Origin of the sequence: Rhabdothermincola sp. (assembly GCF_036846205.1) — a bacterium.
Lineage (GTDB): Bacteria > Actinomycetota > Acidimicrobiia > Acidimicrobiales > Acidimicrobilacustridaceae > Rhabdothermincola.
In genome coordinates, this window is the sequence record NZ_DAIUCK010000010.1 from 1 (window position 1) to 43,635 (window position 43,635).

Annotated in this window: 35 protein-coding genes; 22 read left to right on the forward strand and 13 right to left on the reverse strand. The window is 69.5% G+C overall.

Annotation, left to right across the window (positions count from 1 at the left end; genetic code table 11):
- The 14 genes from V7004_RS02735 to V7004_RS02800 all read left to right on the forward strand — a co-directional run.
- On the forward strand, positions 1-727 hold a 727-nt coding region (locus tag V7004_RS02735), incomplete at its 5' end, for an SGNH/GDSL hydrolase family protein (protein WP_334141927.1).
- 80 nt (positions 728-807) lie between these two features.
- Positions 808-2,358 carry an NAD(P)/FAD-dependent oxidoreductase gene (locus tag V7004_RS02740; RefSeq protein ID WP_334141930.1) on the forward strand — a complete coding sequence of 517 codons (1,551 nt, stop codon included), beginning with the start codon at positions 808-810 and terminating at the stop codon, positions 2,356-2,358.
- Positions 2,359-2,425: 67 nt separating this feature from the next.
- Complete coding sequence (locus tag V7004_RS02745) at positions 2,426-3,127, forward strand: glycosyltransferase family 2 protein (protein ID WP_442967993.1); 702 nt, start codon at positions 2,426-2,428, stop codon at positions 3,125-3,127.
- A gap of 5 nt (positions 3,128-3,132) precedes the next feature.
- Positions 3,133-3,537 (forward strand): DUF2304 domain-containing protein, encoded by a 405-nt coding sequence (locus tag V7004_RS02750; protein WP_334141935.1) that lies wholly within the window; start codon positions 3,133-3,135, stop codon positions 3,535-3,537.
- 289 nt (positions 3,538-3,826) lie between these two features.
- The gene (locus V7004_RS02755; RefSeq protein WP_334141937.1) at positions 3,827-4,948 is read left to right on the forward strand and encodes a glycosyltransferase family 4 protein; all 1,122 of its coding nucleotides are present in this window, start codon (positions 3,827-3,829) and stop codon (positions 4,946-4,948) included.
- Positions 4,949-5,079: 131 nt separating this feature from the next.
- Entirely contained in the window at positions 5,080-9,423 is a 4,344-nt protein-coding gene (locus V7004_RS02760; RefSeq protein WP_334141939.1) for an alpha-(1->3)-arabinofuranosyltransferase domain-containing protein, read from the forward strand.
- A 5-nt stretch (positions 9,424-9,428) separates the two neighbouring features.
- Positions 9,429-10,181 carry a glycosyltransferase family 2 protein gene (locus V7004_RS02765; RefSeq protein ID WP_334141941.1) on the forward strand — a complete coding sequence of 251 codons (753 nt, stop codon included), beginning with the start codon at positions 9,429-9,431 and terminating at the stop codon, positions 10,179-10,181.
- An 84-nt stretch (positions 10,182-10,265) separates the two neighbouring features.
- Positions 10,266-12,251 (forward strand): acyltransferase family protein, encoded by a 1,986-nt coding sequence (locus tag V7004_RS02770; protein WP_334141943.1) that lies wholly within the window; start codon positions 10,266-10,268, stop codon positions 12,249-12,251.
- 61 nt (positions 12,252-12,312) lie between these two features.
- On the forward strand, positions 12,313-12,999 hold the full coding sequence (locus V7004_RS02775) for an alpha/beta fold hydrolase (protein WP_334141945.1): 687 nt from the start codon (positions 12,313-12,315) through the stop codon (positions 12,997-12,999).
- A gap of 24 nt (positions 13,000-13,023) precedes the next feature.
- Positions 13,024-13,716, forward strand: coding sequence for a 5' nucleotidase, NT5C type (locus V7004_RS02780; RefSeq protein WP_334141949.1), 693 nt, complete (start codon positions 13,024-13,026; stop codon positions 13,714-13,716).
- Between the two features lie 106 nt (positions 13,717-13,822).
- A complete protein-coding gene (locus V7004_RS02785; protein WP_334141953.1) occupies positions 13,823-15,487 on the forward strand; it encodes a putative bifunctional diguanylate cyclase/phosphodiesterase in 1,665 nt (554 codons plus the stop codon).
- 39 nt (positions 15,488-15,526) lie between these two features.
- The gene (locus V7004_RS02790) at positions 15,527-16,399 is read left to right on the forward strand and encodes a MaoC/PaaZ C-terminal domain-containing protein (protein WP_334141955.1); all 873 of its coding nucleotides are present in this window, start codon (positions 15,527-15,529) and stop codon (positions 16,397-16,399) included.
- Between the two features lie 11 nt (positions 16,400-16,410).
- Complete coding sequence (locus tag V7004_RS02795) at positions 16,411-17,535, forward strand: hypothetical protein (protein WP_334141957.1); 1,125 nt, start codon at positions 16,411-16,413, stop codon at positions 17,533-17,535.
- A 7-nt stretch (positions 17,536-17,542) separates the two neighbouring features.
- On the forward strand, positions 17,543-18,532 hold the full coding sequence (locus V7004_RS02800; RefSeq protein ID WP_442967994.1) for an NADPH:quinone oxidoreductase family protein: 990 nt from the start codon (positions 17,543-17,545) through the stop codon (positions 18,530-18,532).
- A gap of 64 nt (positions 18,533-18,596) precedes the next feature.
- On the opposite strand, the gene V7004_RS02805 is transcribed toward V7004_RS02800, so the two are convergent.
- Together V7004_RS02805 and V7004_RS02810 are read right to left on the reverse strand one after the other, a co-directional pair.
- Positions 18,597-19,235, reverse strand: a complete 639-nt coding sequence (locus V7004_RS02805; RefSeq protein ID WP_442967996.1) for a nitroreductase family protein — start codon at positions 19,233-19,235, stop codon at positions 18,597-18,599.
- Between the two features lie 187 nt (positions 19,236-19,422).
- Complete coding sequence (locus tag V7004_RS02810) at positions 19,423-20,469, reverse strand: Gfo/Idh/MocA family oxidoreductase (RefSeq protein ID WP_334141960.1); 1,047 nt, start codon at positions 20,467-20,469, stop codon at positions 19,423-19,425.
- A 100-nt stretch (positions 20,470-20,569) separates the two neighbouring features.
- Here V7004_RS02810 and V7004_RS02815 point away from each other — a divergent pair, with 100 nt between their 5' ends.
- Positions 20,570-21,196: a TetR/AcrR family transcriptional regulator gene (locus V7004_RS02815; protein WP_334141961.1), complete on the forward strand. Its 627-nt coding sequence runs from the start codon at positions 20,570-20,572 to the stop codon at positions 21,194-21,196.
- A 27-nt stretch (positions 21,197-21,223) separates the two neighbouring features.
- Here the strand turns inward: V7004_RS02815 and V7004_RS02820 are convergent, their stop codons facing one another.
- Both V7004_RS02820 and V7004_RS02825 read right to left on the reverse strand, forming a co-directional pair.
- Positions 21,224-21,802: a TetR/AcrR family transcriptional regulator gene (locus V7004_RS02820; RefSeq protein ID WP_334141962.1), complete on the reverse strand. Its 579-nt coding sequence runs from the start codon at positions 21,800-21,802 to the stop codon at positions 21,224-21,226.
- A gap of 9 nt (positions 21,803-21,811) precedes the next feature.
- Entirely contained in the window at positions 21,812-23,080 is a 1,269-nt protein-coding gene (locus V7004_RS02825) for a cytochrome P450 (RefSeq protein ID WP_334141963.1), read from the reverse strand.
- Between the two features lie 262 nt (positions 23,081-23,342).
- Here V7004_RS02825 and V7004_RS02830 point away from each other — a divergent pair, with 262 nt between their 5' ends.
- Complete coding sequence (locus V7004_RS02830) at positions 23,343-24,746, forward strand: hypothetical protein (protein WP_334141964.1); 1,404 nt, start codon at positions 23,343-23,345, stop codon at positions 24,744-24,746.
- A 25-nt stretch (positions 24,747-24,771) separates the two neighbouring features.
- Here V7004_RS02830 and V7004_RS02835 read toward each other — a convergent pair whose 3' ends face one another.
- Positions 24,772-25,749: an alpha/beta fold hydrolase gene (locus tag V7004_RS02835; RefSeq protein WP_334141966.1), complete on the reverse strand. Its 978-nt coding sequence runs from the start codon at positions 25,747-25,749 to the stop codon at positions 24,772-24,774.
- A gap of 53 nt (positions 25,750-25,802) precedes the next feature.
- Between V7004_RS02835 and V7004_RS02840 the strand changes: the two genes are divergently transcribed.
- On the forward strand, positions 25,803-26,066 hold the full coding sequence (locus V7004_RS02840) for a hypothetical protein (RefSeq protein ID WP_334141968.1): 264 nt from the start codon (positions 25,803-25,805) through the stop codon (positions 26,064-26,066).
- Between the two features lie 49 nt (positions 26,067-26,115).
- Here the strand turns inward: V7004_RS02840 and V7004_RS02845 are convergent, their stop codons facing one another.
- The 5 genes from V7004_RS02845 to V7004_RS02865 are packed head-to-tail and all read right to left on the reverse strand — an operon-like array spanning position 26,116 to position 31,054.
- Positions 26,116-27,021 carry a glycosyltransferase family 2 protein gene (locus tag V7004_RS02845; RefSeq protein WP_334141970.1) on the reverse strand — a complete coding sequence of 302 codons (906 nt, stop codon included), beginning with the start codon at positions 27,019-27,021 and terminating at the stop codon, positions 26,116-26,118.
- 26 nt (positions 27,022-27,047) lie between these two features.
- Entirely contained in the window at positions 27,048-27,659 is a 612-nt protein-coding gene (locus tag V7004_RS02850; RefSeq protein ID WP_208028881.1) for a GTP-binding protein, read from the reverse strand.
- A complete protein-coding gene (locus tag V7004_RS02855; RefSeq protein ID WP_334141976.1) occupies positions 27,640-28,014 on the reverse strand; it encodes a DUF742 domain-containing protein in 375 nt (124 codons plus the stop codon). Before V7004_RS02855 ends, V7004_RS02850 begins: the two co-directional genes overlap by 20 nt.
- Positions 28,011-28,433: a roadblock/LC7 domain-containing protein gene (locus tag V7004_RS02860; protein ID WP_235979885.1), complete on the reverse strand. Its 423-nt coding sequence runs from the start codon at positions 28,431-28,433 to the stop codon at positions 28,011-28,013. The genes V7004_RS02855 and V7004_RS02860 overlap by 4 nt, the downstream gene beginning before the upstream one ends.
- 41 nt (positions 28,434-28,474) lie before the next feature.
- Positions 28,475-31,054 carry a sensor histidine kinase gene (locus V7004_RS02865; protein WP_334141979.1) on the reverse strand — a complete coding sequence of 860 codons (2,580 nt, stop codon included), beginning with the start codon at positions 31,052-31,054 and terminating at the stop codon, positions 28,475-28,477.
- A gap of 221 nt (positions 31,055-31,275) precedes the next feature.
- Here V7004_RS02865 and V7004_RS02870 point away from each other — a divergent pair, with 221 nt between their 5' ends.
- The 3 genes from V7004_RS02870 to V7004_RS02880 all read left to right on the forward strand — a co-directional run bounded on the left by V7004_RS02870 (position 31,276) and on the right by V7004_RS02880 (position 33,467).
- Entirely contained in the window at positions 31,276-31,989 is a 714-nt protein-coding gene (locus V7004_RS02870) for a DUF4388 domain-containing protein (protein ID WP_334141981.1), read from the forward strand.
- 179 nt (positions 31,990-32,168) lie between these two features.
- Positions 32,169-32,975, forward strand: coding sequence for a hypothetical protein (locus V7004_RS02875; protein WP_334141983.1), 807 nt, complete (start codon positions 32,169-32,171; stop codon positions 32,973-32,975).
- Positions 32,976-33,050: 75 nt separating this feature from the next.
- Entirely contained in the window at positions 33,051-33,467 is a 417-nt protein-coding gene (locus tag V7004_RS02880; protein WP_334141985.1) for a DUF4190 domain-containing protein, read from the forward strand.
- A 43-nt stretch (positions 33,468-33,510) separates the two neighbouring features.
- Here the strand turns inward: V7004_RS02880 and V7004_RS02885 are convergent, their stop codons facing one another.
- Both V7004_RS02885 and gltB read right to left on the reverse strand, forming a co-directional pair.
- Complete coding sequence (locus V7004_RS02885; RefSeq protein WP_334141987.1) at positions 33,511-34,974, reverse strand: glutamate synthase subunit beta; 1,464 nt, start codon at positions 34,972-34,974, stop codon at positions 33,511-33,513.
- On the reverse strand, positions 34,967-39,577 hold the full coding sequence (gltB, locus tag V7004_RS02890) for a glutamate synthase large subunit (protein ID WP_334141989.1): 4,611 nt from the start codon (positions 39,575-39,577) through the stop codon (positions 34,967-34,969). The genes V7004_RS02885 and gltB overlap by 8 nt, the downstream gene beginning before the upstream one ends.
- 202 nt (positions 39,578-39,779) lie before the next feature.
- Here gltB and V7004_RS02895 point away from each other — a divergent pair, with 202 nt between their 5' ends.
- Both V7004_RS02895 and V7004_RS02900 read left to right on the forward strand, forming a co-directional pair.
- On the forward strand, positions 39,780-41,081 hold the full coding sequence (locus tag V7004_RS02895; protein WP_334141991.1) for a M18 family aminopeptidase: 1,302 nt from the start codon (positions 39,780-39,782) through the stop codon (positions 41,079-41,081).
- Entirely contained in the window at positions 41,078-42,964 is a 1,887-nt protein-coding gene (locus tag V7004_RS02900) for a primary-amine oxidase (protein WP_334141993.1), read from the forward strand. Before V7004_RS02895 ends, V7004_RS02900 begins: the two co-directional genes overlap by 4 nt.
- Before the next feature lie 28 nt (positions 42,965-42,992).
- On the opposite strand, the gene V7004_RS02905 is transcribed toward V7004_RS02900, so the two are convergent.
- Positions 42,993-43,635: AMP-binding enzyme (locus V7004_RS02905; protein ID WP_442967995.1), on the reverse strand; the 643-nt coding region annotated here is incomplete at its 5' end.

Here is a 43,635-nt window from a genome sequence, read left to right on the forward strand (position 1 = left end):
GCCTCAGGGTGCCCTCCCGGTGCCGCTACGGCCCGGCGAGCGGCCGCGCCTGCTGATCGAGGGTGACTCCGGGGCCTTCACGCTGGGGGTCGGCATCCTCTTCTGGGCCCGCCAGGGAGATCCGTTGTCGGTCTTCAACGCCGGCAAGCTGGGCTGTGGCATCACCCGCGGTGGGGAGCTGCGGTACGTCGGCAAGGAGCGCTCCACGCTGCCCGAGTGCGACAACTGGGTCGATCGCTTCACCGCGGACACCAAGGGTCTACGCCCGCACGTCGTCGCCGTGATGGTCGGCACGTGGGACGTGGTCGACCGCCGCCTGCCCGGTGACACCGAGTGGCGGGCCCCCGGTGATCCGGTCTACGACGCCTACCTGGCGCGCGAGATCGCCGAAGCCACCGACGTGCTGGCGGCCAACGGGGCCACCGTCGTGTGGATGACCCATCCCCACATCAAGGCCGGGATCAAGGAAGGCCTGCCCGGTCCGTTTCCCGAGAACGACCCGGCCCGCATGGACCGGCTGAACGACATCGTGCGGGAAGTGGTGCCCACCCGCCCCGGCGGGCGGGTGCTCGATCTGCAGGCGATCATGCGGGCCCGGCCGCAAGGAGAGCTCGACCTCGCCGAACGTCCCGACGGCATCCACTGGAGCGAGGCCTCGGGCATGGCCGCCGCCGAGTGGCTCGGCCCGATGCTGATCGAGTTCGCTCGCACCCATTCCGTCCACTGACCGGCTCCACCGAACGGATGCCCATCGGTGCGCGACCGGTTGGCTACGCTCACCGGGTCCCGTTCGGGACCCGATCGACCATGCCTGCAACCCCCGAGACCATCCCGCCCGCCAGCTCCGACGGTCAGCCCACCGTGGTGGTCATCGGCGCCGGGCCCGCCGGCCTGACCGCGGCCTACGAGCTGGCCAGGCGCGGGATCAGCTGCACGGTGCTGGAGGCCGACTCGGTGGTGGGCGGGATCAGCCGCACGGCCGAGCGGGACGGCTGGCGTTTCGACATCGGCGGGCACCGCTTCTTCACCAAGGTCCAGCGGGTGGAGGATCTCTGGCACGAGATCCTCTCGGACGACGAGTTCCTCGTGCGGCCCCGGATGAGCCGCATCTACTACGACGGCAAGTACTTCGACTACCCGCTCAGGGCGGGTAACGCCCTGCGGAACCTGGGGGTGGTGGAAGCGATCCGGTGCGTCGCGAGCTACCTGTGGGCGCGGCTGCGGCCGCCGAAGGACCAGACCAACTATGAGGGCTGGCTGGTGGCCCGCTTCGGCTGGCGGCTCTACCGGACCTTCTTCAAGACCTACACCGAGAAGGTGTGGGGTGTACCGGTCAGCAGCATGCCCGCGGACTGGGCCGCGCAACGCATCAAGAACCTCTCACTGTTCAACGCGATCCTCAACGCCCTCCTCCCCAGGAGGAACCAGAAGGAGATCACCAGCCTGATCGAGGAGTTCCAGTACCCGAAATACGGCCCCGGGATGATGTGGGAGCGTTGCCGCGATCTGGTCGAGGCCGCGGGGACGAAGGTGGTGATGAACACCCGGGTGACCAGGATCGAGCACGACCGTGGCCGCGCCGTCGCCGTCGTCGCGGAATCCGACGGCGTGAGCACCCGGTACCCCGCGGACCACGTGATCTCGTCCATGCCTTTCTCATCGCTGCTGACCGCCATGGACCCACCCGTCCCGACCGAGGTGCGGCGCGCGGCTGACGACCTGCGGTTCCGGGACTTCCTCACCGTCGCGCTGGTGGTACCCGAGGAAGCCGGCTTCCCCGACAACTGGATCTACATCCACTCCCCCGAGGTCAAGGTCGGTCGCATCCAGAACTTCGGGGCATGGTCTCCGTACCTGGTGAAGGACGGTCGCACCTGTCTGGGGCTCGAGTACTTCGTCTTCGAGGGCGACGAGACCTGGACCGCGCCGGACGAGCAACTCGTCGAGATGGCCAAGCGCGAGCTGCAACAGCTCGGCCTGGTCGACGCCTCATCGGTCGAGGCGGGCTACGTCGTGCGGATGCCGAAGGCGTACCCGATGTACGACGAGACCTACAGGGCGAACGTCGAGACCCTCCGACGTTGGCTCGAGCAGCACGCACCGAACGTCCATCCGGTCGGACGCAACGGCATGCACAAGTACAACAACCAGGACCACTCGATGCTCACGGCGATGCTCACCGTCGAGAACATCGTCGACGGCGCTCACCACGACATCTGGGCGGTGAACGTCGAGGAGGAGTACCACGAGGAGCGGTCGTCGAGCGGTCCAGCCCGTGGTGGCACCGGTCGCGACGCGCCGGTGATACCCCGTTCGGCCTTCGCCGACGACCATCCGGTCAACCGGGTGCCTTCCTAGCGGCGGCCGAGGCGCGATGACGATGCCCGCCGAGCCGACACCGACGGCTGGACGCACGCTCGTTATCGTGCCCGCGTACAACGAGGAAGCATCCCTCGGATCGGTCCTCGACGAGCTGCTCGCCTGCCGCGCCGACCTCGACGTCGTGGTGGTCGACGACGGCTCGACGGATAGCACCGCTCAGGTCGCGCTGGCCCATGGAGCGACGGTGCTGCCGTTGCCGTTCAACCTCGGGATCGGCGGGGCGCTGCGCACCGGGTTCCGCTACGCGGTCCGCGCCGGCTACCAGCGAGCCGTGCAGTTCGACGCTGACGGGCAGCACGACGCGGCGGAGATCGGCACGCTGCTGCGTGAGCTCGACGCTGGCGCCGATCTCGTCATCGGGAGCCGCTTCGCGAGCACGGTCAGTTCCTACGAGGTCGGTCGGGTCCGGGCTCGGGCCATGGCCCTGTTGCGCTTCGTCATCCGCCAGCTCTCGGGCCGCCGCTTCACCGATACCAGCTCGGGGTTCCGAGCGTTCTCGCCGGCCATGCTCCACTTCTTCGCCACCACGTACCCAGCCGAGTACATGGAATCGGTGGAGGCCCTCCTGCTCGCCTGCGCGAACGGCTTCCGGGTCGAGGAGGTGCCGGTGCGCATGCGCGAGCGGCAAGCCGGCCTGCCCTCGCACCGCAACCTCCGCCTGCTCTACCACTACCTCCGGCTCCTGTTCGTGCTGGCCGCGAGCTCGTCGCGACGCCACCGGGTGCCTTCGGCCGCGCCAGGGTGATCGACATGCCACCGCTGCTCGCCCAGATCGCGCCGGGCGGCCTGTCCAGGACCGCCCACGTCTTCATCGGCGTGGGCACGCTGATCACGATCGTGTTCATCGTCCGGCTCCTCCGGCGCCGGCAGCTGCGCAGCAAGTACGCCCTGCTCTGGACGGCGGCCGGTACCTCGCTCGCCCTGCTCGCTCTGTTCCCCGGGCTGCTCGACCGGGTGTCCCGCTGGGTGGGGATCGACTACCCGCCTGCGCTGTTCCTGCTGGTCGCGACCGGGTTCCTCTTCCTGACCAGCGTGGAGTTCTCGCGCGAGGTGAGCCGGCTCGATGAACGCACCCGCGCCCTGGCCGAGGAGATCGCCATGTTGCGGGCGCAGCGTGGCCCCGTGACGACGGACGATCCTCCCGAGCGGTGCTGACTCTCGAGCGATCTGCGGACGCGACCGCCGGGCTGGGTGCCGCGCTCCGCAAGGGCCGGCGACGCTTCCGGTGACACTGGGGTCTCGACCCTCTCCACTACGATCCGATGCGGCCTTCTCCCAGGCGGAGCAGGTCCGGTGGCGGCCCGACGGCGCCGCCGCAGCCCATCGTCAGCCCTGCCTCGGAGGCATCGCGATCACCACGCCGGCCCCTGCCCCGTCCGAACCACCCAGCGCGTCGTGCTCGGCCGCGATCGCTCGGCTGGCCGCCGCGGCGGGACTCCAGCGTGTGCACATCCTGGCGTGGCGGGATCTCGCGGACGTCGAGGCGGGCGGCTCCGAGTTGCACGCTGCCGAGGTCGCCCGGCGCTGGGCAGCGGCCGGACTGGAGGTCACCATGCGAACCTCCTACGCGCAGGGCAGCCCCCCCACCGGCACCCGCGACGGATACCGGGTGATCCGTCGCCGGGGGCGCTACATGATCTTCCCTGCTGCGGTGGTGGCAGAGCTCCGTGGGCTCCACGGGCCACGAGACGGCTTGGTCGAGATCTGGAACGGGGTGCCGTTCCTGACTCCGCTCTGGGCACGGGGCCCACGGATCTGCCTCATCCACCACGTGCACCGGGACATGTGGCGGCTGGTGCTCGAGGAGCGGCTCGCCCGTCTCGGTGAGATGCTCGAACTGCGAATCCTGCCACCGATCTACCGGCGCACCCCCATCGTCACGCTCTCGGAGTCGTCCCGCCGCGAGCTCATCGAGCAGATGCACTTCCGACCGGAGCTGGTGCGAGTCGTGCCACCGGGCATCAATCCTCGCTTCAGCCCGGGAGGGGAAAGGAGCCGGAGCCCTCTGGTCGTGAGCGTCGGCCGGCTCATGCCGTCCAAGGGATTCGACGCGCTGATCCGCATCGCCGCCGAGGTCCGGCACTCGGTGCCAGAGCTCGAGCTGGTCATCGTCGGCGACGGCTACGAGCGCGACCGCCTGGAACAGCTCGTGAGCGACCTCGATGCGACCGGCTGGGTGCACCTGGTGGGCCGGCTGTCCGACGACGAGCTCCTCGCGCTCTACCGGCGGGCCTGGGTGGTGGCCTCCGCGTCCATCGCGGAAGGGTGGGGCATGACGCTCACCGAAGCTGCCGCGTGCGGCACCCCGGCAGTCGCGACCCGCATCGCCGGCCACCTCGACTCGGTCGCCGAGGACGAAAGCGGCCTGTTGGCCGACTCCGATCGGGACTTCGTCGCCAAGCTGCGCGCGGTACTCACCGACCATGACCTGCGGGTTCGGCTCTCCGAAGGAGCCCGCAAGCATGCCGACCGCTACACCTGGGACGCCACCGCTCTCGGGGTCTTCACCCCGCTCGCCGAAGACGCGATCCGCCGCCGCGCCCGCCGCCGCGGTCGCGACCGGTGAGGTCGATCTCGCCGGCTGCCGGTCGCCGGACGGAGGGCGCCACCGCTGAGCGACCGCCAGCCAGCCCGGCGACCTCTCGGCTCCGGGACTGGTGGGCCGTCGCGATTGCTGCCCTGATCGCCTACGTCCCCTTGCTGCTGACCCGGCCAGGTGAGGTCGGCGCGGACACCAAGACCTACCTGTACCTCGATCCCGGCAAGCTCCTCCGCAGCGCCCCCTACATCTGGGACAGCCAGATCGGCTTGGGCACCGTCACCCACCAGAACATCGGCTACCTGTGGCCGATGGGACCCTTCTACTGGGTGTTCGACCAGCTCGGGGTGCCGGACTGGGTGGCGCAGCGGCTGTGGCTCGGTTCGGTGATGTTCGCCGCGGCGCTCGGAGTGCGGTACCTCATCCGCACCTTGGGCGCGCACGGCTTCGCGGACCGGCCCGGCGCGGTCCTCGTGGCGTCGCTGGCCTACATGATGAGCCCCTACCTGCTCGAGTACGCGGCCCGCATCTCGGTCATCCTCCTGCCGTGGGCCGCACTCCCCTGGCTCATCGCCCTCACCGCGAAGGCCCTCAAGCACGGTGGCTGGCGGTATCCCGCGTGGTTCGCGCTGGTCGTGCTCACGGTCGGGGGCATCAACGCGACCGCGCTCATCCTGGTCGGCGTGGGGCCGCTGCTGTGGGTGGTGCACGCCGTCTGGCTGGAGCGCGAGGTCCCGATGCGGGACGCGGTCAGGGCGGTGGCCCGCATCGGGCTGCTCACCCTGCTCACCTCCACGTGGTGGATGGCGGGCCTGTGGGCCCAGGGCCGCTACGGACTCCCCGTGCTGCGGTACACCGAGACCTACAAGACCGTGGCGGAGGTCTCCACCGCGCCGGAAGTGCTGCGTGGCCTCGGCTACTGGTTCTTCTACGGCAACGACAAGCTCGGTCCGTGGATCGAGCCGAGTGCGACGTTCACCCAGCGGGTGCCGATCCTCGCGCTCAGCTACCTCCTGCCCCTCCTGGCACTGGCCAGTGCCGCGCTGGTGCGGTGGCGCTACCGCGCCTACTTCCTGGTGCTGCTCGTGGCCGGGACGCTCATCGCCGTCGGGAGCCATCCCTGGGAGGAGCCCTCGCCGCTCGGGTCGGTCTTCAAGTCCTTCGTCCGCACCGATGTCGGCCTCGGCATGCGCAGCACCCCCCGGGCCGTGCCCCTCGTCGTGCTGGCGTCCGCCCTGTTCCTCGGAGCCGGCGTGGCGGCCATTGGCCGGCGCCTGCCCCGCCTGGCCACCCCGATCACCGTCCTGGTCGCGTTGCTGATCGCCGGCAACCTCCCCACTCTGTGGACCCGCGAGATGGTGGCCGCCAACCTCAAGCGACCCGAGCAGATCCCCGAGTACTGGCTCGACGCCATCGCCTACCTCGATGCCCAGAGCCACGACACCCGCATCCTCGAGCTGCCCGGCTCCGACTTCGCCAGCTACCGGTGGGGCAACACGGTCGACCCGATCACACCCGGGCTCACCGACCGTGGCTACGTGGCCCGCGAGCTGTTCCAGTGGGGGTCGCCGCCGTCGGCGAACCTGGTGAACGCCTTCGATCGCCGATTGCACGAGAGCGACCTCGATCCGCAGGCCGTCTCGACGTTCGCGAAGCTGATCGGCGCGGGTGACATCAGCTACCGCGCCGATCTCCAGTTCGAGCGATACCGCACGGCTCGCCCCCGCCAGACCTGGGAGTTGCTCAGGAGCGCGGCCGGTCTCGGTCCCCCGATCGAGTTCGGGCCACACCTCCCGAACATCGCGGGACCGGAGCAACCGATGGTGGACGAGATCGAGCTCGACGCGGTCGATCACCTGCCGTACCCGCCTCCGGTGGCGGTCTTCCCCGTCGAGGGCGCGCTGGCGATGATCCGCTCCCACCGCCCCGGTCGCCCGCTGCTCGTCGCCGGCGACGGCGACGGCCTCGTCGATGCCGCGAGCATCGGGCTCCTGGACCTGAACCAGGCGATCTTCTACAGCGGGTCCTTCGCCGACGACGATGCCGGGTTCGAACGCATCTACGGCCAGGGCGCCGACCTGCTGGTCACCGACACCAACCGCAAGCGGGCTCGGCGCTGGGGAACGCTGCGGGAGACCACCGGCTACACGGAGCGGGCAGGCGAGCGACCGCTCAGGTACGACCCCGGTGACCAGCGGCTCGACCTGTTCCCCGGTGCCGGAGACGACGCGTACACCGTGAGCGAGCAACGCGGCGGCGCGGTGGCCACCGCCACCGACTACGGCAATCCTGTCACCTACACCCCGAACGACCGTGCCGCCAACGCGCTCGACGGAGACCCCTACACCGCGTGGCGGGTGGGCGCCGTCGACGATCCCATCGGGCAGCGACTCACGATCAGCCTGGACCATCCGATCACCACCGGCGAGGTCACCCTGCTCCAGCCGATCAACCTGGTTCGCAACCGCTGGATCACCGAGGCCCGGCTGCGCTTCGACGGCGGCAACCCGGTGGATGTGACCCTGGACGACCGCTCGCGGCAACTCCCTGGCCAGGTGGTGTCCTTCCCCGAGCGCACCTTCCGCGAGCTCTCCATCGAGGTGCGTCGGACGAACATCCCGAAACGACCCCGATACGACGGCATCAGCGGTGTCGGTTTCGCCGAGGTGGGCCTCCCCGGGGTCCGGGTCGACGAGGTCGTGCGCCCCCCCGACGATCTCCTGCAGCGGGCGGGGTCCTCGTCGCTCGATCACCGGCTCACCCTGCTGTTCACCCGCTTGCGTTCCAACCCCTCCGAACCCGTCCGCACGGACGAGGAGCCCGCGCTCGCCCGAGCCATCCGGCTGCCGACGGGTCGCAGCTTCTCCCTCGCCGCCCAAGCGCGGGTGTCCGCGGACCTGAGCGACGACGGCATCGACCGCCTGCTCGGGCTCCCGGACGCTTCCCAGGGAGGGATCACGGCCCGCTCCAGCCAGCGACTCCCCGGCAGCCTCGCCCGGCGCGCGTCCGCGGCCATCGACGGGGACGAGACCACCCACTGGGCCACACCCTTCCTGCAGCCGGAGGGTCAGGAGCTCGATGTCGAGCTCGGCGAGCCGGTCACTTTCGACCATCTGGATCTCCGGGTGGTCGCGGACGGCCGGCATTCGGTGCCGACCCGGATCGAGTTGCGGGTCGACGGCTCGGAGCAACCGGTCGTCCTCGATCTCCCGCCCATCGAGGACAGCACGGAACCCGGCGCGGTGGCCAGGGCGCGGGTCGAGCTCCCCGAGCCGGTCACCGGCCGGGCGTTCTCGTTCCGCATCGCGCAGGTCCGCCCCGTCGAGACCATCGACTGGTACTCGAACACCCTGATCACGATGCCGGTGGCCGTCGCGGAGCTCGGCATACCCGGCGTCCAGCGGGCACCACTGCCCGATCGCGTCGACACCGGCTGCCGAACGGATCTGCTCACCGTCGACGGCCAACCCGTCCCTCTCCGCATCACCGGCTCCACCGCAGACGCCCTCGCCCGCAAGGCACTCACCGTCACGCCCTGCGGCGGCGACCCGGTGGTCAGGCTCGATGCGGGGGACCACATCGTGCGCTCGAGCCCGGGGCGGGTGAGCGGCATCGACCTCGATCGCCTCGCGTTCGCCTCCGACGCTGGCGGCGCGCCCGCACCGACGGTGACCGCGCCTGGTGCGATCCCCCCGGGGCCTCCGACCCGCACGGTGTCCTCGGGACCGGTGTCGTTCGAGGTGGAGGTCGACGCCGGCGGCAGCCCCTTCTGGCTCTCGGTGGGCCAGTCCTGGAACGCGGGATGGCGGGCCACCGTCGACGGCCGCGATCTCGGCCCGCCACAGCTCATCGACGGGTATGCGAACGGCTGGCTGGTCGATCCCGGCGGGGCGCAGACGGTGCGAATCACCGTCGAGTGGACACCACAGCGGGTCATCTGGTTCTTCCTCGGGCTGTCGGCCCTGGCGGTGCTGGCCACGCTGGTCCTGGCGTTCGCCGGTCGCCGTCCGCCGCGCGACCGGCGAGCCATCGTCGACGACGACGAGTCGCTGGATCCCCGCTTCGAGCTCCCCTGGACCCAGGCGCCCGACCGGCTCTCCAGCCGAGCCTCGATCGCGGGAGCGATCCTGCTCACCGTGGTCAGCCTCGCCACCTTGTCCTTCGCGGGTTGGATCCCCACCCTGTCCCTCGCCGTGGGTGCCGCCACCTTCGTGGCCTTCCGGGCGCCCCGCGGAGGCGGCTGGCTCGCGCTGGGTGGCGTGGGCTGCCTCGCAGTCGCCTACCTCTACATCGTCACCAGCCAGGTCCGGCACCGGCACGTGCCCGACTTCATCTGGCCGGTGCAGTTCGAGCGGGTGCACGTGCTCGGTGTGGTGGCCGTCCTGTTGCTCCTGGCCGAAGCGGTGCGGGAGGTCACCCTGCGCCGGCAGGCCACTCGCGAATCCCGCGATCGGCGGCCGGCTCCTGGGGTGCCAGGCAGCCCAGCGCCTACCATCAGTTGACCACGATGGACGATCATCCGCTGCCCGACCCGGCTCCATGCCTCTCGGTGGTGATCCCGTGCTTCAACGAGGTGACCACCATCCAGGAGGTGATCCATCGCGTGCTGGCTTCGCCATGCACCCGGGAGGTCATCGTGGTCGACGACTGTTCGACCGACGGGACTCGCGAGCTCCTCGAGAAGCTCGACGAGCCGAACGTGCGGGTGATCTTCCAACCCGTGAACCAGGGCAAGGGAGCGGCGCTGCGGCGGGGCTTCGCGGAGGCCCAGGCTCCGTTCGTGATCATCCAGGATGCGGACCTCGAGTACGACCCGGCGGAGTACCTCGATCTCCTGGCCCCGCTGCTCGCGGACAAGGCCGATGTCGTCTACGGCTCACGGTTCCTGTCAGGCCGGCCCCACCGGGTGCTCTACTTCTGGCATTCCGTGGGGAATCGGCTGCTGACCACCGTCTCCAACATGTTCACCAACCTGAACCTCACGGACATGGAGACGTGTTACAAGGTCTTCCGCCGGGAGGTCCTCGAGAGCTTCACCCTCGAGGAGGACCGCTTCGGGATCGAGCCCGAGCTCACGGCGAAGGTGGCTGCCGGCGGCTGGCGGGTCTACGAGATCGGCATCTCCTACAGCGGTCGCACCTACGAGGAGGGCAAGAAGATCGGCTGGCGCGACGGTGTGCGGGCCCTCTACTGCATCGTCCGCTATTCACCGCTGTTGCAGCGGGCCAGGGCCTCTCGATCACGTCGCCGGAGGGGCTGAGCGGTGGCGCTCGACATTCGTCCCGGCACCCTGCTGAGACAGCCTTCCTCGGGCCTCACTTCCGCTTCGCCCGCGGACATCGAGGTGCGCCCCCATCCGGGCGGACGCGGGGACCGTACGCTGCCCCATCGGCCCGCACTCGACGGTCTCCGGGGTCTGGCGGTCGCCGCGGTGGTCATCTACCACCTCGAGCCCGGATGGCTCCCCGGGGGGTTCCTCGGCGTCTCGCTGTTCTTCACCCTCTCCGGCTTCCTGATCACCAACCTGCTCCTCGCCGAGTGGCGCCGGCGGGGTCGCATCGACCTCCGGGCCTTCTGGGCTCGCCGCTTCCGGCGACTGCTCCCGGCCGCACTGCTCACCCTGCTGCTCGTCCTGGCGATCTGCGCGGGGAGCAACGATCCGCACCTGCTCAGCAACCTCCGAGGTGACGTCCTCGGTGCGCTGGCCTACGTGGCGAACTGGCGGTTCATCCTCAACGGGGATCCCTACGGCGCGGGGTTCCAGGAGCCGTCGCCGGTGCTGCACTTCTGGTCGCTCGCCATCGAAGAGCAGTTCTACGTGGTCGTCGCGATCGTGGCCTTCGTCCTGGCCAGGCACGCTCGCCGGGCCCGGGCCTGGGCACTCACGTTCGGGGCCGCCGCGCTGGGCTCGATGCTCGCCACCTGGCGGCTCTCGGGAGGCGGCGACACCGCCCGCGTGTACTTCGGCAGCGACACCCGGGCCTTCGAGCTGCTCGCCGGCGTGCTGCTGGCGATCGGTGCCGGCTTCGCGGTGCCCCTGTTCCTGCGCGGGCGGTGGTGGCGGCACGTGCTCGGTCCCGCCGCGCTCGCCGCGCTGGCCGGGGCGATGCTGCTCGGCGGGGTCGAGCAACGCTGGCTCTATCGCGGTGGCTTCTGGGTGGTCGCCGTCCTCTCGGTGGCCCTGATCGTCGCCGCGCTCGACGACGGCCCACTGGCCAGGCTGCTGGCGTGGCGGCCGCTCGCCGGCCTGGGCCTCATCAGCTACGGCGTCTACCTGTTCCACTGGCCGCTGTTCGCCTGGCTCACCCCCGAGCGGGTGGGCGTCGACGGGTGGGCGCTGGCCGGGATCCGCATCGGGGCCACGTTGACGATCGCCATCGGTTCCTACCTGCTGGTCGAACAGCCCATCCGGCAGGGACGGCTCCCTGCCGTCCGCCACCGCCTCCTGCTCGCGGGGGCCTTGGCGGCCACGGTCGCGATCCTCCTCGCCGGCACGAGCATGCTCGACGGTGCGGCCGCCCGGCGGGCCGTCGCCACCTCCAACCCCGGCTTGCTGCTCAACTCCTCCCTGGCAGACGGCGAGCAGGCCGACGGTGGAGCGGCGGGTTCGACCCTCGACGGTCTCGCCGACCCACCGCCGCCGCTCGAGCGGGTGCTCATCCTCGGCGACTCCCTGCTCCACCAGAGCTACCCGAGCATCCGCGACCGCCTCGCTGCGCTGGGGATCGACAGCCTGGCCATCGGCGGCCCAGGCCAGCACCTCATGAAGAACGACGGCGCGTGGCAGGCAGAGCTCGACCGAGCGATCGACGCCTACGACCCCGACCTCGTGGTGCTCGAATCGTGCTGCGGTTGGGGATCACCCTGGCAGCGGGAGCTCTACCACGCGCCGGACGGCCGGATCATCGAGCCAGACACTCCCGAGTCCTGGGCCGAGTGGGACCGGCTGGCCCGCGTGCTCACCGCCCGCGCTCGCCAGGGCGGTCGTCCCGTGGCCTGGGTGCTCGCCCCTCCCGCGCAGACCAACGGCTACTACGGGCCCATCGAGGCCCGCATCGACGTGGCCAACGATCTCTACCGCCGTATCGCCCGCTGCGATCCCGGTGTCGGGCTGATCGACTGGCGGGTCATGTCGGGCCCCGATGGTCGCTTCGTCTGGGACCTGCCGGCGGCGGACGGCTCCCTCGTGCGGATCCGCACCGAGGATGGCCTGCACCTCACCCCGGCCGGGCAGGCGGCCGTGGCCGACCTGACCCGTGACGGGGTGTCCGGGCTCTGGCAGCGCACCCGCGGCCGGATCCCCCCTGCTGCGTCACCGGCGTGCTCCTGAGGTCTGCGGCCGAGCTCCTCCAGCGGCGGTGCCGGATCCGAGCGCCGCTAGTCTCCGGCCCGTGAACCGCTTCGCCCCGGTCGTCCTGGTCCACGGGTTCGCCACCTCCGCGGCGCGGACCTGGCGCGACAACGGGTGGATCGACCTGCTGCAAGATGCCGGGCGGGAGGTCATCGCGCCCGACCTGCTCGGCCATGGTTCGGCTCCTCGGCCCCACGATCCCGCGGCCTACGACGCGCTCGAACCGACCCTCGCCGCTGCGCTGCCGCCCGGGCCCCTCGATGCCGTCGGTTTCTCACTCGGTGCCCGGGTCCTGCTCTCCATCGCGTCCGAGGAGCCCGAGCGGTTCCAACGGCTCGTCCTGGCGGGGGTGGGCGCCAACCTGTTCCGCGACGACGATCCCGAGGTGATCGCAGCGGCGATCGAGGGGCGCGAGCACCCGACCAACCCGATCGCGCAGTACTTCCGAGGGCTCGCCGAAGCACCCGACACCGACCCCGCCGCGCTGGTGGCCTACCTGCGCCGGCCGGGTCACCGTCCCCTCACCGATGACAGCCTGGCGCGCATCACCTGCCCGGTGTTGGTGGTGCTCGGCGACCGGGACTTCGCCGGGCCGGCGGAGCCGTTGCTCGACCGCCTCCCGAACTCGACGTTCGTGTCCCTGCCCGGGGTCGACCACTTCGCCACGCCGAAGAGCTTCTCGTTCATCGATGCCACGCTGGACTTCCTCGACGTCCACCCGGGCTGACCGCCACTGGGGTCCCGCCGCGCCATGAGATCGGGCGACTTCGTCCTCGGGGTGGACATCGACGGGGTGTGTGGCGACCACAGCGAGGCGTTTCGCCGGGTGGTGGCCGCCGAGCGCGGTGTCGATCCCGACTCACTGGTCGAGCAGCGATCCTGGGACTTCGGTGAATGGGGATTGAGTGGCGAGGAGTTCGAGCGGCTGCACCGGATCGGCGTGCTCGAGCACCGCATGTTCCGCACCATGCCGGTAATCCCAGGCTGCGCGGAGGCGTTGTGGCGACTCTCCGACGCCGGGGTGTGGATCCGGCTCATCACCCACCGCCTCTACACGAACTGGGGGCATGCCGTGGCGGTGGGCGACACGGTCGCCTGGCTGGACGAGCACGGCATCCCGTACCGGGACCTGTGCTTCCTCGGTCACAAGCCCCAGGTGGAAGCCGATGTGTATATCGACGACGCCCCTCACAACATCCTGGCCCTGCGGGAGACCGGAGGCACGGTGATCGTCTTCGACCAGCCCTACAACCGCCACCTTGACGGGCCGAGGGCCCGCACCTGGCCGGAGGCGGCCTCACTGGTGGCGGAGCTGATGGCCGGGTCCGGCCTGCCGGTCCAGGAGCAGCTGCCGCTCACCGCCGACGCCCGCGGCCGGCTCCGTGGCAGACTGGTGCCGCCCCGCACGGGGCCGCCGGCGCCGCGTCCCCGGGATTCGAGCTAGGTCGTCCGGCCTGTTCAAGCACCGGCCGGGTGAAGCCGATGCTGATGGTGGTGGAGCGGCCTCAGGTGAGGATCTCGCGGCCGCGCAGGAGGGGCGACGTAGCAGCATGGTCGACAGAGAGCAGGAGCAAGCCCGCCAGCTCGCCGATGCCTTCGGTCCGGACGGGCGCGCGGGGCGTGACCTGGCGTGGATCGTCTCGGTCGGGGTGTTGCTCGCGTGCGCTGCGGTCCTCACCGATGCGGCCGACCCCGTGCTGGAGTGGGCAGGAGGTCTGTCCGGCCGGGGCCTCTCGGGCATCATGGCCATCCTGATCCTCACCCCGGTCGGGGCGACGCTCTACGCGGCCCGCCGGTACCGGGACGCGGCGAGGGCGGCCGCCCAGCTCGACCACCTCGCCACTCACGATCCCCTGACCGACCTCCCCAACCGCCGGTTCCTGGGCGAGCCCTTCGACGACATGCTCGCCCTGGCTCGCCGCCAGCATCGGCGGGTCGGCGTGCTGTTCGTCGATCTCGAAGGGGTGAAGAGGATCAACGAGATGTACGGCCACGAGGTCGGTGATGAGCTGCTCACGTCCATCGCCGACCGCTTCCGCCGGGTCGCCGGCCCCGAGGACGTGGTGGTGCGCTACGCGGGCGACGAATTCGTGTTCCTCTGCCCCGACCTCACCAACGCCGGCTCCGCGGAACGTTTGGCCACCAGGATCATCCAGGCAGTGGAAGCGCCCTTCGCGCTCGACGGCGACCACATCCGGATCACCGCCTGTGTGGGCGTCGCCATCACCGAGGATCGCCCCTCCCGCGCCGACGAGGTGCTCAGCGATGCCGACGCGGCGATGCACCAAGCTCGCCGGCAGGGTCCGGGGTCCTATGCGCTGTTCGACCGTTCCATGCGGGAGCAGCTCACCCCGGCGACTGCCGAGCGTCGCCTGCGCACCGCCATCGAGAACGGCGAGTTTCGCCTGTACTACCAGCCGATCGTGTCCCTGTGGACCAAGCGTCTGGTAGGGGTGGAGGCCCTCTTGCGCTGGCACGACCCGGTCCGCGGGGTCACGGGCGCCGAGGAGTTCATGCCTGCACTCGAGGAGACCGGGCTGATCGTGCCGGTCGGCAGCTGGATCCTCGAGGAGGTGTGCCGGCAGTCCCGCGCCTGGCAGGACGCTCACCCCGATCGACCAGCGCTGAACATCAAGGTCAACATCTCAGCTCGGCAGCTCGCTCAGGCAACGTTCGTGGCCCACCTGCGCGAGTCGCTCGAGGCCAGCCGCGCCGATCCGGACCGCATCTGCCTGGAGGTGAACGAGACCGGCCTGCTCCACGACGTCGACGCCGCATGGGCCACGCTCCGTGACGCGAAGGCACTCGGGGTCAGCCTGGCGCTCGACGACTTCGGCACCGGGTACTCATCACTCAGCTTCCTCCGCCGCTTCAGCCTCGACCTGCTCAGCATCGACCGCTCCTTCGTTCACGGGATCGGCAGGTCTCGAGAGGACACCACCATCGTCGAGCACGTGATCGGCATGGCCAAGGCGCTCGGCATCGTGACCGTGGCAGAAGGCGTCGAGACCGAGGAGCAGATGCTGCACCTCCGCTCGCTCAACTGTGATCTCGCCCAGGGCTGGTATTTCAGCGAGCCGCAGCCACCGGCCGTGATCTCCCAGCTCCTCGCCGACACGGGCAGCCGGCAGGAGTGGCGACCCCCGCCGCGCACGGACGAGTCCGACGCGGCCGTGGTGCGGGTCGACCGCTTCGAGCCGGTCCGGGCTTCCTGAAGCGGGCGGCATCGCCCGCACCGCGCGAAGCTCCCCCGGATGCCACTCCCGCTGGAGCTGATCGGCGCATCGACCGAGCCCATCACCCAGGCCGTCGACGCGCGGTGGACCATGGCCTACGCGGCTGCGCTCGAAGACCTGGACGACCGCTACTTCGATACGAGACGAGGGCCGGTACTGGCCCACCCTCTGTTCCCGGTGTGCATCGAGTGGGCCGCGGTCGCCGCCGCCCGCCGGCTCGCCGACCCGGCGATCCTGACCCGGGAGGAAGCGGCGCGAGGGGTCCATGCCACCCACGACCTGGTGCTCCACCGCCCGGTGCGTGCCGGCGACCTGCTCACCACCACCGCCACCGTGGAGCTCATCGAGGTCCGCCGTCCGGGTGCCTACCAGGTCCTCCGTCTCGACACGGTCGATTCCTCCGGCGCCCCGGTCTGCACGACGAGGATGGGCTCGCTCTTCCTCGGTGTCTCGGTCAGCGGTACCCCACCGGCTCGCCGCTGCGCCGAGCCCCCGACGGAGCTTCCCGGGCTGGAGCCTCGGGAGAGACCGACGCAGGTGCTCACCCGGGCGATCAGCGCCACCGCAGCTCACGTCTACACCGAGTGCAGCCGAATCTGGAACCCCATCCACACCGACGTGGCGGTGGCCGAGCGGGCAGGGCTGCCCGGGCCGATCCTTCACGGCACGGCCACCCTCGCGCTCGCAGTCAGCACCATCATCCGGTCCAGCGCGGATGACGATCCGACCTCGGTCCACCGGGTCGCCGGGCGCTTCGGCGCGATGGTCACGATGCCCTCCGAAGTGACGGTCCACCTCCGCAGACCCGACGAGCGCTGGATCAGTTTCGAGGTGTGGAACCAGCAAGGCCACGCCGTCATCCGGGACGGGCTGGTCGGCTTGCGCACCTAGGATCGGGGCTCGTGCTCATCCCCTTCGACGACTACCCGGTCCACCAGACCCCCCAGCCCCTCGCGCATCCCCTCTCCGGGGACCGCAACACCTACGACCGGTTCTTCTTCAACGGCTATGACCGCGACGGTCAGGTCATGTTCGGCGCGGCCCTTGGCCTGTACCCGAACCGGCAGGTGATCGACGGTGCCTTCAGCGTGGTCCGGGAAGGCGTGCAGCGTTCGGTGTACGCCTCCGGACGGCTCCCGGCAGATCGCACGAGAACCGAGATCGGTCCCCTGAAGGTCGAGGTTGTCGAGCCGATGCGGCGGCTTCGAGTCCTCGTCGAAGCCGGCGAGCTCGGGATCACCGCGCAGCTGGAGTTCCGGGCCCGGTCCGTCGCCGTGCAGGAACCCCACTTCCTGATGCACTCCGGCTCCTCCGTCGTGTTCGACTACACCCGCCTCACCCAGTTCGGCACCTGGCTGGGCTCGTTCACCGTGGACGGCGAGACCATCGAGGTCGACCCGGCCCGTTTCCTCGGCTGCCGCGACCGTTCGTGGGGGGTTCGCCCGGTGGGCGAGCCACCTGGTGGCGCGCCGGCGCACACGCTCCCCCAGTTCTTCTGGCTGTGGGCGCCGCTCAACTTCGACGACCACCTGGTGCACGTCGACGTCAACGAGGAGGCCGACGGGCGCCGGTGGCACCAGACCGCCGTCACCCTCCCGACCCTCACCGACCCGGCCACTGCCGACCCCTGCGACCAGGGGGTGGTGGAGCCGATGCGATCGCTCGACTGGTCGATCGACTGGCAGCCCGGCACCCGCCGGGCGCGCGCCGCGGCGCTCACGCTCGAGAGCTGGAGCGGCGCGGTCCGCCGCATCGAGCTCACCCCCGTGCTGACCTTTCAGATGCGGGGGCTGGGCTACCTCAACCCCGAGTGGGGTCATGGCACCTGGAAGGGTGAGCTGGTCACCGGGGCCGAGTCCTGGGTGGTGGCGGACCTCGATCCGCTCGACGTCACGAACCTCCACGTGCAGCAACTCGTGCGGGCCACCGACGGTGAACAGGTGGGCGTCGGGGTGCTCGAGCAGCTGGTCATCAACGAGCACCGTCCCTCCGGTCTCCTCGGCTTCCTCGACGGCGCTCCGGGGTGACCCTCTGATGCGAGCATGGCGCGTCCACCAACACGGCGATCCCATGGCGGTCTTGACGCTGGAGACCGGCGTCGACCTGCCTGCGCCGACCGGCGACCAGGTCGAGATCGCCGTCGAGGCGTGCGCGCTCAACTTCGCCGACGACCTGCTCTGCCGAGGCACCTACCAGGAGCGCCCGGGTCTCCCGCTCACGCCGGGCCTGGAGGTCGCGGGCACGGTGGTCGCCACCGGCCCTGAGGCCTCGCACGCGCCCGGGGAGCGGGTCGCGGGATCGCCGCTGCTGCCCCATGGCGGGCTGGCGGAGCGATGCCTGGCCCGTTCGACCGACGTGTTCCTGATCCCGGACGATCTACCGGCGCTCACCGCGGCGGCGATGCACGTGACCTACCAGACGGGCTGGTTCGCACTCCACCGGCGAGCTCGCCTGGAGGCGGGCGAGACGCTGCTCGTGCACGCGGGTGCCGGTGGCGTCGGCTCTGCCGCCATCCAGCTCGGCAAAGCCGCAGGAGCGACGGTGATCGCCACCGCGGGCGGTACCGCCAAGGGCGCCGTGTGTCTCGAGCTCGGAGCTGACCTGGTGGTGGACACCACCGGTGAGGATTTCGTCGAGGCCACCCTCGAGCACACCGACGGCCGTGGAGCCGATGTGATCTTCGACCCGGTCGGTGGCGAGACCTTCCTCCGGTCCACCAAGTGCATCGCCTGGGAGGGGCGGATCCTGGTGATCGGCGCGGCGGGCGGCCACTATGCCGACGCCCGCACGAACCACGTCATGGTGAAGAACTACTCCGTGCTGGGGCTGAACTGGGGAGGGTACCGTTCTCGGCGACCTGAACTGGTCCGGGCTGCGCACGATGAGCTGGTCGCCCTCTGCCGGAAGGGCCTGATCGCCCCCTTGATCTCCGAGGTGGTCCCCCTGGAGGGAGCGCGAGCCGCACTTGAGGCGCTGACCGCCCGCCGCACTACCGGCAAGGTCGTGGTGATGCCGGCTACCTGACCCGGGACGCTCCCGGCCCCACGGCGGATCGTCGCTCCTCCGGCTCGTGCCACGTCAGGCCAGGTCAGGTCGGCCGCCACGGTTGGTTGCCGAAGCGGTCGAGGTGGACCACCTCGCCGACGGACTTGCGAGTGGTCGGCCCATAGCGCCCGCGAGGCCAACCGAGCGGCACCAGGCAACAGGGCATCACCGTGATGGGCAGGCCCAGCAGCAACCGAATAGCGGTGACACTCCACAGCGGCAGGGTGATCAGGGATGCGCCGAGCCCCATGGCCCGTGCCGCGAGAAGCAGGTTCTGCACACTCGGGTAGATGGACCCGTAATAGGAGGTCTGGGCCAGAGGAGGCATCGGCACGAGGGGGACTCGGGCGCCTCGGAGACAGGCGACGACGACCGTAGGGATTTCCTCGAAGTGCTCAACCTGCCACTGCACGGCCCGAAGGACCTTCTGCATCGACTCGTCGTTCCTGGTCACCAAGCGGCCCACGCCCCCATAGAGGGTCCAGGCCTGCCGGTACCGGGCACCGATGGCGGCCTTCGTCGCCCGGTCTTTCACCACCACGAACTCCCAGTTCTGCCCGTTCGAGCCGGTGGGGGCCTTGAGGGCCAGCTCGATGCAGCGCAGCACGATGGCGTCATCGACGGGGTCCGGCAGCACCCGCCGCACCGCCCGCTGGGTGAGCATGGCCTCCTGCAGTGGCATGTCGAGGCCGGCCTCGACGTCGGCGAGTGTGCGATGGAGGGGCTCGCCTGTCGGCTCAGGCGGTTCGGTCGAGCGGTCCATGCTCCCAGCCTAGGTACCGCCGCCCCACCATTCCGGCAGGTCAAACGCGTGCCAGCACACGCGACCCACCTGCCAGTCCGCGACCCCCCACCATTCCGGCAGGTGGTCAGATCCAGTCGACGCCCGGGACGCCGGCGGGCACTTCCACCGCCTTGCCCCGCTCCGCGCATGAGCGGTAGATCGCCTCGGTGAGCAGATGGGGGCGCAACGCCTGCGCGAAGTCAGGGCTGGCAGGGGTGCCATCACGCACCGCCTCGACGAACGCCACGTCGGGATTGCGGGGCCGGATACCCCAGGCGTGGAGCCGGGCCACCAGCTCCTCGTCTCGGACCCGGCCCGAGTCCCCGTCGGGTCCCGTCCATCGAACCGGGCCGAACACATCACCCTCCAGCGCGCAGTAGGCCCGCTCAGCGAACACCTCGAGCCGACGAAGACTCGGGCGCTCGAGCACGTCATGCCAGATGGAGGCCAGGGTCCCCAGTAGCCCGCTGTCGAACTCGATGGTCGCGACCACCACGTCGTCGATGCCGGCGATGGCATGGAACTCAGCAGATCGGCCGCTCACCCTGACCACCGGCCCGAAGAGCCACTCGAGGATGTCGAGGTCGTGGATCGAGTGCTCCAACAACGTCCCCGCTCCACACTTGGCTACGTCTGCCCGCCACGAGGACTGGTAGATGCCCTGAATGGGGATGTACTGGTCATCCCGGAAGACGAAGCCCATCGGGCGACCGACGCCGTCCCTGGCCAGCAGCCGCTTCAGCAGCAGGAACCCCGGATAGTCCCGCATGACCAGGCCTACCTGGTTGATCACTCCTGCCCGCCGAACGCACTCGACCATGTCTACGGCGTCAGCCAGGCTGGTGGCCAGGGGCTTCTCGCAGAACACGGGGAGGCCACGGCGCGCCGCCTCGGCGACCAACCGGGGGTGCTCGGAGGTCCACGTGCACACGTAGACCGCGTCAGCCGCGTCGAACACCGCCTCCTCCGAGTCCACCAGTGGCACGCCGTGCTCTGCCGCCCAGGCCCTTCCCTTCTCCCGGTTGGGATCGAACACCGCCGCGATCTGGGCGTCCGCCCGGCCGAGGCGCAGCATGGACACGTGATGGCGGGCGATGAAGCCTGCACCGAAGAACCCGAGACGCACCGTCATGGCAGCACACAGTACGCACGGAAGGGGGAGCGCAGCCCCGCTCGCCCCGCCGCGTGCCCTGCTATAACGACCTCGCCCATCTGACGAAGGGACGCGGTGGATGCCGAAGGTCACAGCCGAGCACAAGGAAGGCGTCCGCCGGCGAATCATGGACGCCGCCCTCATCTGCCTCGAACGCAACGGGTACCGCAACCTCACCACTCGGGAGTTGCTTGCGGAGGCCGGGCTCTCGGTCGGCACCTTCTACAACTACTTCCCGACCAAGGAACACCTCTACGAGGCGCTCGCCGAGGAGGCACTCGCCTCGGACATCGACCGCATCCGTCACGCCGCCGCCGAGGGGGTTCCCATCGGACAGGTGCTTCTCGGCTTCCTCCGGGACCTCGCCACCAGCGCCCCGACCGGCACGATCGCGATGGCGACCTTCCGCAGCCGGGTGAACGCGGAGCCGGAAGCCCGCCAGGCCATCGCCCGTCTCAACCGTTGGGTGGTGGACGAGTTCTCCCCGCTCGTCGAGCAGGCCCAGGCGGAGGGCACGCTCGCCGCAGAGCTCGACCCGCGAGCCGTCGTGGAGCTGCTCGACATCATCTGGGACGGCCTCGGCCGCCGGGCCGCCACCGACACCTTCGAGACCAGCTACCGGGAGGTCGGCGAAGCGATGATGCGGCTCCTCCTGTGTGGCCTGCTCGCCGAGGAGCCCCCGCGACCCGCCGGCCTCCCGGATTGATCGCCAGCGCGCCGATCAGCCCGGAGCTCACGCAGGTAGCAGCACGGCAGCAACTTCTCTCGCCCGTTTGGCGAGGAACCGCATGCGGTCGTCGTACGGCAGAGGCAGGTTCTCGATGAAGAACCCGTAGATGGTGCCCCGCAGCACCCGAGCCAGCACCTCAGCTTCGACGAGGACCTCGCCGGTGAACAGGTCCCGCATCCACCGATGCAGCGCGGACTCGAAGAGCGCGCTCAACTCCGCCGCGGAGCTGAGCGCCGCGGGATCGGCATGCAGGCTCTCACCCAGAAGCACCCGCCACATGTCGTCCTGTGTGGCCATCTCGCGCCAGATCCACTCCAGGAGCGCGGCGAGGCGCTCCCGCGGTGGTAGGGACAGGTCCACCGGCGGCGTCTGCGCGAGCAGGTCCTCGTAGCTCTGGTGAGCGATGACCTCCCGTAGGAGATCCGCCTTCGAGGGGAAGTAGTGGTAGAGGGTCGCGACGTTGAGCCCGCACTCCGCGGCCAGGCGGCGCATGCTCATGGCGTGGGCGCCCCCGCTGGCCATCAGCCGCAGGGCTGCATCGAGGATGCGAGCCCGCTGATCCGGCTCGGGCGCGAGCGCCATGGTTCGACCCTAGACCGCGGCCGGTGCTTCGGGGGTGAAGATCGCAGGAAGGTGCTCGATGGCCAGGACGAGCGCGTTGTCGGCCCGCTGGACGCTGGCGCCGTCCTTCACCCGGATGTCCCGCAGCCGCCGGAACAGCTCCTCGAAGACCACCTTGATCTCCAACTTGGCCAGGTTCGCTCCCAGGCAGTAGTGGGGACCGATACCGAACCCGAGATGGGGATTGGGATCCCGGTCGATGCGGAACTCGTCAGGGGCGTCGAACACCCGCTCATCGCGGTTGGCTGACTGGTAGAGGATCAGCACCTTGTCGCCTTCCTTCAGCTCCTTGCCGTGGAAGGTGTGGTCCGCGGTCACGGTCCGGCAGAAGCTGATGACCGGTGACACATAGCGGACGATCTCATCCACCGCCAGATCGATCAGCTCGGGGTGGTCGAGCAGCTTCTGCTTCTGATCCGGGAAGTCGCTGAACGCCTTGAGCCCTCCGGTGATCGCGTTACGGGTCGTCTCGTTGCCCGCGACGACCAGGATGCACAGGAACATGAGCAGCTCGTCGCTCGTGAGCTCGTCGGTGCCCTCCACGGCGATGGCGTCACCGCCGTCGAGGGCGCCTTCGTCGAAGGCGCCGGTGAGGATGGAGATGAGGTCCTCTCGGGGACTCTGGCGACGGTCCTCGATGATCGGGATCAGGTACTCGACGTACTCCCCGAAGGCTTCCGCCGCAGCCAGGAGCGCGGGGTCATCGGGATCGGTGTGGCCGTCGCCGCCCATCATGGCGTCGCTCCACCGGTACAGCTTCTGCCTGCCGTCGGGATCGAGGCCCATCAGTTCGGCGATCACGATGAGTGGGACGTGGATGGCGAAGTCCTCCACGAAATCGATCTCGCCCCGGGTGCGGATCTCGTCGATGATCTGGTTGGACAGGTCACGGATGTGCGGTTCGAGCCGCTTCACTTGGCGTGGCGTGAAGCCCTTGTTGATCAGACGGCGCTGACGGGTGTGCTCGGGCTCATCCATCGAGATGAGGGACATCGGAGCCGCCACCTTCGGCCGTACCCCGTACTTCGAGCAGTACAGCTCGGGGGTGCGGGAAATGTAGGCGACGTCCTCGTGCCGGGACACGACCCACAGCTGGTTCTTCTCGTCCCAGTAGCACGGGTCGTTGTCGCGTAGCCAGCGGTAGGTGTCCCACGGGTCGTCGTAGAGACGGCCGTCGTTCACGTCGATGGCCGGCCGGTCGCCGGCGGGCCCTGCGGAGCGGTCGAGTGTGTCGGTCACGCCTTGCAGTATCCCATCAAACGTTCGTTTGGTCAACGACCGCGCTGAGTACGACCGAGACCGCACAAGGTTCCCGTGCGCCCGGGACTGAAGGTGACGACACCCCGGGGGGTTGATGCCGCCCCCCGCTGCCGTCCGCTCGGCAAGGCCGGAAAGGGCAAGGGAGTGGTTTTGCCCAAGCTTTACCGACCGCTACTGCTTGCTTTCCGATGGGCCCGGCAGGATCGGACCGTCGACCACGAGACGCGACGGGAGGAGCATCATGCGTGGCCTACAGATCCAAGCCGGTTACCACCGACGAGCACTGCTGGGGTTCATCGTCCTGGTGATAGCGAGCTTGACGCCACTGGTGATCCCGTCCCCCGCGAGTGCCATGCCGGTGCCCGGTTCCTCGGTCACGATCGTCGGGAACCCGCCCACCATCGTGACCGGCACCTCCCAGGTCACCTTCGCCTTCATCGGGATGAACCATCACCCCACCGCGCCGGGCTACTGGTGCAGCTTGAGCCCATCCCTGGCTCCAACGGGGCCCTGGACCTTCTGCAGCTCCCCGTGGACGGTCAACGTGCCGTCTGACGGCCAGTGGCGATTCACGGTCGCCATGCCCGCCCCTGACGTGGATGGCCCTGGTGTCGTCGATTACGTCTACGCGTGGCACGACTTCGTGGTCGCGAACGACCCGCCAGGGGTGACCTTCACCGATGTACCCGGTGCGGTGTCGAGCCTCCCGGCCCCCACCCTCCGATTCACCGTGGCGGGAGCCGCGGCCAGCGCAACGTGCCAACTCGACAACCAGGACCCTGTCACCTGCTGGTCCACGTTCACCCCCACCGCGTTGACCGCAGGGGACCACACACTGGCCGTTACCGCCACCAATCCCGCCGGGCAAGGATCAGCCAGCTACACGTGGAGGGTCCAACCGACCTCAACCCCACCGGCGATCACGACCTTCACCGTGCCCAGCAGCGTGAGCGGCCCCAACGTGACCGTCAGCTGGAGCACGTCGGGAGTCATCGATCGTACCGAGTGCATGAGGGACGAGAACGGCTCCTGGTTCCTGTGCTCGTCGCCCTACCAGCTCACCGGCCTGGCGGCTGGCGAGCACATGTTCAGTGTCCGCGTGATCAATGGTGCCGGCACTGATCAGGCGGACGCCTCCTGGTCGGTGGACCCCACGTTCACGACGCCACCTCCCACAGTGACCGTGACCAGCAAGCCTGCCGCCCGAACCACCGCCACCGCCGCGACCTTCCTCTACACGCTGTCGAACGCGACGTCGGCTGGCTGCCTCCTCGATGGCGTGACCGTCGGGTGCTCGACGACTCGCCTGCGGGTAACCGGCCTTGCGGTCGGCCCGCACCAGATCAGCATCGTGCCGATCGGCTCCATCACCGGCACGGCTTGGACCTATAGCTGGGTGGTGACCCCCGTGCTGGCCATCACCGGCCGGCCGGCCAACGGCAACAACGGCGATGCGATGGTGACGTTCCGGTCGAGTCCCGGGGCTACCGTCACCTGCTCCCTCGACGGGAGCACGCCCACACCCTGCGCCAGCCCATGGGTGGGCCCAGGTGCCGGTCTCACCCCAGGCACCCACCGGTTGGTGCTGTCGGCAGCCCTCAATGGCGAGGTCGTCACGAAGACCGTGAGATGGAACCAGGCCTAGGACCCGCCCGATACCTGGCGGTCGGTCACGACCTGAAGCGCCGCCGCAGCCAGTCCACCAGGATCGCGTTGACCTCTGCTGGCTTCTCCTGTTGCACCCAGTGGCCAGCGCCGGCGATCTCGTGCATCTCCAGGTCGTCGATCACGCTCGGCATGCCCTGGGCCATCGCCGGGGTGAGGACCGGGTCCCACTCCGCGGTGATCATGAGGCACGGGATCCCGTCGATGCGAGCTCCGTCGAGCTGAGGGGTCTGCTCCCAGTTCCAGTCGAAGTTCCGGTACCAGTTCATCCCACCGGTGAAACCTGTCTGCCGGAACGTCTCCACGAAGACGGCAAGCTCGTCGGGGCTGAGCAGCTCGTCACCGAGCACCGGGGCGTTGACCACTGCCTCCACGAAGTCCGACGCGGGCCGCTCCCCGACCACCTCACGCAACTGCTCGGGTGACACGCCCCGGCGCATCATCCGGGAGAACAGCACGTCGATGTTCGCTGCGAACGCAGCATCCGCCACCCCCGGCTCCTGGAACCACACGATGTAGTGGTTCTCCCCGCCCATCATCCGGAAGAGCTCGGTGGGTCTCATCGGGAACCGGGGGACGTAGGGGGTCGTGAGCGCCGCGACCCCCGCCACCCGCTCGCGATGGAGCAGGGGCATCTGCCACACCACGAACCCACCCCAGTCGTGGCCGACGAACACCGCTCGGTCGACCTCGAGCGCATCGAGTAGGCCGACGAGATCGCCGGTGAGGTGGAAGATGTCGTAGTCGCGCACGGCCTCCGGGCGGCTGCTGCCGCCGTAGCCCCGCTGATCGGGTGCCACGACGTGGAACCCCGCGGCGGCGAGCGCTGGGAGCTGGTGCCGCCAGCTGTAGGCCAGCTCGGGGAAACCGTGCGAGAGAACCACCGTCGGATCGGCGGGATCGCCCGCTTCGTAGACCGACAGGCGCACGTCGTCGAGGTCGACGTCGCGATGCCGGGCGCCGGGAATCTCGTAGGGAACCATCCGCGCACGCTACTCGCGTCATCGCCCCCCGGAGGCAGCTCTACCGTGGGGGGATGCCGACTCCGGGCGAGCTCGCCGGCACCATCGCCCTCATCGCGCTGGCCAGCCTTCCACTGGCACTCTCGCTGTGGGCCCTGCTCGACTGCGCCCGCCGGCCGGCATGGGCATGGGCGCTGGCCGGTCGGCGGCAGGTGCTGTGGCTGGCGGCGATCCTCGTCGGCTTCCTGGTGCTCGTCGGGGGGCTGCTGATCGCCAGCTGGTACCTGCTGCGGGTCCGCCCCCTGGTCGCGGCAGCCGAGGATGGTCGCGTACCGTGACCTCCCGCCCATCCGCCCGCAGCCCGTGACCGTGGACCGGCAGATCGCTTCAGCGAGCGGCTCCGGCCTGGCCGAGAAGGCCAGCTGGGGGAGGCCCGTACCGGCCCCGTAGGAAGTCGATCATCCCAGCTGCCCGGCCCTTCGCCGAGAACACGAAGACCCGTGACGAAGGCTGGACCACCCCGCGAGCGAGTTGCCACAGGGCGATGCAGAAACGAATGAACGCGTGGTAGCGGCCTGAGTGCTCCCGCACCAGCAGCAGGGTGTTGCGGTGCATCAGGTAGTCGACCGCGGGGCTGCCCGAGCGCATGGTGGGGTTGGTCACCCGTGCCCCCCGCACCAGCCCGACCTCCCATCCCGCGGCCCTGGCCCGCAGGCCCAGGTCGGCCTCCTCGCAGTACGCGAAGTAGCGCTCATCGAACAGACCGATCTCCTCCAGGCAGGCTCGGCGGGCGATCAGCAGCGTGCCGTGGGGGTAGTCCACCGACTCCCATCCGTCGGCGGCTGCCCCCCGAGGAGCGGGCACGGTCATCCCCCCGAAGTACGGATCCACGACCGGCACGTGCCCGTCACCCACATCCGCACAGGCGAGCCCCGCGCGTTCCCTGGACTCAGCGGCAGCGATCAGCCGGCACAGCGTGCCGTCGTGCGGGAGCGCATCATGGGGGGCCAACGCGACCCACTTCCCTTCCCCCTCGGCCAACCACCTCTGCAACCCGGCGTTGGCACCCGGGCCGAAGCCCCGATTCGCGCCCAACTCAACCAGCTCCACGTCGTGGACGGAGCTGGCCACCACCGCGCGGAGGCGTTCGAGAAGCGGAGGCTCGGAGCCGTTGTCGACAACCAGGATCCGGGTGGAGACCCCCTGATGCTGGAACCGATCGATGGTCCGAGCGCAGCGCTCAGGCTGGTTCCAATGGACGATGATGACGGTGACTACTCCGTGGCCGGCCACGTCCGACCACGCTAGCCAGCGCCGGCTCAGGCGCCGGCCGACGCCCGGATCAGCGCATGCTGCACCAGCTCGAGCAGCGCCATCTTGGTCTGGGCCCGGTCACGTGCGTCAGTCGTGATCATGGGCACGTCGGCTGGCACTGCGAGCGCCTCCCGCACGTCTTCGATTGCGTGGTACTGCTTGCCGTGGAAGAGGTTGATCGCCACGATGAACGGCACCCCGTTCGTCTCCATGTAGTCCACGGCCGGGAAGCAGTCGGCGAGGCGGTTGGTGTCGACGAGCACCACCGCTCCGATCGCACCTCGGACCAGGTCGTCCCACATGAACTTGAAGCGGTCCTGGCCCGGGGTGCCGAACAGGTAGAGGATCAGGTCCTCGCCGAGCGTGATACGGCCGAAGTCCATCGCCACGGTGGTCGAGGTCTTGCCCGTGTTCACGCCGCCCGTCTCGTCGATGCCCTCTGCGACCTTGGTCATGGCGGCTTCGGTCGTGAGCGGGGCGATCTCGGAGATCGAGCCCACGAACGTCGTCTTCCCCACGGCGAAGCCGCCGGCGACGATGATCTTGACGGGAAGCGGAGCGTTGTCGCCCGCTGCTGGTTCGGCAGAGGCCGGAGCCTCAGAGCGCTTGAAGGCCATCGAGCACCCTTTCGAGCAGTTTGAGGTCGGGACGTTCGCCAGTCATGGAGTGTTGCGGCTTGTAGCTGGTGAGGAAGCCCTCCTCGGCCATGTCACCCACCAGCACGCGGGCGACACCGAGAGGCACGCTCAGATGTGCGGACACCTCAGCGATAGAGATCGGCGTATTGCACAGCGCCACGATCTTCTTGCGCTCGAGCGCGAGTCGTGGCGCCGCCGAGACGCCTTGAGGCGTCACTTTGACAAGGGTCTCGAGCGGCAGGTCGGCGTTCGAGCGCGTGCGGCCTCCCGTCAGCACGTACGACCGTACGCGCAGGCCCGGGCCGTCGTCGTGCTCGTCGCCGGACATGGTCATCGGGGCAGGGCAGCCTGCAGCTCGGCGCGGATCTCAGGTGTCAGGACGGTCCCCGCCTTCTCCACGAGCACCGCCATCTCGTAGGCGACCAGGCCGATGTCGCAGTCAGCCGTGGCCACCACCGCGAGGCAGGAACCATCGCTGATCCCGGTGACGAAGATGATGGCGTTCTCCATCTCGATCATGACCTGGTTCACGGCGCCGCCACCGAAGCGGCCGGCTGCACCGAACGCCAGGCCGATGAGACCCGAGGACATGGCCGCGAACCGGTCTGCCGCGTCGCGGTCAAGGCCCGCCGAGGTCGCGATGGGCAGGCCGTCGGCGGACACGACCACCGCCTCGTTCACGCCCGGCACCTTCTCGGCGAAGTTCTGGACGAGCCAGTTGAGGTTCCTGGCTTCCGAGCTCAGTTCGGTCATCTGTGTGGCATCCTCCGCGTTGGACGTACGGGCGGCCGTCGTCAATCCCTGTCCTGTCTATCCGAATCGGCAGCTCCCCGGCCTTTGTTGAGGCCCGAGCGGTAACGAGAGAGCATCTTGCGGACCTCTTCGGGGGAGCGCTGGGTCTGGCCGGTCGACCGAGCTGCCACCGGAGCAGCACTGCTGGCACCGACCCCGTCCGCCATCCGCTTCTTCGGTGTGCGCCTCACGAGACCCGCGGCGGTGAGGGTCTCGGCGGGAGCGGGTGGCTCCTCGACGACCGAGGGTGCCGCCGCGGTCGTCACCTGCTCCTCGGTCTCGACCGTGGTGACCGACCCGATGCTGCCTCCGCCCTCGGGCTCGGCCGGCGCGATCACCGACGGCTCGAGGGACCCCGACGCCAGTTCCTCGTCAACGAGCGATTGGAGCCCGCGATCGAACGCCTCGCCCTCCGGCACCACCTCTTCGACGAGCTCGTCGAGAAGGTCCTCGGAGGTGACGGCGACCGGCTCCGGCTCCGGCTCGGCCGCCGGAGGCGCTTCCTCGACCTCCTCGACGATCTCGACCTCGTCGACGGTCTCGAGATCGACGACCTCCTCGCCCCCGGTGGTCGCCGGGGCGAATGCAGCCTCCTCCGCTGCGGAGACGTCCGCGACGGCGGGGGCGGCGGCGGGCTCGGCCGGCTCCTCACCCTCCTCGCCCGGATAGGTGACCAGATCCGGTGGAAGCGTGACCAGGGCGGTCACCCCACCCGAGGGGGAGGCGGTGAGCTTGACGGAGATGCCGAAGCGCTGGGCGAGACGCCCGATCACGATGAAACCCAGCGACCGGGACAGGGCCAGGCCGACCAGCGGAGGCCGCGCCAGCTGCTCGTTCGCCTCGGCGAGCTGGTCCGCGCTCATCCCGATACCTTGATCTGAGACCGAGATGATGTAGCCCTCTGCCCCCGCGCGGTGGCCCACGATCTCGACCATCGTGTCCGGCGGTGAGAAGTGGGTGGCGTTCTCCATCAGCTCCGAGAGCAGGTGGGCCAGGTCCACGGCCACGTTGCCGCCCACGGTCGCGTCGTCGAGGGCGAGCAGTTGGATGCGGGCGAAGTCCTCGACCTCGCCGATGGCGACCCGCACCACATCGGCGAGCGCGACGGGCCGGCCACGCCGGCGTGGCGGCTCTGCCCCAGCCAGCACCAGCAGCGACTCGGCGTTGCGTCGCATCCGGGTGGCGAGGTGATCGAGCTTGAAGAGGTTGTCGAGCTGATCCGGATCTTCCTCGTTCGCCTCGAGCTGATCGATGAACTCGATCTGGCGGTCGAGCAGGGTCTGGTTGCGGCGAGCGAGGTTGATGAAGATGTCACCGATGCCCTTGCGGAGCAGCTGTGCCTGCTCTTCGGCCACCTCGACCGTCACCTGCTGGATCGAGTTGAAGGCGTCCGCCAGCTGACCCACTTCGTCTTTGGAGTTGATGTCGATCGGGGTCAGTGTGGCGCTGAGAGGCTCGTCGGCCTCGTCGGGGTTCCGCAGCCGCTCGACCAGGCCCGGCAGCTTGTCGGTCGAGAGCGTGTAGGCCGCACTGGTCAGCTTGCGGAGCGGGACCGTCGTGGCCCGGGCGACGAGGAAGGCGATGGCCAGGGCCAGCGCGATGGCGATCACCGCGCCCACGATGTACAGGCGGGCCGCGCCCTGAGCGGAGGAGGTGAGGTCATTCGCGGTCGTCACCACGTCACGGATGAATCCCTGCTCGATGCCGTAGAGCGACTCGTTCGCATCGAGTGCCGACCGGATGACCTGGTCCGCGGACACGGTGATGACGTTGCTGTCGGCTCCCTCGTCGAGGATCGTCTTCTTGAGATCGTCGAACTTCAAGCTCGCCAACGCATCCCGCTTGACGATCTTGGCGGGCCCGGGTGCGTACTGGTCGAAGTTCTCGCTCGCCTGGTCCTCGTCGTTCCCGGCCGCGATGGTGCGCTGGTACGAGACGCAATCCTCGGCATCGACGGACGAGCAGGGCGTGCCCTCTTTGTTGGTGAAGGCTCCCGACACGGCGACCGAGCTGAGCAGCGCGCCTTGCTCAGCTCGAGCGGCCTTCACCTGCTCGAAGTTCGTGACCGTGCTCAGACCGAGCAGCAGATCGGCATCCGAGGCCTCCTGCACGATGCGGGCGTTGATCGCGATGAGGTCGCTCGCGGTGTTGCCGTACTGGTCGACGGCCCCGGATGGCACCGTCTGGCGGTTGTCGACCGAGAGGCGGTTGGTCCGCAGGTTGCCGAGGCGCCGGTCCGCCAGGTCGATGGCATCCTTGACCTGCTGGTTGTCCCGGCCGGGCTGGATCCGGTCGAGGGCGCCGCGGTAGCGATCCAGCGCGGCGTCGGTCGACTGCCGTTGCGCGTCCAACTCCGGGCGGTACCGGGCGCCCCCGCTCGCCATGTACGCGGCCGACCAGACCGATTCCTGCTGAAGCTGGTTGATGAGATCCGAGTTGACGGTGACGAACTGGGTCAGCTCCTCCACTCGGCTGGCATCGCTCGCCTCGGCCAGCCGACCGGTCACCCCGACCACGGCCAAGACCACGAGCACGATCACGGGTGCCGCGAGGACCGTGACGAGCTTGGTGCCGACCTTCATGTTTCGCAGCATCGGAAGCCTCGGATATCTCGGATCGATCGACTCTTCGCGCCTTACACCCGGACCCCGACCAGCGTGTCCCGCCGCGGGAGCCCGGCTCCCCCCGGCACCTCACCCCTCACGGCTGATGGGCCGGTACCAACTCCAATCGACCACCCGGCGGGGTTCTTGAGGACCAGCCTCCCGAAATCCCGCTCGACCCACACGCTAGCGTCGGGGCGATGCCCGCCCGTGGACCTGCGCTCGAAGGGACCTTGGCCGACCTCCCGCTGGACGAGGTGCTGACCTTGCTGGCCAACACCCGCCAGACGGGCATCCTCGAGCTGCGGGGAGCCAACCCGGGCCTGGTCGCACTCCACCAGGGCGAGGTGACGATCGCGCTGTCGGCCATGGGCCCGACCCTCCAGCAGGTCTTCCTCGGCTCTGGCATCACCGATGCCGATGGATGGGAAGCCGCCATCGGCGCGGCCGATCGCGGGGTGGCGCTGACCGAGACCATCGTCCGGCTCGGCTGCGACCTCACCGCTCTGCGGCGCACCCTCCACGATCAGACGGTCGGCGCCGTCTTCGAGCTGCTGCTCCCGAGCCGCGACACATTCGAGTTCCTCCCCGGCGAGCAACACCCGGTCGGCGACACCTTCACCTTCCCGGTGCCCGAGCTACTGGAAGAAGCGGCGGCACGCCTCGAGGCCTGGAAGCAGATCGCGGAGGTCATCCCCTCCACGGCGATGGTGATGCGGCTGGCCAGGTCGCTCCCCGGCCCGGAGGTCACCATCAGCTCCGGGGAATGGCACGTGCTGGCCCGACTGGATGGTCGAGCGACGATCTCCGAGGTCATCCGCGAACTCGGGATGAGTGCCTTCGCGGTCTGCGCCGTGCTGCACCGCCTGGTGGAGGAGGGTGTGGTCGAGCCGGTGGACACATCGGCAGGGTGAGACGAGCGGCCAGCGCCACCAAGGCTCTCCGATCCGCCCGCTCCTCCCTCGTGGACACAGGGCCGACGCCGATGCGGTCGCCCCTACCACAACATCCCGGCTCGCGGGCGTCGCGGTCGCTACAGTGCGCGCCTGACCCGCGCTCCGTTGATGGGCGCGCCGGACACGGGAGGACGACTGTGAGCGATACGCCCCAAGGGCCTGGCTGGTGGCAGGCCTCCGACGGCAAGTGGTACCCACCGGAACAAGCACCAGGTGCACAGCAACCCGCGGGTGGGCCGGCTGGGGGGTTCCCGTCCGTCGGCGAGGCCTTCAACTACGGGTGGACCAAGTTCCAGGCCAACGTCGGCCAGATCATCGTCGCCGCCATCATCGGCTTCGCCATCATGGCGGTGCTGTCGCTGATCGGCTACGTGCTCATCTTGGCCAGCGTGATCAACGCCTCAGGCGGTTGCGAGTTCAACCGGCGCGGCGAGTACGTCTGCGACACCGGCCCCGGCTTCTTCGTCATGCTGCTGGCTTGGGCCGTCTTCCTGGGGCTCTTCTACTTCGGTCAGTTCCTCTTCGACCTGCTGATGATCAGGGTCGGCCTCCTGACCACGGCGGGTGAGCCGCTGGACATGAGCCGGTTGCTGAGCGCCGAGCGCCTCGGTCCCTACCTCCTCGGTGCGGTCATCATGACCGTGCTGGCGATGATCGGATTCGTCTTCTGCATCATCCCCGGCATCCTGGTGCTGATCTTCGGGCGCTTCTTCGGCTACTACATCCTCGACAAGGGCCAGGCTCCCGTCGATGCCATCAAGTCCAGCTTCGACCTGGTCAAGAACAACTTCGGTTCCGTGTTCGTGTTCCTCTTGGCCGTGTTCGCGGCCAACTGGGTCGGCTCGTTCCTCTGCTTCATCGGGCTCATCGTCACCGTCCCACTGACCGCGATCGCCACCGCGTACTACTACCGGCGGGCCGAGGGGCAGCCCGTCGTGGCCTGACGGGACCCAGCACCTGGAAGGACGAAGGTCGGGGCGGCCGAACGGCTGCCCCGACGGCCTTCACGAGCGATCACCATGAGCGATACCTCCCAAGGGCCTGGCTGGTGGCAGGCCTCCGATGGCAAGTGGTACCCACCTGAGGCCGCTCCCGGACCGGGGCCGACCTACACGTCTGCTCCATATGCTGGCGCTTCCTACGGGTTCCCACCCACGCCGAGACCCGCCCAGATCGAAGGGTTGGCGATCGCCTCGTTCGTCGTCGCCTTGGTCGGGCTAGTCATGCTGTGCATGTACGGACTCGGTGTGGTTGCCTGCATCGCCGCCATCCCACTCGCCATCACCGCTCGGGGGCGGATCAACGAATCGAACGGTGCCCTCACCGGTGAAGGATTCGCCACCGCCGGTCTGATCATCGGAGCGATCGGCACCGCACTCGGCGTGCTCGGGCTCATCCTGCTTCTCGGCATCCTTCTCGGCGCCAACTCAAGCTGAGGTTCTGACCCGTTGAGCCTCCCGGCAACCTTGAAATCGCCGATCAGCGCAGCGGCGCGGAGGTCGGTTCGATCGGTGCGGGCAGCAGGGTGTCGCCGGTGAGGTAGCGATCCACTGCAGCCGCGCACGAGCGACCCTCGGCGATGGCCCAGACGATCAGGCTCTGGCCCCGCCCCATGTCGCCGCACACGAAGACCCCGTCCACCGAGGTCGACCACCCGTCGTCTCGGGCCACGTTGCCCCGACCGTCGAGCTCCACGCCCAGCTCGTCGAGCAGGCCCGCCCGCTCCGGCCCCACGAAGCCCATCGCCAGGAGCACCAGCTCGCAGGGCAACTCGAACTCCGTGCCCTCGACAGGCTCGAAGGTCTGCCGGCCGTCGACGACCCGGCTCTCCACCTCGACCGCTCGCAGCGCCCGGACCCGACCCTGCTCGTCACCGAGGAACTCGAGGGTGTTCACCGAGAACACCCGCTCGCCGCCCTCCTCGTGGGCCGAGGAGGTGCGGAACATCAGGGGCCAGGTCGGCCAAGGAGTGCTCGGGTCCCGCTGGTCCGGGGGCCGGGGCATGATCTCGAACTGGTGGACGACCGCCGCGCCCTGCCGGTGCGCGGTGCCCAGGCAGTCGGCGCCGGTGTCACCACCGCCGATGATCACCACCCGCTTGCCCGCCGCGGTGATCGGAGGCTCGTCCAGGTCGCCCTGCTGCACCCGGTTGGCCAGCGGCAGGTACTCCATGGCCTGGTGGATGCCGTCGAGCTCCCGCCCGGGGATCGGCAGATCACGCCACGTCGTCGCCCCGCCGGCCAGCACGATGGCATCGAAGTCGGCGCGAAGCTGTTCGACGGTCAGGTCGACCCCGACGTTGACGTTGCAGCGGAACTCGGTGCCCTCGGCCTCCATCTGGGCCAGCCGCCGATCCAGGAAGCGCTTCTCCATCTTGAACTCGGGGATGCCGTAGCGCAGCAGCCCGCCGGGACGATCCGCCCGCTCGAACACCACGACCTCGTGGCCGGCCCGGGTGAGCTGCTGCGCGGCCGCCAGGCCTGCGGGACCGGAGCCCACCACCGCCACCCGGCGGCCGGTCTTCTCCCCGGCAGGGAGGGGCTGCACCCAGCCCTCGGACCAGGCCCGCTCGATGATCTCGACCTCCACCTGCTTGATCGTCACCGGGTCCTGGTTGATGCCGAGCACGCACGCCGCCTCGCAGGGCGCAGGACAGAGCCTCCCGGTGAACTCGGGGAAGTTGTTCGTGGCGTGGAGCCGGTCGATCGCCTCCCGCCAGTGGTCGCGGTAGACCAGATCGTTCCAATCGGGGATGAGGTTGCCCAGCGGGCACCCGTTGTTGCAGAACGGGATGCCACAGTCCATGCAGCGGCTGGCCTGGGTGCGGATCTTGACGATGGGGAACGGCTCGTAGACCTCCCGCCAGTCGCGCAGGCGCACCGGTACCTCACGGCGGGCCGGTGTCTCCCGCCGGTGCTTGAGGAACCCCGTCACGTCACCCATGAGCGGCCGCCATGATCGCTTCGAGCACGTCTTCTCCCTGCTCCTCGGCCCGGCGCTGGGCCTCCAGCACCCGCTTGTAGTCCTTCGGCATGACCTTGCGGAACTGCTCCACCCAGGTGTGCCAGCTGTCGAGCAGCCGCGCCGCGACCACCGAGCCCGTCTCGTCCAGGTGGCGCTGCACGATCTCGCGCAACCACTCGCGGTCCGTCTCGTCGAGGGGATCGAGATCGACCATCTCGTAGTTCAGCCGCTCCGGGAAGGTGCCGTCGACGTCGTGCACGTAGGCGATCCCACCCGACATGCCAGCGCCGAAGTTGCGCCCGGTGGGACCGAGCACCACCACTCGCCCGCCGGTCATGTACTCGCACCCGTGGTCACCGACGCCCTCCACCACCGCGGTGGCCCCGGAGTTGCGCACGCAGAACCGCTCCCCCACCATGCCGCGCAGGAACATCTCGCCCCCCGTCGCCCCGTAGAGGATCACGTTGCCGGCGATGATGTTCTCCTCGGCGGCGAACGGGCTGCCCGCGGGCGGGCGGATGATGATGCGCCCGCCGGAGAGGCCTTTGCCCGTGTAGTCGTTCGCGTCGCCATCGAGGCGCAGGGTGATGCCCCGGGGCACGAACGCGCCGAAGCTCTGGCCGGCCGAGCCCGTGAACTGCACGGTGATGGTGTCGTCCGGAAGGCCTGCGCCGCCGTATCGCTTCGTCAGCTCGTGGCCGAGCATCGTGCCCACCGTGCGGTTCACGTTGCGGATGGGCAGCTCGATCCGGACCGGCTCGCCGCGCTCGAGCGCGGGTTGTGACAGCCGGATCAGCTCGTTGTCGAGCGCGTGCTCGAGACCGTGGTCCTGCTCTCGGACCCGATGGCGACTCGCTCCCTCGGCCAGGGCGGGCATGGTGAGGATGGGCGTGAGGTCCAGACCGGAGGCCTTCCAATGCTCGACCGCCCGGCGGGTGTCGAGGACCTCGCTGTGGCCGATCGCCTCGTCGAGGCTGCGGAACCCGAGGCGGGCCAGCAGCTCACGCACCTCCTCGGCGATGAACTCGAAGAAGTTCACGACGAACTCCGGCTTGCCGCTGAACCGCCGGCGCAGCTCGGGGTTCTGCGTCGCCACCCCCACCGGGCAGGTGTCGAGGTGGCAGACCCGCATCATGACGCAACCCGACACGACCAACGGCGCGGTGGCGAAGCCGTACTCCTCAGCGCCGAGCAGCGCACTGATCACCACGTCGCGGCCGGTCTTGAGTTGGCCGTCGACCTGTACCACGATGCGGTCGCGCAGGTTGTTGAGCAACAGGGTCTGCTGGGTCTCGGCCAGGCCGAGCTCCCACGGTCCGCCGGCGTGCTTGATCGACGTCAGCGGCGCCGCTCCGGTGCCGCCGTCGTGCCCCGAGATGAGCACCACATCCGCATGCGCCTTCGAGACCCCGGCCGCGACCGTGCCCACCCCGACCTCGGCCACCAGCTTCACGTGCACCCGAGCCGCCGGGTTCGAGTTCTTCAGGTCGTGGATGAGCTGGGCCAGGTCTTCGATGGAGTAGATGTCGTGGTGTGGTGGCGGGCTGATGAGCCCCACGCCCGGCGTGGAGTGCCGGGTGGAGGCGATCCACGGGTAGACCTTGTGCCCCGGGAGCTGGCCACCCTCGCCGGGCTTGGCTCCCTGGGCCATCTTGATCTGCAGGTCATCCGCGTTGGTGAGGTACTCGGCGGTGACCCCGAATCGCCCCGAGGCCACCTGCTTGATCGCGCTGCGCTTCGAATCCCCGTTGGGCAGCGGCACGAACCGCTCCGGGTCTTCGCCGCCCTCACCGGTGTTGGAGCGCGCCCCGAGCCGGTTCATGGCGATGGCCAGGGTCTCGTGGGCCTCCGCCGAGATCGAGCCGTAGGACATCGCACCGGTGCTGAACCGCTTCACGATCTCCGAGACCGGCTCGACCTCCTCGAGCGGCACGGGCTCGCGCACCCCTTCGCGGAACTCGAACAGCCCCCGCAGGGTGGCCAGCCGGCGGGCCTGGTCGTCGACGAGCTTCGTGTACTCCTTGAAGATCTCATAGCGGCGGGTACGAGTGGCGTGCTGGAGTTTGAACACCGTCTCCGGGTTGAACAGGTGGTACTCGCCCTCACGACGCCACTGGTACTCACCCCCCACCTCGAGGGTGCGGTGGGCCCGCTCGGTGGGGTTCTTCGGGTACGCGAGGCGGTGCCGGGCCTCCACCTCGGCGGCCAGTTCGTCGAGCCCGATGCCCCCCAGCCGGCTGACCGTGCCGGTGAAGAACTCGTCCACGAAGTCGTGCGCGAGCCCGATGGCCTCGAAGATCTGGGCCCCGGTGTAGGAGGCCACCGTGGAGATGCCCATCTTGGACATCACCTTCAGGATCCCCTTGCCGCAGGCCTTGATGTAGTTGCGGATGGCGGTGTTGGGGTCCTTCAGCTCACTGCGACCCTCCGCGATCAGATCCTCGATGGTCTCGAACGCGACGTAGGGGTTGACGGCCGCCGCGCCGTAGCCGATCAGCAGGCACATGTGGTGCACTTCGCGGGCCTCGCCGGTCTCGACCACCAGCCCGGCTCGGGTCCGGCTCTTCTCCCGGATCAGGTGGTGGTGCACCGCGCTGGTGGCCAGCAGGGCAGGGATCGGTGCCAGCTGCGCCGTCGACCCCCGGTCGGACAGCACGAGCATGGTCGCCCCCTGCTCGATGGCCTCGCTGGCCTCCTGCCGGATTCGGTCGAGTGCCGCCCGGAGCCCGGAACCACCCTCCGCCACCGGGTACAGGCAGGAGATCTCGACGGTCCGGAAGTCGTCGAGTCCGGGATAGGTGTGGATGGCTTTGATCTTGGCCAGCTCGTCGTTGTCGAGGACCGGCCGGGGCAGGTAGATCTGCCGGCAGGAGCGCGGGCCGGGTGCGAGCAGGTTGCCCTCCGGCCCGACGGTGGCGCCGATGGCCGTGACCAGCTCCTCCCGGATGGCGTCGAGCGGTGGGTTGGTCACCTGCGCGAAGAGCTGGTGGAAGTAGTCGTAGAGCAGCCGGGGGCGGGATGACAGCACCGCCAGCGGGGTGTCGGTCCCCATCGAGCCGATCGGCTCCGCGCCCGTACGAGCCATCGGCTCGATGATGAGCCGCAGCTCCTCGGAGGTGTACCCGAAGGTCTGCTGGCGCTCCACCACCGAGCCGTGCGAAGGCAGGGCATGAGAGCGCTGGGGCAACAGATCGAGCTCGACCAGGTTCTCGTCGAGCCACGCCTGGTACGGCTTGGCCCGGGCGAGCTGGCCCTTGATCTCGGCGTCGCCGATGATCCGCCCGGCGGTGGTGTCCACCAGGAACATCCGCCCCGGCTGCAGGCGGCCCTTCTGGACGACCCGCTCGGGGGGCACGTCGAGCACACCCACCTCGGAGGCCATGATCACCAGGTCGTCGCTGGTCACCCAGTACCGCGACGGCCGGAGGCCGTTGCGGTCGAGCACCGCACCGATCACGGTGCCGTCGGTGAACGCGATCGACGCCGGGCCGTCCCACGGCTCCATCAGCGAGGCGTGGAACCGGTAGAAGGCCTTCTTCTCCGGCGTCATCGACTCGTGCCGCTCCCACGCCTCGGGGATCATCATGAGCACCGCGTGCGGCAGCGAGTACCCGCCCATGTGGAGCAGTTCGAGGGCCTCGTCGAAGGTCGCCGAATCGCTGGCCCCCGGGGTGCAGATGGGGAAGATCCGGTCCAGCTCGCCGGGGAGCAGATCGCTCGCCAGCAAGGCCTCGCGGGCCCGCATCCAGTTCCGGTTGCCCTGCACGGTGTTGATCTCGCCGTTGTGGGCGATGTAGCGGAACGGGTGCGCGAGCGGCCAGGAGGGGAAGGTGTTGGTCGAGAAGCGGGAGTGCACCAGCGCCAGGGCGGACTCGACCCGTTCGTCGGTGAGATCCGGGAAGAACTCGGGCAGCTGCGGCGTGGTGAGCATGCCCTTGTAGACGAACGTGCGGCCCGAGAGGCTCGGGAAGTACGCGCCGCTCACCCCGTTGACCGGCCCCAACTCGTGCTCGATGCGCTTGCGGACGATGTAGACGCGCCGCTCCAGCGCCAGGTCGAGCAGGTCGTCCCCGGCGAGGAACACCTGCCGGAAGGTGGGCTCCACCGCCCGGGCCGACTCGCCGATCATCGAGTCGTCGTGAGGCACGTCACGCCAGCCGAGTACCCGCAGCCCCTCGCTGGCCGCGATCTTCTCGATCTGCTTCGCCACCTCGTCGGCCTTGTCCCGATCGCGGGGCAGGAAGGCCATGCCGGTCGCGTACTGGCCCTCGGCGGGGAGGTCGAAGTCGACCTCGTCCCGGAAGAAGCGGTCGGGGACCTGCAGGAGGATGCCGGCGCCGTCGCCGGTGTTCACCTCGGCGCCCAGCGCCCCCCGGTGCTGGAGGTTGCACAGCGCGCCGATGCCCATGCGCACGATCTCGTGGCTGCGCAGGCCCTTCATGTGCACCACGAAGTTGACGCCGCAAGCGTCGTGCTCGAAGCGGGGGTCGTAGAGCCCTTGGGCCGGAGGCAGCTCCGGGCTGGATCGGGGCGTGCCTGGCGGGGTTCGCCGCCCCGGCTGGTCGTGTGGCTGTGAACGCATACGTCTTCCGGACTCGAGGCGTGGAGGGCCACGCGCAGGGAACGGGCTTCGCCGCATCCACCTGGACGACGCTGGCCAGGCAGCGAAAGGGTGCCGAATGCTACACGGAGGCCGCAGGCCCAGCCATTCCCCGGCTGCGTCCCGGCCTGGTCTCGGCGAGGCCAGGACGGCGCCCCGGGGGCCGACGGGTAACCTCCGCGGCGTGCCAGACCGCTCTGAGGAGGCTCGGGACCTCATCGAGTTCATCGACGAGTCCCCCTCACCCTTCCACGCGGTGCAGGCGGCGGCTCGGCGGCTCCACGACCTCGGCTTCGAGAGGCTCGATGAGGCGGCGAACTGGCCCCCCGGTCCCGGGCGGCACGTCGTCATCCGCGGTGGTTCCCTCGTCGCCTGGATCTGCGACGACAGCCGGCGGGTCGAGGAGGGGTTCCGCATCATCGGCGCCCACACCGACAGCCCCAACCTGCGCATCAAGCCGAACCCTGATACCGGTGCTGCCGGCTTCCGCCAGCTCGGTGTCGAGGTCTACGGCGGCGCGCTGCTGAACTCCTGGCTCGACCGCGACCTCGGGCTGTCGGGCCGGGTAGCGCTGCGCGATGGCTCCGGCGGAGCGCACCTGCAGCTCGTGCGGGTGGACCGGCCGCTGCTGCGCATCCCGCAGCTGGCCATCCATCTCGACCGCGGGGTCAACGAGACCGGTCTCAAGCTCAACCCGCAGCAGCACCTGGTGCCCGTCTGGGGTGTCGGGTCGACCGGGGAGGGCACCTTCCAACGCTTCCTGGCCGATGAGCTCGGTGTCGGCCCCGACGACATCCTCGGCTGGGAGCTGATGGCACACGACCTCTGCCCGTCGGCACTGGTGGGAGTCGACGAGGAGCTGGTCAGCGCGCCCCGGATCGACAACCTCGCCTCGTGTTACGCCGCGCTGCGCGCCCTGGAGGATCTCCCGCCCGCCACCGGTGCCGGGCCAGTCCCCGTCATCTGCCTGTTCGACCACGAGGAGATCGGCAGCCAGTCCGCCCGGGGCGCCGACAGCACCATGCTGCCCACGGTGCTCGAACGCATCTGCCTCGCCGCTGCTCGGGAACGAGAGGCCTTCCATCGCTCGCTGGCCCGATCGATGTGCGCATCGGTCGACGGCGCACACGCCACCCACCCGAACTACCCGGATCGCCATGAGCCCCAGCACCAGATCCGGGTCAACGGCGGGCCGGTGCTCAAGGTGAACAGCAACGTCCGCTACGCCACCGATGCGGCCGGTGCAGCAACGTTCGCCCTGGCCTGCGAGTGGGCGGGCGTGCCGCTCCAGCGGTTCGTCACCCGTACCGACCTGCCGTGCGGTTCGACCATCGGCCCGGTCACCGCGGCCCGCCTCGGTGTGCCGACCGTCGACGTGGGCCTCCCGCAGCTCGCGATGCACTCGGCTCGCGAGCTGTGCGGTGCCGCCGATCCAGCCCTGCTCATCGCGGCCCTGACCGGCTTCCTGGAGGTACCCGGCCCATGACCCACCCGCTCGAGGCGCTCACTCCCGACGAGCTGCGGACCGCCGCCGCGCTCTACCGGGAGGCTCGCGGCGAGGCCGACCCCCTCTTCGTGTCCGCCTCGCTCTCGGAGCCCTCCCGTGAGGAGCTCGCCACCCTCGAGGCCGGCGGCCAGGTGCCCCGCAGGGTGCGGATCGTCGCCGTGGCCGGCCCCTGCGCACTGGCGGAGGCCGTCGTCTCGCTCACCGACCGCCGGGTCGAGTCGCTCGAGGTCATCGAGCCGGCGCGCCCGCCGGTGCTCTTCGAGGAAGCGATCGGTGCCATCGTCGCGGTCAAGGAGCACCCCGACTGGCAAGCCGCCATGCGCCGCCGCGGCATCGACGACTTCGACCGGGTGCAGCTCGATCCGTGGCCGCCGGGGACCTTCGGGCTCCCCCATGAGGAGGGCCGGCGACTCACCAAGGTGATCTCGTACCTGCGCGAGCACCCCGAGGACAACGGCTACGCCCACCCCATCGAGGGCGTGCTCGCCCACGTCGACCTCGGCACCGGCGAGGTGCTGTTCGTCGAGGACCTCGGCGTGGTCCCCATTCCTGAGGAGAGCGGCAGCTACTACCCCGAGCACCAGGTCGCGCTGCGCACCGATCTGAAGCCGATCGAGATCACCCAACCCGAAGGCCCGAGCTTCACGGTGGAGGGCAACCTGGCTCGGTGGCAGCGCTGGCAGTTCCGGGTCACCCTCGACCCGATCGAAGGCCTGGTGCTCCACCAGATCGGCTACGAGGACGGTGGGCGGCTGCGGCCGATCATGCACCGCGCGTCGCTGTCGGAGATGGTCGTCCCCTACGGCAGCACCGACCCGATGCACCGGTGGAAGAACGCGTTCGACGCCGGCGAGTGGGGCATGGGCCGCATGGTCAACTCGCTCGAGCTCGGCTGCGACTGCCTCGGCGAGATCCACTACTTCGACGCCCCGATGCTGACCGAACGTGGCGACGTCAACGTCGTCACCAACGCGATCTGCATGCACGAAGAGGACTACAGCATCCTCTGGAAGCACCACGACATGCACTCGTTCCGCACCGAGGTACGGCGCCAGCGACGGTTGGTGGTGAGCGCCATCTACACCGTCGGGAACTACGAGTACGCGTTCTACTGGTACTTCTACCTCGACGGGTCGATCCAGCTCGAGGTCAAGCTGACCGGCATCATCCAGCCCCAGGCGGTCGCACCGGGGGCCGACCCCGGCAACGCCAACCTGATCGCACCGGGGCTCGCGGCCCCACACCACCAGCACCTGTTCTGCGTCCGGCTCGACATGGCCGTCGACGGCTTCACGAACTCGGTGGTGGAAGTGAACGCCGAGCCGCAGCCACCGGGGCCGGACAACGAGTGGCACAACGGCATCGTGTCGGTGGCCACCACCTTCGAGACCGAGCTGCAGGCGCGTCGGGAGGTGAACCCGGCGACCAGCCGCTCGTGGCGCATCGTGAACCCGCGCCGCGTGAACCGCCTGGGTCAGCCCGTGAGCTACAAGCTCATCCCCCAGTCGTCACCGACCATGCTCGCCGGCGACGACTCGTGGGTGGCGAGGCGGGCCGGGTTCGCCAGGCACAACCTGTGGGTCACCCCCTACCACCCCGACGAGCGGCGAGCGGCCGGAGACCACGCCAACCAGTCCGGAGGGGGTGACGGGCTCCCGCGATGGACCGCCGCCGACCGGCCGATCACCGACACCGACATCGTGGTGTGGCACACCTTCGGCGTCACCCATCTCGTGCGACCCGAGGACTGGCCGGTGATGCCGGTCGAGAGCACGGGTTTCCTGCTCGTTCCCTTCGGGTTCTTCGATCGCAACCCGGCGCTCGACGTGCCGCCACCCTCCAGCGGCCACTGCCACACCTGAGCTGCATCCCGACGCGCGCCAGAGACCCTCAGATACGGCGGTCGCGACCCGACCAGTAGCGGTCGCGTAGCTGGCGGACGTAGAGCTTGCCGGTGGGGTGCCGGGGCAGCTCCGGCTCGAAATCGATCGAGCGAGGCACCTTGAAGCCGGCGAGTCGTTCCCGGGCGAAGGCGAGGATCTCGGTCTCCAGCTCCGGTGTGGGGGCGACCCCCTCCGCGAGCTCCACGGCAGCCTTCACCTCCTCCCCCCATTCGTCGTGGGGGATCCCGAACACCGCCACGTCGAGCACCGCGGGGTGTTCGACGAGCACCGCTTCGATCTCGGCGGGGTAGATGTTCACCCCTCCGGAGATGATCGTGTGCGCGGCACGATCCGAGAGGTACACCCAGCCGTCGGCGTCGACGTAGCCGATGTCACCGATGGTGTACGTGCCGGGGCCCGCGTGCACGCTGGCCGTCTTGTCCGGTGCGTTGTGGTAGCTGAACACCTGCGTCCCCCCGGTGCTCCGGCACCACAAGGTCCCCTCGGTCCCCGCGGGAAGTGGGTTGCCCTCCGGATCGCCTGCGTAGACCTCGTAGGTCGGGATGGCACGGCCGACGGTGCCGGGATGCGCCAGCCACTCGGCGGAGTCCACCAGCGTGACCACCCCACCCTCGCTCGCCCCCCAGTAC

Coding starts and splice junctions, on each gene's coding strand:
- V7004_RS02740 (WP_334141930.1), top strand. CDS start 808: ATGCCTGCAACCCCCGAGACCATCCCGCCCGCCAGCTCCGACGGTCAG.
- V7004_RS02750 (WP_334141935.1), top strand. CDS start 3,133: ATGCCACCGCTGCTCGCCCAGATCGCGCCGGGCGGCCTGTCCAGGACC.
- V7004_RS02765 (WP_334141941.1), top strand. CDS start 9,429: ATGGACGATCATCCGCTGCCCGACCCGGCTCCATGCCTCTCGGTGGTG.
- V7004_RS02780 (WP_334141949.1), top strand. CDS start 13,024: ATGAGATCGGGCGACTTCGTCCTCGGGGTGGACATCGACGGGGTGTGT.
- V7004_RS02785 (WP_334141953.1), top strand. CDS start 13,823: ATGGTCGACAGAGAGCAGGAGCAAGCCCGCCAGCTCGCCGATGCCTTC.
- V7004_RS02790 (WP_334141955.1), top strand. CDS start 15,527: ATGCCACTCCCGCTGGAGCTGATCGGCGCATCGACCGAGCCCATCACC.
- V7004_RS02800 (WP_442967994.1), top strand. CDS start 17,543: ATGCGAGCATGGCGCGTCCACCAACACGGCGATCCCATGGCGGTCTTG.
- V7004_RS02805 (WP_442967996.1), bottom strand. CDS start 19,235: ATGCCACTGCAGGAGGCCATGCTCACCCAGCGGGCGGTGCGGCGGGTG.
- V7004_RS02810 (WP_334141960.1), bottom strand. CDS start 20,469: ATGACGGTGCGTCTCGGGTTCTTCGGTGCAGGCTTCATCGCCCGCCAT.
- V7004_RS02815 (WP_334141961.1), top strand. CDS start 20,570: ATGCCGAAGGTCACAGCCGAGCACAAGGAAGGCGTCCGCCGGCGAATC.
- V7004_RS02820 (WP_334141962.1), bottom strand. CDS start 21,802: ATGGCGCTCGCGCCCGAGCCGGATCAGCGGGCTCGCATCCTCGATGCA.
- V7004_RS02830 (WP_334141964.1), top strand. CDS start 23,343: ATGCGTGGCCTACAGATCCAAGCCGGTTACCACCGACGAGCACTGCTG.
- V7004_RS02835 (WP_334141966.1), bottom strand. CDS start 25,749: ATGGTTCCCTACGAGATTCCCGGCGCCCGGCATCGCGACGTCGACCTC.
- V7004_RS02840 (WP_334141968.1), top strand. CDS start 25,803: ATGCCGACTCCGGGCGAGCTCGCCGGCACCATCGCCCTCATCGCGCTG.
- V7004_RS02850 (WP_208028881.1), bottom strand. CDS start 27,659: ATGGCCTTCAAGCGCTCTGAGGCTCCGGCCTCTGCCGAACCAGCAGCG.
- V7004_RS02855 (WP_334141976.1), bottom strand. CDS start 28,014: ATGACCATGTCCGGCGACGAGCACGACGACGGCCCGGGCCTGCGCGTA.
- V7004_RS02860 (WP_235979885.1), bottom strand. CDS start 28,433: ATGACCGAACTGAGCTCGGAAGCCAGGAACCTCAACTGGCTCGTCCAG.
- V7004_RS02865 (WP_334141979.1), bottom strand. CDS start 31,054: ATGAAGGTCGGCACCAAGCTCGTCACGGTCCTCGCGGCACCCGTGATC.
- V7004_RS02870 (WP_334141981.1), top strand. CDS start 31,276: ATGCCCGCCCGTGGACCTGCGCTCGAAGGGACCTTGGCCGACCTCCCG.
- V7004_RS02880 (WP_334141985.1), top strand. CDS start 33,051: ATGAGCGATACCTCCCAAGGGCCTGGCTGGTGGCAGGCCTCCGATGGC.
- V7004_RS02885 (WP_334141987.1), bottom strand. CDS start 34,974: ATGGGTGACGTGACGGGGTTCCTCAAGCACCGGCGGGAGACACCGGCC.
- gltB (WP_334141989.1), bottom strand. CDS start 39,577: ATGCGTTCACAGCCACACGACCAGCCGGGGCGGCGAACCCCGCCAGGC.
- V7004_RS02900 (WP_334141993.1), top strand. CDS start 41,078: ATGACCCACCCGCTCGAGGCGCTCACTCCCGACGAGCTGCGGACCGCC.